The organism is Candidatus Hydrogenedentota bacterium, assembly GCA_012730045.1.
In the GTDB taxonomy this organism is placed as follows: domain Bacteria; phylum Hydrogenedentota; class Hydrogenedentia; order Hydrogenedentales; family CAITNO01; genus JAAYBR01.
Genome location: JAAYBR010000059.1, coordinates 1 through 55,480, shown reverse-complemented (window position 1 = coordinate 55,480; position 55,480 = coordinate 1). Strand labels below are relative to the sequence as shown.

The 55,480-nt window shown below is 68.9% G+C and carries 37 protein-coding genes; 16 read left to right on the top strand and 21 right to left on the bottom strand.

The features are described from left to right. Window positions 1-349: 349 nt before the first annotated feature. Window positions 350-2,716, top strand: coding sequence for a hypothetical protein (locus tag GXY15_06050; GenBank protein ID NLV40773.1), 2,367 nt, complete (start codon window positions 350-352; stop codon window positions 2,714-2,716). Between the two features lie 53 nt (window positions 2,717-2,769). Here GXY15_06050 and GXY15_06045 read toward each other — a convergent pair whose 3' ends face one another. After that, complete coding sequence (locus GXY15_06045) at window positions 2,770-3,873, bottom strand: hypothetical protein (GenBank protein NLV40772.1); 1,104 nt, start codon at window positions 3,871-3,873, stop codon at window positions 2,770-2,772. Between the two features lie 134 nt (window positions 3,874-4,007). On the opposite strand from GXY15_06045, the gene GXY15_06040 reads away from it, so the two are divergent. The 4 genes from GXY15_06040 (at window position 4,008) to GXY15_06025 (ending at window position 11,448) form a co-directional block, all read left to right on the top strand. Continuing rightward, a complete protein-coding gene (locus tag GXY15_06040; GenBank protein ID NLV40771.1) occupies window positions 4,008-5,111 on the top strand; it encodes a radical SAM protein in 1,104 nt (367 codons plus the stop codon). 67 nt (window positions 5,112-5,178) lie between these two features. After that, entirely contained in the window at window positions 5,179-7,176 is a 1,998-nt protein-coding gene (locus GXY15_06035) for an alpha-galactosidase (protein NLV40770.1), read from the top strand. Window positions 7,177-7,205: 29 nt separating this feature from the next. After that, window positions 7,206-9,359, top strand: a complete 2,154-nt coding sequence (locus tag GXY15_06030) for a hypothetical protein (protein ID NLV40769.1) — start codon at window positions 7,206-7,208, stop codon at window positions 9,357-9,359. Between the two features lie 37 nt (window positions 9,360-9,396). Then, entirely contained in the window at window positions 9,397-11,448 is a 2,052-nt protein-coding gene (locus GXY15_06025) for a hypothetical protein (GenBank protein NLV40768.1), read from the top strand. 11 nt (window positions 11,449-11,459) lie between these two features. On the opposite strand, the gene GXY15_06020 is transcribed toward GXY15_06025, so the two are convergent. The 5 genes from GXY15_06020 to recO form a co-directional block, all read right to left on the bottom strand. Then, window positions 11,460-12,545, bottom strand: coding sequence for an alpha/beta hydrolase (locus tag GXY15_06020; GenBank protein ID NLV40767.1), 1,086 nt, complete (start codon window positions 12,543-12,545; stop codon window positions 11,460-11,462). Beyond that, on the bottom strand, window positions 12,527-13,003 hold the full coding sequence (locus GXY15_06015; GenBank protein NLV40766.1) for a hypothetical protein: 477 nt from the start codon (window positions 13,001-13,003) through the stop codon (window positions 12,527-12,529). Before GXY15_06015 ends, GXY15_06020 begins: the two co-directional genes overlap by 19 nt. A gap of 152 nt (window positions 13,004-13,155) precedes the next feature. Continuing rightward, on the bottom strand, window positions 13,156-14,118 hold the full coding sequence (gene lepB, locus GXY15_06010; GenBank protein ID NLV40765.1) for a signal peptidase I: 963 nt from the start codon (window positions 14,116-14,118) through the stop codon (window positions 13,156-13,158). Window positions 14,119-14,195: 77 nt separating this feature from the next. Beyond that, on the bottom strand, window positions 14,196-16,010 hold the full coding sequence (gene lepA / locus GXY15_06005; protein ID NLV40764.1) for an elongation factor 4: 1,815 nt from the start codon (window positions 16,008-16,010) through the stop codon (window positions 14,196-14,198). Continuing rightward, entirely contained in the window at window positions 16,011-16,808 is a 798-nt protein-coding gene (recO, locus tag GXY15_06000; GenBank protein NLV40763.1) for a DNA repair protein RecO, read from the bottom strand. A gap of 247 nt (window positions 16,809-17,055) precedes the next feature. Between recO and GXY15_05995 the strand changes: the two genes are divergently transcribed. Together GXY15_05995 and GXY15_05990 are read left to right on the top strand one after the other, a co-directional pair. Beyond that, the gene (locus GXY15_05995) at window positions 17,056-17,685 is read left to right on the top strand and encodes an RNA polymerase sigma factor (protein NLV40762.1); all 630 of its coding nucleotides are present in this window, start codon (window positions 17,056-17,058) and stop codon (window positions 17,683-17,685) included. Continuing rightward, window positions 17,682-18,812, top strand: a complete 1,131-nt coding sequence (locus GXY15_05990) for a hypothetical protein (protein NLV40761.1) — start codon at window positions 17,682-17,684, stop codon at window positions 18,810-18,812. Before GXY15_05995 ends, GXY15_05990 begins: the two co-directional genes overlap by 4 nt. 69 nt (window positions 18,813-18,881) lie before the next feature. Here the strand turns inward: GXY15_05990 and GXY15_05985 are convergent, their stop codons facing one another. From GXY15_05985 to GXY15_05970, 4 genes are all read right to left on the bottom strand, one after another. Next, complete coding sequence (locus GXY15_05985; protein ID NLV40760.1) at window positions 18,882-19,868, bottom strand: serine protease; 987 nt, start codon at window positions 19,866-19,868, stop codon at window positions 18,882-18,884. A 470-nt stretch (window positions 19,869-20,338) separates the two neighbouring features. After that, a complete protein-coding gene (locus tag GXY15_05980) occupies window positions 20,339-23,761 on the bottom strand; it encodes a UvrD-helicase domain-containing protein (GenBank protein ID NLV40759.1) in 3,423 nt (1,140 codons plus the stop codon). Beyond that, window positions 23,758-26,862: a hypothetical protein gene (locus GXY15_05975; protein ID NLV40758.1), complete on the bottom strand. Its 3,105-nt coding sequence runs from the start codon at window positions 26,860-26,862 to the stop codon at window positions 23,758-23,760. The genes GXY15_05980 and GXY15_05975 overlap by 4 nt, the downstream gene beginning before the upstream one ends. A 290-nt stretch (window positions 26,863-27,152) precedes the next feature. Continuing rightward, a complete protein-coding gene (locus GXY15_05970) occupies window positions 27,153-28,607 on the bottom strand; it encodes an arylsulfatase (protein ID NLV40757.1) in 1,455 nt (484 codons plus the stop codon). Between the two features lie 176 nt (window positions 28,608-28,783). On the opposite strand from GXY15_05970, the gene GXY15_05965 reads away from it, so the two are divergent. The 4 genes from GXY15_05965 (at window position 28,784) to GXY15_05950 (ending at window position 33,499) form a co-directional block, all read left to right on the top strand. After that, window positions 28,784-30,715 (top strand): hypothetical protein, encoded by a 1,932-nt coding sequence (locus GXY15_05965; protein NLV40756.1) that lies wholly within the window; start codon window positions 28,784-28,786, stop codon window positions 30,713-30,715. Between the two features lie 92 nt (window positions 30,716-30,807). Continuing rightward, window positions 30,808-31,929: a hypothetical protein gene (locus GXY15_05960; protein NLV40755.1), complete on the top strand. Its 1,122-nt coding sequence runs from the start codon at window positions 30,808-30,810 to the stop codon at window positions 31,927-31,929. Between the two features lie 16 nt (window positions 31,930-31,945). Next, window positions 31,946-32,698 carry a four helix bundle protein gene (locus GXY15_05955; GenBank protein NLV40754.1) on the top strand — a complete coding sequence of 251 codons (753 nt, stop codon included), beginning with the start codon at window positions 31,946-31,948 and terminating at the stop codon, window positions 32,696-32,698. Between the two features lie 153 nt (window positions 32,699-32,851). Beyond that, window positions 32,852-33,499 (top strand): methyltransferase domain-containing protein, encoded by a 648-nt coding sequence (locus GXY15_05950; GenBank protein ID NLV40753.1) that lies wholly within the window; start codon window positions 32,852-32,854, stop codon window positions 33,497-33,499. A 41-nt stretch (window positions 33,500-33,540) separates the two neighbouring features. Here GXY15_05950 and GXY15_05945 read toward each other — a convergent pair whose 3' ends face one another. Next, entirely contained in the window at window positions 33,541-34,626 is a 1,086-nt protein-coding gene (locus GXY15_05945) for a type IV pilus twitching motility protein PilT (protein ID NLV40752.1), read from the bottom strand. A gap of 220 nt (window positions 34,627-34,846) precedes the next feature. On the opposite strand from GXY15_05945, the gene kdsB reads away from it, so the two are divergent. The 3 genes from kdsB to GXY15_05930 are packed head-to-tail and all read left to right on the top strand — an operon-like array spanning window position 34,847 to window position 38,335. Then, on the top strand, window positions 34,847-35,620 hold the full coding sequence (gene kdsB, locus GXY15_05940) for a 3-deoxy-manno-octulosonate cytidylyltransferase (protein NLV40751.1): 774 nt from the start codon (window positions 34,847-34,849) through the stop codon (window positions 35,618-35,620). Next, the gene (locus GXY15_05935; GenBank protein NLV40750.1) at window positions 35,617-37,242 is read left to right on the top strand and encodes a CTP synthase; all 1,626 of its coding nucleotides are present in this window, start codon (window positions 35,617-35,619) and stop codon (window positions 37,240-37,242) included. Before kdsB ends, GXY15_05935 begins: the two co-directional genes overlap by 4 nt. Continuing rightward, window positions 37,235-38,335, top strand: coding sequence for a hypothetical protein (locus tag GXY15_05930; protein NLV40749.1), 1,101 nt, complete (start codon window positions 37,235-37,237; stop codon window positions 38,333-38,335). Before GXY15_05935 ends, GXY15_05930 begins: the two co-directional genes overlap by 8 nt. Window positions 38,336-38,338: 3 nt before the next feature. On the opposite strand, the gene GXY15_05925 is transcribed toward GXY15_05930, so the two are convergent. The 10 genes from GXY15_05925 to GXY15_05880 all read right to left on the bottom strand — a co-directional run bounded on the left by GXY15_05925 (window position 38,339) and on the right by GXY15_05880 (window position 52,546). Then, complete coding sequence (locus GXY15_05925; protein ID NLV40748.1) at window positions 38,339-39,313, bottom strand: hypothetical protein; 975 nt, start codon at window positions 39,311-39,313, stop codon at window positions 38,339-38,341. After that, window positions 39,310-40,023 carry an HAD family hydrolase gene (locus tag GXY15_05920; protein ID NLV40747.1) on the bottom strand — a complete coding sequence of 238 codons (714 nt, stop codon included), beginning with the start codon at window positions 40,021-40,023 and terminating at the stop codon, window positions 39,310-39,312. The genes GXY15_05925 and GXY15_05920 overlap by 4 nt, the downstream gene beginning before the upstream one ends. Window positions 40,024-40,026: 3 nt before the next feature. Beyond that, window positions 40,027-41,079 (bottom strand): histidinol-phosphate transaminase, encoded by a 1,053-nt coding sequence (gene hisC / locus GXY15_05915; GenBank protein ID NLV40746.1) that lies wholly within the window; start codon window positions 41,077-41,079, stop codon window positions 40,027-40,029. A 1-nt stretch (window position 41,080) separates the two neighbouring features. Then, the gene (gene hisD / locus GXY15_05910) at window positions 41,081-42,391 is read right to left on the bottom strand and encodes a histidinol dehydrogenase (protein NLV40745.1); all 1,311 of its coding nucleotides are present in this window, start codon (window positions 42,389-42,391) and stop codon (window positions 41,081-41,083) included. Between the two features lie 25 nt (window positions 42,392-42,416). Further along, on the bottom strand, window positions 42,417-43,670 hold the full coding sequence (murA, locus tag GXY15_05905) for a UDP-N-acetylglucosamine 1-carboxyvinyltransferase (GenBank protein NLV40744.1): 1,254 nt from the start codon (window positions 43,668-43,670) through the stop codon (window positions 42,417-42,419). 126 nt (window positions 43,671-43,796) lie between these two features. Continuing rightward, the gene (gene secG, locus GXY15_05900; GenBank protein NLV40743.1) at window positions 43,797-44,435 is read right to left on the bottom strand and encodes a preprotein translocase subunit SecG; all 639 of its coding nucleotides are present in this window, start codon (window positions 44,433-44,435) and stop codon (window positions 43,797-43,799) included. A 49-nt stretch (window positions 44,436-44,484) separates the two neighbouring features. Continuing rightward, the gene (locus GXY15_05895; protein ID NLV40742.1) at window positions 44,485-45,240 is read right to left on the bottom strand and encodes a triose-phosphate isomerase; all 756 of its coding nucleotides are present in this window, start codon (window positions 45,238-45,240) and stop codon (window positions 44,485-44,487) included. An 843-nt stretch (window positions 45,241-46,083) separates the two neighbouring features. Beyond that, on the bottom strand, window positions 46,084-48,393 hold the full coding sequence (locus GXY15_05890) for a hypothetical protein (GenBank protein NLV40741.1): 2,310 nt from the start codon (window positions 48,391-48,393) through the stop codon (window positions 46,084-46,086). Then, entirely contained in the window at window positions 48,390-49,721 is a 1,332-nt protein-coding gene (locus GXY15_05885; protein NLV40740.1) for a Gfo/Idh/MocA family oxidoreductase, read from the bottom strand. The genes GXY15_05890 and GXY15_05885 overlap by 4 nt, the downstream gene beginning before the upstream one ends. Window positions 49,722-49,924: 203 nt before the next feature. Beyond that, the gene (locus tag GXY15_05880) at window positions 49,925-52,546 is read right to left on the bottom strand and encodes a hypothetical protein (protein ID NLV40739.1); all 2,622 of its coding nucleotides are present in this window, start codon (window positions 52,544-52,546) and stop codon (window positions 49,925-49,927) included. 79 nt (window positions 52,547-52,625) lie between these two features. On the opposite strand from GXY15_05880, the gene GXY15_05875 reads away from it, so the two are divergent. Both GXY15_05875 and GXY15_05870 read left to right on the top strand, forming a co-directional pair. Beyond that, on the top strand, window positions 52,626-53,333 hold the full coding sequence (locus tag GXY15_05875) for a CPBP family intramembrane metalloprotease (GenBank protein ID NLV40738.1): 708 nt from the start codon (window positions 52,626-52,628) through the stop codon (window positions 53,331-53,333). Window positions 53,334-53,355: 22 nt separating this feature from the next. Then, window positions 53,356-55,263, top strand: coding sequence for an FAD-dependent oxidoreductase (locus tag GXY15_05870; GenBank protein ID NLV40737.1), 1,908 nt, complete (start codon window positions 53,356-53,358; stop codon window positions 55,261-55,263). Window positions 55,264-55,480: the final 217 nt, after the last annotated feature.

Genomic DNA, 55,480 nt, shown 5'->3' with positions numbered 1-55,480 from the left:
TCCGAATCTTTCGCGGGCCCCGGTCTGGAAGGCGCAAGCAAGCTTGCGCACTCCAAGGCGCGCGTTGCGCGCGGGGGGCACGGACGGCATCCTCAGTTCCCGTCCTTCTTCGGCCAACCGTCTCAACCCCGGAGTTGCACAGAGCGAAGCCCCTTGGAGTGCGGCAGCTTGCTGCCGCCTTTCTTCGCGCGGGCTCGCCCGCGCGGGGGCGCGGCGATTCTCCCCGCCACGATCTCCACCGTGCGGGGCTGCCTTGAGCGGGGGGGAGGGCGTCCGATAGAATCGCGGCGGGGCGCGGCGTGCGCCCCGGGTTCCGTTTCGGCGTCCGCAGCCCCGAAGGATGAGCAGGATGAAGCGTTTCTTATGGCCTTCCGTTTTGGGTGTCCTGGCTGCGGTGCTGCCGCTGGCGGGCCTGCCCGCGTTCGCGGCGGACGGCGGCGCGCCGCCGCGCGTGATCGCCTCGCGGGCGGACAGCGCCCCCGTGGCGCCGGAGGACATTGGGACGGAGGAGATTGTCTTCGTCAAGCGCAGGCCCTTCTCCTCGGACCATTACTACACGGACATAGACAACGGCACGTCCCCGGACCGTTTCGACCCGGCGAACGGCGTCTATGTGTTCAACCTGCGCACGGGACAGGAGCGCCCGGTGGTGACCGCCGCCGCCCTGCCGGGGGGAAGCGGGGTCATCGGCAAGATCAGCCTTTCCTTTGACGGCCAGAAGGCGCTTTTCGATTACCGGGAAAACCGCGCCTCCGGATTCCGCGTTTGGGAGGTGAGCCTGGACGGCTCGGGGCTTCGGCAGGTTTCCTTCCCCCCGGCCGATGAGGCGGAGAAGGCCGCCCGCTGGGGCAAGCCCTGGCACACGGACGACATCCACCCGGCCTATCTTCCCGACGGCCGGATCATCTTCTCGTCCACCCGCTGCGAGCACACGGTGCTCTGCGGCGGCTCGGCCCACCTTACCGCGCCGGTCCTCCACCGCATGGACGCCGACGGGGGGAACGTGGAGCAGTTGAGCGAAAGCCTGGTCAGCGAGTTCTGCCCGTTGGTCCTCGACGACGGGCGGGTCATGTACCACCGGTGGGAGTATGTGGACCGGGGCGCGCGGGTCAGCAAGACCGTCTGGTCCATGAACCCCGACGGCAGCCGGCCGCAGGAGCTTTACGGCCTGGCGGACGACACCACGACGGTCTACATGTACCCCCAGCCCCTGCCGGGGGACGACCGCCGTTTCGTGTGCGTCGGCACCTGCCACTACCCGCAGGGCGGGTGTCTCGGCGCGGTCATGCTGGTGGACCCCGGCAACGGCAACCGGGAACGCGGACCCGACCCGGACGAGGAGGGCTATGTCCAGGGGGACGACCGCTACGCCGTGACCAACCTCACGCCGCATGTTTTCATCGAGCGGCGGACAGAGCCCGGGTGGCACTTCCTCGCGGAGGACGGGAAGTATGCGCATGACGGGGAGGGCACCTCCGGACACCTGTACTCGACCCCCTTCCCCGTCACCGCGGACCGCTTCCTGGTCGCGTTTAAGGAAAACCCCGCCGACCACCGGCAGAACACGCCGAACGCCTACGCGCTCTGGCTGCTCGGCGCCGACGGCTCGCACCGTTTTGTGCACGGCGACCCCGCCCTGTCCTGCTGGCACCCCCTGCCCGTGCGCGCGCGGACGACCCCGCCCGTGATCCAGCCGCAGGGCAACCCCGCCCTCGCCGCGCAGAACGAGGCCCTGTGCGTGCTGGTCAATGTCTACACGGGCATGGACGGCGTCGCCCCGGGCGAAATCAAGTGGCTGCGCATCAACGAGGCCGTCCCGCGCTACTGGGACACGGGCCGGCGCTGGGATCCGAGCCTCAGCAGCGCCGGGTGGAAGGCCGCCCTGTGGCCGCGGGTGCAGTGGGGCGTCGTGCCGGTGGAGGCCGACGGCTCCGCCTACTTCCGCGTGCCCGCCAACCGGAACCTCTTCTTCCAGGCCCTGGACGAGAATTTCATGGAGGTCCAGCGCGAGCGGACCTATGTCAACTACAAGCCCGGCGAGACGCGGTCCTGCGTGGGGTGCCACGGCCAGCGCAACCGCTCCGAGCATCCGCTGCTGGAGGGCGGGCAGCCCCTCGCCCTGCGCCGCGCCCCCAGCGCGCCCCAGCCCCAGCCCTGCGACCTTGCGGAGAACGGCGGCGACGGCCGCGCCGGACAGGTCATCCACTACCCCACGGACATCCAGCCGGTCTTCGACGCGAAATGCGTCTCGTGCCACGGGGAGAAGGACCCCGCAGGCGGCCTGAACCTGCGCGGCGACCTGACGCTCTACTACAGCGTCTCCTACGAGGAGCTGGGGAAGCGCGAGCTGGCCGGGCCCCTCATTGCCGAGTTCACCTCCTACTCCAAGGGCGACCAGGGCAACTATAACGGCGCGTACCTGCCGCCGAAGAGCCTCGGTGGACATAGGAGTGAGCTCATCGCCCTGCTGTCCGACCCCGGCCACCCCAAAAACGCCCAGGAGAACCACGCCGTCCTCCTGACGGACCGTGAGAGGATGATCTTCCGCCGCTGGGCCGACACCAACTACCAGTTCTACGGCAGCTACTACGGCCGCCACCACTCCGACTGGGCAAACCCCGAGAAGAAGGACCGCGACTACAACGTGGCCGACTTCCGCCGGAAAGCCACCTTCGACGAGGCGGTCAGCATGTTCGCCCCCGAGTGGCACCGGTAGGAGGATGCGTTTTCCCAGACGGAGACCCAGGGCCCGCAGAGGGGGAAAGCCCCTCAGCCGCCTGTGGGCGGCGTGACAACATCGCCGGCCAGGTGCTGCGCGATGAGGTCATAGCCGGGCGCCTTGAAGTGCCCCTTTGTCCCCTGCGGCGAGTCATTGAAAAACAGCTCCTCCTCGGGGAGGCCCGCCTCCTCGAAGAGGCGTTCATAGTCCAGGGCGCGCACCCCGGCGGCCTCCAGCCGCTGCAGCAGCCCCTCCCTCACGGTTCCCCCGCAGGTTGGCAGGATCACGACGTGGAAGGCAAGGCCCGGTGCCTGCTCCTTTGCGGCCTGGCTGCATTCCACGATGAGGCGAACCAAAAGGTTCAGGGCGGCGTCCTGCCGGCCCTTGACGGGGGCGCGGGCCGGCAGGCGGCGCTCAATGAACTGGGCCAGGTGGGTGGGGTGAACGCGCTGAAAGAAGAAATACTCCAGCGGCGACCGGCTGCGAAAGGTGCCGCGATGAACGATCTGCCCGTCGTGGTCCTCCAGCCACGGAAGGGGGTAGGCCCAGGTGGCCAGCACCGGGGGTGTGCCTGCCAGCCGCTCCAGATGATGGCCCAGGAAGGAATAGACGACGACGCCCCTGCGTGCTGAAAACTCCCCCAACACATTCTTCTCACAGATTTGCAGCCACATGTGCTGCGGTCCATACCCGCTCACCCCGTAGTTGAACGCCCGCCACTCCGGCGCGTGCGCGCAGAAGCGCGCGGGAAGTGTCTCCTCGTCCCGGACCCCCTGTCCGAAGGTCATGGAACAGCCAAAAAAGGCCGCAATGTTGGATTCCCCCCCCTCTTGACGGTCACACGGCGTGACACGGCGTCCGGCGTCGTCGGTTTCGGCGGTCACATCGTAAATCAGCTTTTCCCCCCAGCGAACATGCAGCCGGACAGTGCTGTTTCGCGGAAGCACCCGGCCCATCGCGCCCCCGTCACTCACCGCCCCCTCCGCCTCCTGCCAGAAGAGGGAATGCGTCGAGCCGGAGGAAAGCCCGGCCTTGAGCCGGAGCGCACCCTCCGCCGCGACAAGCAGCGCGGCCACGATCAGGAAACCGAGCAGGACGGCGGCCGCGTTCGCAGCCCAGCCGCGCAGTCTTCCCGCTCGTGTCTGTGCTGTCATGCGCCGCGCCTCCCGTGATTGGCCTCTTGACGGCCGGGGCGAAGCCGCATGGTAGCATGGGAAAACCGCCGCTTTCCATGACCGCGCCGGTTCGTTGATTGAACGCCCGGCCCGTCTGCTGGCAAGATGGTGCCATGTTCCTTTCACGCACGCCGGGCAGGGCCTTCCGCCTGCTCTTTCTTCCCGGGCGCCGCCGGCGCCTCCGGGCCTGGCTGCGCCACCGGCGGGCGCTGCGCATGCTGGCGCTGGCGGAGGAGGACATGCGCCTGGGCCGGTGCGCGGCCCGGACGCGGCCCGTCTACCTGGTTCTCGACCCGGGGCCGGTGTGCAACCTGCGCTGCCGGTTCTGCCCCACGGGCAACGGCGAGGGGGCGCTGGTCCGGGAGTTCCTCGCCCCGGAGACCTTCGCAAGGCTGGCGAAGAACCTCCCCCTCGACACGCTCTGCGAGGCGAATCTCTTCAACTGGGGCGAGCCGCTGCTCAATCCCCACCTGAACGGGTACATCCGGTTCTTCGCGGACCTGGGCATCCAGACGGTGGTCCACGCTAACTTCAGCGCGCGCGACTATGACGACGCGTGGCTCGAGGCGCTGGTCCGGTCGGGCCTGCACAGGTTTGTCGCCTCGGTGGACGGGGCCTCGCAGGAGACCTACGGCGCCTACCGGGTCGGGGGCGACTTCGACCGGGTCCTGCGCAATCTTTCGGGGCTGGTGCGGGCACGCGGCCGGCTCGGCATGACCACCCCGCAGGTGCGCTACAAGATGATCCTCAACCGGGTCAACCAGCACGAGGTCGAGACGGCAAGGCGGCTCGCGGAGTCCGCCGGGGCGGAGTTTGAGCTGCAGGAGGTCTTCGGCATGCCGGAGGCCTTCCGCGACGAGTGGCTTTCTGACAGCGCCCGGGAGAGGGGCGGCACCGGACTGGTGAGCGCGGTGGACGCCGGCGGACACGCCCCGGTGCCCACGGAGTGCCGGCAGATGTGGGACACGGTGGTCGTCAACGCCAACGGCGACATGCACGTCTGCTGCCAGGTGCACCGCCCGGGCTGCGCCGTGGGCAACCTCCTGCGGGACCCCTTCGAGGAGGTCTGGAACGGGGAGAAGATGCGGGCGCTGCGCGGGTTTGTGCTGAACGGCGGCCCCGCCCCCGGCTTCGAGAACTTCTGCGCCTCCTGCGCCTTTCTGTGCCATGCCTACCGCAGGGCGCAGGGGGAACCGGCCGGTCCCCGCGCGACTTGAAAACGCCCCCTCCGGGCGCGATACTTTCCCGGTGTTCCGGTGTCAACTCCTGGGAGGGCTCCAAGCCATGCCGAACGTCCGCCGTATTCTGACTGTTGCCTGTCTTGCCTTTGCGGTGTCCTTCGCCGCGTTTGCCGGGGAGACGGACCCTGAGGCCCGCAGCCTGCTGAAGGCGTGGCAGGACGCCGCCTTTGGGATATCCGCCGTGCCGCCGGTGTCCTTCACACTGGACGGCACCCCCTCGGCGGCGCTGTGCGCCAACTGGGTACAGGCGCAGACGGAGGAGTCCGGCGAAACCGTGACAACCTTCGTGCGGAAGCTGTCCAACCCGGAGGGCACCCTCGAAATCCGCCTGGAAGGGAAAGCCTATCATGACTATCCCGTCATTGAGTGGACCGTGTTCCTGCGGAACACGGGCGCGAAGGACACGGGCATCTTTGAAAAGCTCCGGTCCTGCGACACCGTGCTCGGCCTCTTCGGCGGCGACCCGCTGACGCTCCACCAGAACAAGGGGGACACCTGCACGGCGGACAGTTTTGAGCCGTTCCAGACGGCGCTCGCGCCGGGGGCGGAGATCCCGGTCGCCAACACGGGCGGACGTCCCACACAGACCGCCTTTCCGTACTTCAATCTGGAGGGGAAGGGCCGGGGCGTGATCTTTGTTGTGAGCTGGGCGGGCCAGTGGGAGGCGCGGTTTAGCCGCGCGGCGGACGGCGCGGTCCGGCTGGAGGCGGGCCAGCAGGAGGTCCATTTCCGCCTGCACCCGGGGGAGGAAGTGCGCGGGCCCATGACGGTCATGCAGTTCTACACCGGCGACCGCCGCCGCGCGCAGAACGTCTGGCGGCAATGGATGATCGCGCACAACCTGCCGCGTCCCGGCGGCGCCCTGCCGCCGCTGCCTCAGCTCGCGGCGTGCAGCTCCCACCAGTACGGCGAGATGATCCACGCCGACACGGCCAGCCAGATACTGTTCGTGGACAAGTACCTGGAGCGCGGCCTCCGGCTGGACTACTGGTGGATGGACGCGGGCTGGTATCCCTGCGACGGGCAGTGGCCGAAGACGGGGACCTGGGAGGTGGACGAGACGCGCTTTCCCGGAGGCCTGCGGCCCATCACGGACCACGCCCGCAGGAAGGGGGTGCGGAGCATCGTGTGGTTCGAGCCGGAGCGCGTGCACAAGGACACCTGGCTCACGGAAAACCACCCCGAATGGGTCCACGGTGGCAGGGACGGCGGGCTGCTCAAGCTGGGCGAGCCGGAGGTCCGCGAATGGCTGATCAACCACGTGGACAAACTCATCACGGAGCAGGGGATTGACCTGTACCGCCAGGATTTTAATATGGACCCGCTGGACCACTGGCGGAAGAACGACGCGCCGGACCGCCGGGGCATCACGGAAATCCGCCATGTGGAGGGCTATTTCGCCTACTGGGACGAGCTGCGCCGCCGCCATCCCAACATGCTGATTGACTCCTGCGCCAGCGGCGGGCGGCGCAACGACCTGGAGACCCTGCGCCGGGCCGTGCCGCTCCTGCGGAGCGACTACATCATGGAGCCCACCGGCAACCAGTGCCACACCTGGGCGCTGGCCGACTGGTTCCCCTTCTTCGGCACGGGCTCCTCCAAGACAGGCGACTACGAAATCCTGAGCACCCTGTGTCCGCACTACATCGCCTGCTGGGACCAGCGCGACGACGCGATTGACTTTCCCCGGATCAGGGGGCTGGTGGACCAGTGGCGCGCCTATGGAAAGGACTACTTCGGCGACTACTATCCCCTGACGGCGTACAGCCTCGACCCCGCCGCGTGGATCGGATGGCAGTTCCACAACCCCGAAACCGGCGGGGGCACCGTCCAGGTTTTCCGCCGCGAGAAGGCGGAGGACGCCGCGCGAACGCTGCCGCTGTCCGCCCTCGCCGCCGAAAAGAAATACCGGTGCTGGAACACGGCCCATCCGGAGGCCGCAACGGTTCTGACGGGTTCCGCGCTCCTGTCCCCCGGGCTGGAGATCGCGCTGGACGCCGCGCCGTCGGCCGCCGTCTGGCGGTACGAAGTGACGGAGTGACACTGAAACCGACCTCTTCGGAGATATGAATGCCGAGGCACCTTTTCCTGACCCTTCTCGCGCTTGTTTGCGTTCATGCGGCGTTGGCGGCGGACAGTCTTCCCGTGGCTGTTGGACGGTTTGAGCAGCAAGTCCACGAGCCCCACACCACGGCGCAGGGGCTGCCGTCCAACGACGTGTCGCGCGTGTGGGTAAATGAGGCGGGCCGGGTCACCGCGCTTACGGCGGAGGGCGCAATCCGGCGGGAAGGGGACCGCTGGGTGCCCGCGCCGGATGCCGCGCCCCCGGACACGGCGCCGCTGGACTCTAGACAGCGCGCTTCTCTTCTCCAGGCCGCCGGCGAGAGCGCCGTTGTCAGGGGCGCGGCGCGGCGGGACGCCGAATGGGCGGCGGCCGCCGACACGGGCCTCTACACGGGCGACGGGCTTGCGTGGGAGCTGGCACTGCCCAGGGAAGGCGCGGTGCGTTGGGCGCCCGTGGATGTCCGCGCCGTGGCCTTTGACCCCTCCGGGGCGCTGTGGTTCGCCGCGCCGCAGGGCGTCGGGTGCCGCACTCCGGACGGCGCATGGCGCCTGTTCACGGGCGAATACGGCCTCCCGTTCAACGACTTCACCTGCCTGGCCGCAGGCCCGAAGGGCGTGTGGTTCGGCACCACCAACGGGGCGGTCCACTTCCGCGACGGACAATTCTCCTTCCGCCAGGGGCGGCGCTGGCTGCTGGACAACACCGTCCGCGACATCGCGGTGGACGCGGAGGGGAGCGCGTGGATCGCCACGGCGGCCGGCATCTCCCGCATACGGACCATCCCGATGACCCTGTCCGAAAAGGCCGCCTTCTTCGAGGAGGAAATTGAAAAGTACCACCGCCGCACCCGCTTCGGGTATGTGAACCCGGCGGAGCTCTCCATTCCCGGCGACAAGCGCACGGCGGTTCCGGTGTTCACGGACAACGACGGGCACTTCACGGGGCTGTATCTCGCCGCGGTCAGCTTCGGCCATGCGGCCACGGGCCGCGAGAAGCTGCGGGACGACGCCCGGAACGCCTTCCGCGCCCTGGCTTTTCTCGGCGAGGTGACGGAGGGGGGCACCCACCCCGCGCCGAAGGGATTCATCGCCCGCGCCGTCAAGCCGACCTTCGAGCCGGACCCCAATCCGGACTTCGACCTGGCCTATGACCGGCGGCGCAATGCGGCGGACAGACTGTGGAAGATCATCCAGCCGCGCTGGCCCGTGGACGCCACGGGGGAGTGGTACTGGAAGAACGATTCCAGTTCCGACGAGCTCGACGGGCACTACTTCGGGTTCGCGGTGTACTACGACCGCGTGTGCAAGACTGAGGAGGAGCGCGAACCCGTGCGCGCGGCGGTCCGGCGGATCACGGACCACATCCTGGAGCACGGGTACAACCTGGTGGACCATGACGGCACCCCCACGCGCTGGGGGCGCTTCTCGCCGGACGACCTGAACCGCAACCCCGCGTGGTGCGACGAGCGCGGGCTGAACTCCCTCAGCATCCTCACCTACCTCTCCGTGACGCACCACATGACGGGCGATGAGAAATACCGGCGGGTCTATCTGGAACTGGCACTGGATCAAGGCTACGCCATGAACGGCATGACCCAGCCCAAGGCCCTGCCCGGCCCCTTCGACGCGGGCCACCAGCCGGACGACAACATGGCGTTCATGAACTACTACCACCTGATCCGCTACGAGACGGACCCGAAACTGCTTAACATGTACCACCACGCCATCCACCGGCACTGGCAGCACGAGAAACTGGAGCGCAACGCCTTCGCGAACTTCATCTACGCGGCGTGCTGTCTCGGCAAGACACGCACCGACCACTGGGGAACCACCGATCTGTCGCTGCCCGCGCACGGGTTTGAGGACGCCGTGGACACCCTCCGCCGCTACCCGCTGGACCTGGTGGACTGGCCCATGTCCAACGCCCACCGGATTGACCTGCTGCCCCTGCGCGGCGATGACGGCGCGCCGACCGGTTCCGGCGGCCGCCGCGACGGGCAGGTCTTCCCCGTTGACGAGCGGCATGAGGTGTACTGGGACCTCAACCCCTGGGCGCTGACCTACGACGGAAAGGGCACCCGCCTGCGCGAGGGCTTCCCCTACCTGCTGGCGTACTACATGGGCCAGGCCCACGGGTTTATCGCTTCGGACACACCGTAACCGGCGGAAGACCCCGGTCTCCGCCGCGGGAGAAATCATGAAACCGACCCTTCTCGCGCTTGCTGTTGTGCTTGTTTCCGCCGTCTCTTTCGCGCAGACGCCGGGCGCGCGCTTTTACGTCGCCCCGAACGGCGATGACAGCGCCTCGGGGGTGAACCCCGCCGCCGACGCCGCCCCGCAGGACGGGCCGCTGGCGACGCTGGACGGCACCCGGGCCGCCGTGCGCCGGCTCATCGAGACAACGGGGCTCCCGCAGGGCGGGGTGGAGGTGCTTGTGCGCGGGGGCGTCTATCCCGTCAACGCCGCTGTGCGCTTCGAGGCGGCCGATGCCGGCCGCGCCGACGCCCCGGTGGTCTACCGGGCGGTGCCGGGGGAGACGGTCATCCTTTCCGGCGGCCGCACGGTGGGCGGATTCGTCCCCGTGTCCGATCCCGACGCGCTGGCGCGCCTTGTCCCAGACGCCGCGCCCCATGTGCTCCAGGCCGACCTGCGCGCCGCCGGAATCACGGAATATGGGGCGGCCGACGATGGCACGCTGCAAGTCTATTTCCGGGGGCGGCCCATGACGCTCTCCCGCTGGCCGGACGAGGGGTTTGTCAAAATCGCCGGACTGGTCGAGAAGGACGGGCACCAGATCCACGGCATCCCCGGCAGCACCACGGGCAAGTTCCACTATGAGGAGGACCGTCCGGCCCGCTGGACGAAGGAGAGGGACGCCTGGCTCCACGGGTACTGGTTCTGGGACTGGTCCGACCAGCGGCAGAAGATTGCCGCCATCCTTCCGGAATCGAAAACGATAGAGCTGACGCCGCCCTACCACACCTACGGCTACCGCGTGGGGCAGTGGTACTACGCCTTCAATCTCCTCTGCGAGCTGGACCGCCCCGGCGAATGGTTTGTGGACCGCGAGAAGGGCCTGCTCTTCTTCTGGCCCCCCGATACACCGGGGGAGGGGGATGTCATGGTGTCCAAGGCGGACACGGCGGCGGTGTTCGCGGACGCGTCCCATGTCACCCTGCGCGGACTTGTGTTCGAGGGCTTCCGGGGCACCGTGGTCTCCGTGTCCGGCGGCGCGGGCGTGCGCGTCTCCGGATGCACCTTCCGCAACGGCAGCGGCGGCGCGGTGTCGGCGGAGGGGGGCGCGGGGCACACCGTGGCCGGCTGCGACATCCACGGCATGGGCCGCAACGGCATCCGCCTCTCCGGCGGCGACCGCACCACCCTGACCCCCGCCGGGCACGCGGCGGAGAACAACCACATTTGGGACTACGGCCGCTGGAGCCGCATGTACCAGACCGCCATCTCTCTCGACGGGGTGGGCAACCGCGCGCTGCGCAACCTGATCCACGACGCGCCGCACATGGCCGTCGGCTTCGGGGGCAACGACCACCTCATCGAGGGCAACGAGATACACCGCGTCTGCCTGGAGTCCAACGACGCCGGGGCCATCTACGCCGGGCGCAACTGGACCATGCGCGGCAACGTCATCCGGGGAAACTATCTCCACGACATTCAGGGATTCGAGAACAAGGGGTGCGTGGGGGTGTATCTCGACGACATGTTCGCGTCGGCGGACATTGTGGGGAACCTGTTTGTCCGCGTGACGGCGGCGGCCTTCATCGGCGGCGGGCGCGACTGCGCCATCGAGAACAACGTCTTTGTGGACTGCGTCCCGGCGGTGCATGTGGACGCGCGGGCGCTGGGCTGGGCGCACTACCACGCCGACGAGTGGATCGCCGAGGCGAAGGAGAAGGGGACCCTCTCCGGCATCGCCTACACCAAGCCGCCTTACAGCGAGCGGTATCCCGAGCTGCCCCGCATCCTCGAGGAGGACCCCAAGGCCCCCCACGGCATCCGCATCGCCCGCAACGTCTGTTCGGGCGGAAAGTGGGACCGCATCGAGGAAAAGGCGCTGCCGGGCATCGTGTTTGAGAACAACCTGCTGGAGGGCGACCCGGGCTTCGTGGATGCCGCCGCGGGCGACTACCGGCTCCGGCAGGACTCCCCGGCGTTGGCGCTGGGCATCACCCCCTTTGACCCGGGAAAGGTCGGACTGTACCCCTCGGAGGACCGGCCCGCCGCGCCGTGACGGGGCGCCGGTCAGGCGGGCGTTGGGCGCGCCAGATGCCGGTCCATCCAGTCCAGGATCAGGCGCCGCATCTCGGGCAGCTCCTCGTGGGCGCAGTCGAACAGCTCGATGCGGCAGTCTTCCGCCTTTCCGGCGGCGGCGTAGAGCGGCAGGACCCGGTCGCGCACCCGCTCCACCCCGCGCGGGGGAGTCAGCTTGTCCTCCCGGCCGTTCAGGCTGAGCCGGGGCCGCGGTGCGATGAGCGCGTTGATGTCCCCCGTGGAGAACTCCTTGAGCAGGTTTGGCACATAGTAGTAGATGCCGTGCCCGCCCAGGCCCCTCTCCTCGATGAGCGTGTCGAAGTCCGTGAGGCAGCACAGGTCCATGCAGCAGGCGACGCGGGGCTCCAGCGCGGCCAGCCACCACGCCTTGGTCGCCCCCATGGACATGCCGAAAACGCCGATGCGGTCCGGGTCCACCAGGGGGTGCTCCGCCAGCCAGCGGAAGGCCTGCCACTCGTCAAAGAGCATCATGCCGAACAGCACCCGGCCCTTCCAGAGCATCTCCTTGAACGTGTCCGACTCGCCCCGGCCCCCGTCGTCCGGATAGGGCATCCGTTCGCCGAAGCACCAGCTGTCTATGGCGAGGGTGACAATGCCCCGTTTCGCCAGCTCCGGCGCGTAGGCCCCCTGCATGGCCCGGGTGCCCGCCAGCAGTTCCTCCTTGCCCACGGGATAATCCCCGCCGTGCCAGTGGATGTACAGCAGGCCGGGGGCCTTCTCCCGCGCGTTGTCCGGAACCAGCAGCAGGGCGGGGACTTTCTGGAGGCCGTTCAGGTCCAGGGTCAGGCGCTCCAGCGTGAAGCCTTCGCGCCTCTCCGGGCTGCGGCGCTCCGCCGACGGGGCGCGCCGTTCCGGGAGGTCGCCCAGCAGCCGCCACAACGCGGCGCGGCGCTCTCCCGGACCGCCATGGACATGTTTCCCGGGCACGCCCGCTCCCTCCGTTTTGCCTGCCGCCAGCGCGGCGGCCGCGGCCGCGCCGCCGCCCAGCACTTCCCGGCGGGAAAGCCCCCTCCCCTCCGGCGCCGTTCCGTCCGCGTTTAACGCAGGTCGCTCCATTTCTGCCCCGTGATCTCCCGGTACCGATCCAGCGCCCGCTCCCCCTCCTCGCAGACGATGAGATGCCCGTAGAAATAATCATTTGGGGGGGTGTGCACCACAATGCGGCACCAGCGTCTGCCGAACAGCATTCCGCGCTCCAGGGTAACCTTGCACACCGCGTATCCCGCCCGGACTTCCCGGGGGGGGATCTCGAACTCCAGGACAATGTCCTCCCCCGCCATTTTCATCACGCAGAACTGCTCCGAGCAGAACGCGTGGGCGTACCAGACCAGGGGGGTGGCCAGCGCCAGCGCGGCCAGCAGGGAAATCCACCGGGCACTCCATCCGATTGGTTCCCCGGGATGCTGCCGCTGGAGCGCGCGGTTGGAGAGGATATACACCGTCACCGCCAGGAAAAAGGCCGTCAGCCACAGGATCGCGTACAGGACAACATAACTGTCCGGACTTTCGGCCATGATGACCTCTGGCGAGGAAGGACTCATGTCATGCGGCGCCCCATGTTGACAAGATGTCCCATTATAGGCACGGGCTGGTGAAATGGCAAGATACCCGCCGCCCGCGAACGCCCCGGTTTGCCGGAGAACGGGGAGGCGCGTCCGCGGTCCGCCTACTTCCGGCCGCCCCCGCGCCTGCGGCGGACCCGGGGGAGGACTTCCCACAGCAGCAGGCCCGCGGGCCCGCCGTAGAGCAGGGCCATGCCCCACCAGGTGCCGGTGAATCCGGTGAAGTCGCGGCGGCGCTCCCAGGGCCACCAGACGGCGCAGACACGCCCCAGCAGATTGCCGCGGGGCACCCATCCGTAGACGCGGCCGTCGCGGCTGGCGCCGCTGTTGTCGCCGAGGCAGAGGTAGTGGCCCTCGGGGACGACGCTGAGGTCCGGCGTGTCCATGACGCCGTAGACCATGCGGGGCATGGAGAGCAGCGTCAGGTGGCGGACCGTGTTAAGGGACTCGCGGCTGAGGCCTTTGCAGATTTCCCGCATTTCATCCGGCGTCAGGGCCGCGACGTCGCGGTCCCGCACGGCGGGATGGAAGCGGCGCATGTCGCGGTAGAGCTGCTGCACGGGTTCGTGGCGGGGGTTGAGGATGTCGAGGGGCTCGTTTTTTTTGGCCAGCATCAGGAACTGGCGGAGGAGAACCTCCTTCTCCAGCACCCACTCGGTGGTGTACTTGACCGTGTCCGCCATGTCCTCCGGCAGCGGCGTCTCCACGCCGTTCACAAACACCTTTCCATTTTTCAGCAGGATTTTTTCGCCTGGCAGGCCCACGATCCGCTTCACGAGCACCGGGAACGGGGAGTCGGGATCCACGGACCGGAAGACCACGATGTCCCACCGTTTGGGTGCGGCCCAGTTCCACAGCCGCACCGTGGTGAAGGGGATGCGCGGGCCGAACAGGAGTTTGTTGGCGATGACGCGGTCGCCGCCGCGCTCGGCCCCGTGCAGGGTGGGCTCCATGGAGCCGCTGGGAATGACGTACTGGTCGAAGAGGCAGCCCTTGGTCACGAAGACGGCGGCGATGACACCGATCCACGCCAGGAGGTTGCGCCGGTTCCACGGGCCGGTGAACACCTGAACCCACAGCACCCAGCGCGGGGGCGCGGTGCGGGGCGTGTCCGCCGCGGGGGCGTCTGGGGCGTCGCCGCTGATCAGGTGTCCTCCTCGTTGACCTTGAGGAGCGCCATGAAGGCCTCCTGGGGCACCTCGACGGTGCCCACCTGCTTCATGCGCTTCTTGCCCTCCTTCTGCTTTTCGAGGAGCTTGCGCTTGCGGGTGATGTCGCCGCCGTAGCATTTCGCCGTGACGTTCTTGCGCACGGCCTTCACGGTCTCGCGCACGATGATCTTCCGGGAGATGGCCGCCTGGATCGCGATCTCGTACTGCTGGCGGGGGATGAGCTTGCGCAGTTTCGACGCCAGCGCCCGGCCCAGGTACACCGAGTTTTCCCGGTGGACGATGGTGGACAGCGCGTCTATGACATCGCCGTTGAGCATGATGTCGAGCTTCACGAGGTCGCCGGGGCGGTTGCCGATGATGCGGTACTCCAGGGACCCGTAGCCGCGGGTGCAGGATTTCAGCTTGTCGTAGAAGTCAATGACGATCTCCGCCAGCGGCATCTGGTAGACCGCCATGCAGCGCTTCCCGTCAATGTAGTCCACCCGCACGTGGATGCCGCGCTTCTTCTTGCACAGCTCGATGACCGTGCTCAGGTACTGCGTGGGGCAGAGGATGTCCGCCTCGATGTACGGCTCCTCGATCGTCTGGATCTCGCCGGCCGGCGGCATCTGCGACGCCTTCTCGATGACCGTCACGGCGCCGTCCGTCGTGGTGATGGTGTAGGCCACGTTCGGCATGGTGACCACGAGGTTCATGCCGAACTCGCGCTCCAGCCGCTCCTGGATGATCTCCATGTGGAGCAGGCCGAGGAAGCCCAGCCGGAACCCCAGCCCGAGGGCGTCGCTGCTGTCCGCGTGGTACTGGAACGAGCAGTCGTTCAGGTGCAGCTTGTCCAGCGCGTCGCGCAGCTCCTCGTAGTCCGTCGCGTTGGCCGGGTACATGCCCGAGAAGACGACGGGCTTCACCTCCTCGTAGCCCGGCAGGGCCTCCGCCGCGGGCTGGTCGAGCGCCGTGAGCGTGTCGCCGATGCGGGTGTCCTCGAGGGTCTTGATGTTGCAGATCACATAGCCGACCTCGCCCGCCGCCAGCTCGTCGCAGGGGACCATTTCGGGCTTGAGGGTGCCGATCTCCACCGCCTCGTAGCGCATGCCGGTGGTCATCATCATGACCCGCTGGCCGCGGCGCAGGACGCCGTCCTTGACCCGCACGAAGACGATCACGCCGCGGTAGATGTTGTAGACCGCGTCGAAGATGAGCGCGCGCAGCGGGACATCCCGTTCGCCCCTGGGCGCGGGGATCCGCGCGATCACCGCCTCCAGCACCTCCCCGGTGCCGAGGCCCGACTTCGCGCTGGCGAGCACCGCGTCGTCCGCGGGAAGCCCGATGACCTCCTCGATCTGCTGGCGCGTCCCGTCCACGTCCGCCGCGGGCAGGTCCACCTTGTTGATGACCGGGATGATCTCCAGGTTCTCCGCCACGGCCTTGTAGGCGTGGGCGAGGGTCTGCGCCTCCACGCCCTGGGCGGCGTCCACCACCAGCAGCGCGCCCTCGCAGGCCGCCATGGCGCGGGAGACCTCGTAGGAGAAGTCCACATGCCCCGGCGTGTCAATGAGGTTCAGCTCGTACTCCCGGCCGTCCGCGGCGGTGTAATTCATGCGCACGGCCACCGACTTGATGGTGATGCCGCGCTCGCGCTCGATGTCCATGTTGTCGAGCGTCTGCTCCTTCAGGTTGCGCGTGTCTATCGTGTTCGTCTGCTGGAGCAGCCGGTCGGCCAGGGTGGACTTCCCGTGGTCAATGTGCGCGATGATGCAGAAGTTGCGGATGTTTTCCCGGGGTACGCTCATTCATTCCTTTCCTCGGGCGTCCGCCGGCCGGACGCCGCCCGAAACCTGGCGCAGCACGCGCAGGCTCCGGAAATCCGTTTCCAGCTGCCCGGCTGTGAATCTGGCCATCAGCTCAAACACCGCCTCCGCCGGCGGGCCGGCGGCGGGCGGCGCGCCCTCCGAGGCCATCCGGCCCAGGGCCGCCACCTCCTCCGGACCCACCCGCCGGTTTCCCAGGGACTCCGACAGGCCGTGCTCCCACGAGAACCACCGCGCCGCCTCCGGGCCGCGGCCCGTGTCCGCGCACGCGGCCAGCTCCGGGGCCAGCCCCAGCGCCGCCAGCAGGCGGTACGCCGCCAGCGCCGTGAGGCCGCGCACGTTGTCCGGGGCGGACTCCAGCGCGCTCAGGCCGTCCACGAGCGCCCCGTACAGGATCTCCGAGGGGGCGTCCTCCCCCGCGGCATGCAGACAAATCTCCAGCAGAAACGCGGCGTGGGCGAAACGGTCCACGTCGCGCTTCAAACCGCCCCAGACGTCCAGCGGGGACACCTCGCCGAGCGTCTGGACGGACCGGCCGTCCTTCCAGTAGCACACCAGATCCACGCGGTTGAAGGTGTCCAGCACCGGCGCGAAGGGGCTCTTTCTGCCGCGCATGCCCTTGGCCAGGCACGCGATCCGCCCCCGGTCCGGCGTGAGAAAACTGACGATCGCGCTGGTGTCGCCAAAGTCCACCTTGCGCAGCACTATGCCTTCGGTTTTGAGCTGGGACAATCCCGCCTCCAGCGTTGGGGGGTGCTGGCCGCCTCGGTTCGGAAACACGCGGCGAAATCATACCATCGTGCCCCTCAAAGGCGCAAACGGCGCGGGGCGCGGAAGCCCGGTTTCCGGTTGAAAACGGGGCGGAAATCGCCTGGGGAGAGAGCGGTCCGCGCGGGCAGGCCCGCCTCTCTGTCCATCCCGTCCATAGTGTCCATATCGTCCCCCGCATTCCCCCGCCCCCCCGGCCTGCGGTACACTATCCGAACCTCCCCGGAAAAACGGGGTCTCACAGGGAAAGGAACGCACCATGGCCGCGCCCCCGGACGGGGTGGAACCCCCCGCCGCCCTTGACGACAAAGACCTGGTTCCGCGCGCCGCGGACCGGGACATGGAGGCTTTTGCCGAGTTGATGCGCAGACACCAAAATCATGTGCACGCCCTGGCGTGGCGGCTCACGGGAAACCGCGAGGACGCCCGCGACCTCGCGCAGGAGGCCTTCCTGCGCGCCTGGAACAGCCTGGGCGGATTCCGGGGCGACGCGGCCTTCGGCACCTGGATGCACCGGATCGTCGTCAATCTCTCGCGGAACCTACACCGGGACCGCACCCGCAAGGGCCGCGACCGCGAGGTGGCGGCGGGAAACCCCTTTGACGGGGACGCCCCGATGCGTGAAGCCGTCTCCGGGCCCGCCGACTCCCCCGCAAAGAACGCCGAGGCGGGGGAACTGCGCGAGGCGCTGGGGCGGTGCCTCGGCGGCCTGACGCCGGAGTACCGGGAGGCCTTCGCCCTGCGGGTGGAGCGCGACATGGACTATGCGGCCATCGCCGCCGTTCTGGAGTGCCCCGTGGGCACCGTGAAATCGCGCATCAGCGAGGCGCGGCGGCGGCTGGCCCTCTGTCTGGAGCGGCGCGGCGTGCTGGAAGGAGGCCGGACATGATTTCCCCGGAACTGCACGAGCAACTGTCCGCCTACCTGGACGGCGAGCTGGACCCCGAAGCCCGCGCCGCGGTGGAGCGCCTGCTGGAGGAGCAGCCGGAACTCCGCGAAGCCCTGGACCAGATGCGCCGCGTGGACGAACTGGTTCGGCAGGCAGCCCCCGAAGCGCCCGGGGAGCTGGTCCGCGACACGCTCCACGAGATTGACGAGGCCGCCCCCACCCGGGTGACCGTGCGGTTTCGCGGGGCAGACGAGGTGCCAAAGCGGCGCAGTCCCGCCCAGTATCTCGCCGCCGCCGTGATGCTCTGCGCGGGCATGGCCGCGCTGTGCTTCTACCAGACGCAGTCCGCCCGGTCCCCGCGCGACGCGGAGATGCTCATGGCGCGGCAGGCCGGGGAGGCGCCCGCCCAAACGCCTGCGGCGGAGGGGGGAAAGAACGAAGTCTTTCCGGTGATGCTGATGGAGGAGGCGCCGAAGGATGCGGCGAAGGCGGTGCCCGCGGCGGCGGCCCAGGACATCGCCGCCCCGGCGGAAACCGTTGCGGATGCGGACCCGGCGCAGGCCGAAGCCCTGCCCCAATCCGCCCCGCCCGCCCCCGGAAGCGGGGGAGGGGCGCCCGCCGCCCCGCAGGAGGCCGCCCCCCTGGCCGAGGCCGTGACGGCGGAGCAAAGCGCCCCGCCGACAGTCTCCCGAAACCGGAGTTTGATGTCCAAGTCCGCCGTGCCGGAGAAAGGGGAGGCGGGCCGGGGCCAGACCACGCCCACCGCCCCCGCCCCCGCGCCTGCGGCCGCCCCGGCGGCCCCCGCCACGGGACAGGACCGTCCGCCCGCCCCGGCGCAGTCCCCCGCCACTCCCAAGCCCCAGCCCACGGACACGGGCGGATCCTTTGGCCCCGGCGTGGCGCTGGGCCGCGTGGTCGAAGGCAAGGTATTCCTCCAGACCCCGGACGGATGGATGGAACGGGGCTACGCGGGCGAGAAGGTCACCAACCTTTCCCGGGGCGATGATGCCTTCAAGAAACTGCTTGCCGAACACCCCGCCGTGGACAAGATCAGCGCCCTCGGCGGCGTCGTGCTTTTCCGCTTCGACACCACCTGGTACTACCTCACCGGCGAGGATATACAGTGACACGAATACCACATGCGTCACGATTACTCAAGGAAATTCTGGAAATCGAAAACAGAACACTGTGATAGGTCAGACAGGAATGTTTCTTTGGGGATTTATTGACGGTGAGGATGTTTTTGGTGGCGGAGGAATAGCAGATTTTACAAATGCCCTCCCTTTGTTGTTTTCGATGATCTTTATTGTATTAGTCATGGAGAATGTATGTGTTACAGCGTGATACACAGATAAGACGATATCTTGAAGCTCCTGATCATCTTCGAGCCTTTCGATAAAAAGGCCCTCTGTTATTAATTCATCGCGCGTTATATGTCGTGAGTGGCTCTTGTGTTGCTTGTGATCTGAAAGCCATTCAGCAATGTGCTTAGATTTCTTTTTTGCATCGGCTTCTTCTTGGAACATGTTTTCCTGTAACCACTTACATACGAGGTGCTCGGATCGTTGGGATGCATTTTGACATTGCACTAATAAATCTGGCCCGTATTGTGATAGCATAGGAGCCCAGGCTGCGAGAGCATTCTTATCCTGTTTGCACTGAAGTAACGCCAAGTCAAACTGATCCAAAATTGCCTGAGCGGGTACCATTCGCACGCCAAGTGATGTGGAGAGAACCAATTGTGGATCGATAGGCCCCAAGAAAGAGTGCTTTCCCATCAGTATTTTGTTTGAACAACATGCAATCATGCATGCAGCTGACATTGCCATCATTGGTACTACAACTCGAATGTCGTCATACTTTGACCGAAGATAACTGACAAATGCCGCAGCCGCTTCCAAGGAGCCGCCAGGGCTATGAAGAATAAGGTCGAGGCTTGGGCCTTCCAACTCGTGGACAACCTCCATTAAACCTTGTATGTCTTCATCTGTGATTGAAAGAAGATTCGGGTCGATTGGCAAACTCCCTTGAAGAAACCGAGTTGCGTACAATATGACGGGGCGCTTTGTCTTTTCAGCCATCTGGATCAGGTATTTCCTTCGCACCCGATCCCATGCAGACCCTTCACCTGGCTCCTCTTGGGCTTTATGGAGCTCCTTCAGGATACCTCCCCACGTTGGCATATTGTTTCTCTCCCTATCCTAATATGAGCACAGGCGGCCCCGTGTTGTGTCAGACCAAGTTACCGTTGGTGATGCCTCCTCATTCGAACCAGCGATGACAGCGTAAGATTCTTGCGCTTCCTGCGCGGTCTTGCAGATTTCAAAGATATCTGCCACTCCAGGGTACCGCATGGCGTCTCGAAGCAAGGCTTCTATCTTCGACTCGCTGGGAGTCTGTTTCGGACTAGCGATCCTATCATCTTTCCTGGAACGGGTCATTTCATATCCTCCTGCGTTGGCTAACCTGATTGTACCTCTAAGTGCGCGCATCTGCAACGTTTTTTTTCGATGTCTCTGTCTTGCCATTTCACCTCTCTATAGGTCTTATAAAAAAAGTCACACGTCCATGATACATACTACGAAAAAACATACGTATATAATACGCAAAAGGAACTGACCGGAACTTGAACTCGTGTTGTTTCTCGTCTCCATCAATTCCGCCGCCCGCGCTCTTGGAGGACTTGACGGACGCGCTCCATGGCGGCGGCGATGGGCCCGGGGCCGAGGGGCACGCGTTCGATGAGGGCGCGGTCCACGAAGTAGAGGAGGCCCTCTTCCGGCGCGGCGCCGGTCACCTGGCGCACGGCCTCGGCGTAGAGGGCCAGTTGGAGGCCGTAGCGCTCGAGCTTTTCCGCGTTCGGCGCGCCGGTCTTGTAGTCGAGTACTGTGCTGTCGCCGAGCAGGGCATCAATGGTTCCCCGGATCAGGTGCCCCTCGAAGGGAAGCAGGAAGGGCAGTTCGCGGCGGAACGCCGCGTCGGCGGCGAGGCGCGCGTGGAGCGGGTCCTCCCGGAAGCGTTCGGCCATGCGCGCCAGTTGGGCGCGCAGCGCCTCCCGCTGTTGCGGGTCGAAGTCGCTCTCGTCCAGCACACGGTCCGGCAGGTCCGCGTTGTCCCCGGCGAAGTCCCACAGCTCGAAGAACCGGTGGACCGCCGTGCCCCGGTCCATGGCGAATTCCTGGTCCGGCGGGGCGGGGGGCGTTTCGGCTCCGGCGGTGTCCCGCGTGTGGTCCCCGGCGTCTTTCTCCGCGCCGCCCTCGCCGCCCAGAATCCAGTTGAGCACGGCGGACACGGAGACCGTGGCGCCCGCGCGTTCGGGGACGGCAAAGGGCGCGATGCGGCGGCGCAGGGCGTCCAGGTCGGGCGTTTCCCCCCGGTCCGGCTGTGGTGCGGGACCGCAGGGGGCGGGCATCTCGCGGTGGACCACCGCTTTCCAGCCGTCCTTCACGATTTCACTTCCGTGCTTCCTGTCGGCAAGCGAATAGGCCTCGTTGAAGCGGCCGAACCAGGTGTCCCCGCCCGCATCGCCGCGGCCGCACAGCACGAGGTGGTCCCGCGCGCGGGTCATGGCGACGTACAGCAGCCGCGCGGACTCCTCGTCCTCCCCGCGGCCGGTGGCCAGCTGGATCGCCCGGACCAGCACGGGCTTGGCGGTGTCGTCGTCCTTTTCCTCCAGATCCCCGGCACCCATCACCGCGCCGAGGTCCCGGTGCAGGTGCAGGGGACCGGACGCGTTCTTCCCCCTTTTCTGGGGGCACAGGTCCGGGAGAAACACCACCGGGAACTCCAGCCCCTTGGAGGCGTGGATCGTCATCACCAGCACGGCGTCGCCGCCCCCGGTCTGGAGGTTGGCGTCGCCCTCCTGGACCGCCCGGTCGCGGACATCGTCGAGATAGCGGACGAAGTCCGCCAGCGTGGCGGGCAGGCGCGGCGAAAACTCGTCGGCCACGGCGACGAGTTTGCGCAGGTTGGAGGCCTTCTGCATTCCCTGGTACTGGCCGAGGCACACGGCCTCCGCGCCGCTCAGTTCCAGCGCCCGGCGCAGCGCGGGGCCGGGCGGGTCGCCGCGCAGTTCCCGCACCCGCCGCAGGAGTTCCCGGGCGCGGGCGAGGCGGTCCGCCCCGGGGAACCCTGTGGGGGTCTGCCCGCCGTGGAAGACGCGCGCCAGCCCGCCCTTGCGCGGGTCGGCCATGGCCATCCGCGCGAGCGTGTCGTCGCTGAGAGCGGCGAAGGGCCCGCGCAGGAAGCACAGCAGCGCCGTCTCGTTCCACGGGTCGCAGGCGGTCTGGAGCAGGTGGAGGACGTCCAGCACCTCCTGGCGCGTGTAGAAGCTGCGGCCCGCGCCGAGGCAGTAGGGGATGTCCGCGGCCCGCAGGGCCTCCTCGTAATGGTGCACCTGGGTGAAGCGGCGAAACAGCAGGGCGATGTTGCCGTAGCGGACGGGCTGCCGGTCCTCCGGATCGCCGACTGTCAGCGGTTCCGGGCCGTGGACCATCTCGCGGATGCGCGCGGCGATGAACGCGGCCTCGGTCTTGTGGGCCTCTTCGGCCTTCGTCTTTTCCTCCGTGTCCGGGGGCAGGAGAAACTCGACGGCCGACCGTCCGGCGGCGGGGCGGTGGGTTTTCATGCCGCCGTAGTCCTCCACGGCGGCGAGCAGCCCGGTCTTCCGGAAGAAGTCGTTGATGAACTCCAGCACCCCGGGGGTGGAGCGGAAATTGGTGTCCAGGGCGACGCGCTGGTCCGCCGCCGTGCCGGCCTGGCGGAACACGCCGACCTCCGCCCCCCGGAACAGGTAGATGGACTGCTTGGCGTCGCCGACGATGAACAGCGACGGCCCGCCCGGGGTGTCGCAGAGCAGGTTGGCGATTTCGAGCTGGGCGCGGTCCGTGTCCTGGAACTCGTCCACCAGCAGGAAGGCGATGCCCCGCGCGGTGCGCGCGCGCAGTTCCCCGTCCTCCGCGAGGATGCGGCGGGTCTGGTCAATCTGGTCGTCGAAGTCCTGGCACTCCAGCGCGGCCTTGCGCTCGGCGAAGCGCGCGATCACCCGCTCGGCGATAGACAGGAAGTCCAGCGTGCGCCGGGCCGTTTCCAGCTCCATCTGCGGATCGCCCTCCGCGTCGAGCAATGCGATTTTCTGGAACCTCTTGTGCAGGTTGTTGAGCAGCGTGTTCGCCCGCTCATAGGACGCCCTGTCCGTCCATTTCTTGTCGCTTGCCTTGGGACTGTAGTCTCCCGCTTTCCCCAATTCCGCGAGGGCTTCGCGGATTATTCCGGGCTCCGCACCGGGGGCCAGCACCCGTTCCAGCAGGGCGACGGCGTGCTGAAGGCGTTTGGCCCGCCCGTCGTTTTCATAAAGGACGCAGGTTTCCAGCGCCTTCAATTCCGCCAGCGCCGGCCCCAGTGCGGCGGGGGAGGCGAGGGCGAGGGTTTCGCGGTCGAACACGGCTCCGGCCACGCGCTTCCACTCTTCAACAAGGGCTTCCGGTGTCGCGTTGTCCGGTGTCCGGGCGGCGATGTCCCGCAGCGCCGTCCGCTGTCCGATCGCCGAGCGCAGGGCGTCCTTCAGGCGCTTGCCGCCGTACTCCACGTAGAGCGCCGCCGCCCCGGCATCGCCCGCCTCCAGCAGCTCGTCGAGCACCTCCGCCACCACGCGCTCCTTCAGCAGCGCGTTCTCGGCGTCGCTCAGGACGCCCGTGTCCGGGCTCAGGCCGAGGCGCAGGGCGTTCTCGCGGAGGAAGGACGCGCAGAAGGAATGGATGGTGGAGGCGCGCGCGCCGTCGGCCTCGCGGACCAGTTCGCGCCAGAACTTCCGGGCGTCGCCGGTGGCGGTCTTCGCCTTCTCCGCAAAGCCCCTGCGCAGCCGCGCCTTCATCTCCGCCGCCGCCTTGTCGGCGAAGGTCAGCGCCACGATGCCGTCGAGGCGGGGCCGCTTTTCGGGCCACAGCTCCGGGCTGTCCAGCAGCCGCAGCATGCGCTCGATGAGGATGCGCGTCTTGCCCGATCCGGCCCCCGCGGACACGCAGATGCGCCGCGCGGTTCCGGTGATGGCCTGTTCCTGTTCCGGGGTGAAGTTCATGCCTCGCCCTCCCCGCCGTCTTCCGCCGCGGCCATGCCGGTCTTGCGCGCGATGCGCGCCTCGGTGAACCGCGCCGCCGTCGCGCCGAAGGGGGCCTTTCCCTTGGGGGTGACGGGGGGAAACTCTCCGGCGCGGATGCCGGCGACGGCGCGGGAGATTTCCTTCTCCGCCGCCGCCAGCGCCTCCTCCCGCGTCACGCCGGAACGCCCCTTCTTCTCGCCGATGCGGCGGTCTGTGTCCTTGGTCAGGGAAAGGTACCACGCCTCGGCGCACACGGTGCCCGGGCGGATCAGCTCCTCCACGGCCCGCATGTAGACCGAGAGCTGGATGTCCTGTCCGCCGGAGATGTCACTCTGCGCGCACACCTTGCTGAGTTTGTAGTCAATGATCCGGGCGGCGCCGCCGTCCGGGGTCAGGTCAATGCGGTCCACCTGTCCGGACAGCAGCACGGTCTCCCCCTCACCCACACTCAAGCGCAGGGGGCCGGCCCCATTTTCGGCGCGGCCAAAGGGCTGCTCGAAGAGCGCCGGGGCGTAGTCTTCGGAGAGCGTTCCCCGGATGCGCGCAAGAAAACGGACGAGCTGCCGCCCCATGCGCGTCTTCTCGGCCTGGAGGACGCCGGGGGAGAGGGTGTCCAAGCGGCCGCGGCTGTTTTGGAATGCCTGTTCCAGCGCCTCCAGGATGCCTTCGCCCTCCGCGCTTTCCCCGTCCCGCCGGCACCCGTAGTACATCCGCAGGGCGTCGTGCATCAGGATTCCGCGCACGCGCGGGTCCATTTCGCCGGGCGTTGTGTCATCCTCCGCGATCTTCAGCACGCGCTCGGCGAAGAACGCGAAGGGGCACGCCAGCCAGCGCTCCAGGGCGGACGGGCTGAAGCGGTGCTCCGGGCCGAACTTTTCGGCCAGCCAGGCCCTCACTTCGGGGTCCGCCAGCATCCCGTCGTGCGGGCCGAAGGGCGACGCGTCGTTGCGCGCGCGCTCCACCGTCGCGCCGTCGAGGGGGCCCGCCAGCAGCTCCGGAAAGGCCTCCCGCAGCGCGGGCAGGGGACGGAGCAGGGCGGCGCGCGCCAGGTCGCGCGGACTGGCGGCCTGGGCATGCGTTGGCACGCTCTCATCGGGGGTGAAGGTGTCCCTGGGCAGGGAGTCGCCCCCCGGCAGGTCGCCCAGGCCGGTCACAAAGGGGCCGGGCAGGGCTTCGCGGCCCCGGGCGTCCTGAAGCCGCCACGAAAGGACGAAGTCCCGTTCCGCCGCCGCAAGGGCGTGGTGGAACACCAGCCGCTCGCGGTGGGCATGCTCGCGGCGGCCCTCCAGAACCACCCCGGCCCCGCGCAGCCGCTGGATGTCCTGCTCGGAGAAGAAGGCGTTGGACGGCGGCGCGCCGGGCACCACGCCCTCGTTCGCGCCGCAGAAATACACCCGGTCGAAGGACCGCCCGCGCAGGGCGGACGGCGCGGCGAAGAACACTGCGTCGGGCGGCGAGGACCGCCGGTACTCCGCGCCGCACAGGCTGCGGTCGAGCAGCTCGAAAAAGGCGTCCCGGTCCAGCTCGCGGTCCGGGTCGCCGGTCTGCGACAGGGTGGCCAGCGCGCCGTGGAGCGCCCGAAGGGCGGGGGAGGGGACCTCCGGCGCCTTGACGGTGCCGAGAGTTTCCACCAGCGCGGTGAAGGCCCGCGTGTGCGCCGCCTGCGACGCGCGAAGCGGCAGGCGGTCGTCGAGGTCCGCCAGCGCGCCCATCCGCCGCTCCAGCGCCGCCAGCACGGGCAGGGCGGGGAAGGGGAGGGACACCCGGTCGGTGTCCGGTTCGGGAGGGCGGCCCAGCCGTTCGCGCAGGCGCGCCAGCCGCGCAAACCATTCGTCCCGGCCGCCGGTGATCCCCGCAGCCGCGGCGAGGCGCGGGAAGGGGGCCGTGTCCGGTGCGGCGGCCCCCTCCGGGGCAAACCACTGCGCGGAAACGACTTCCAGAACGTCCTCTACCGCCCACTCCGACAGGGCGCGGATCAGTTTGCGCAGAAACAGGCCCACCCCCCCGGAGGCCAGCGGCACACCCCCCACAGAATGCACCGGCACCCCGAATTCCGCCGCGGCGCACTCCACGGCGGCCGCGTGCTCCGCGTAGTCCGGCAGCACCACCGCCACCCGCGACGGGGCCGTGGCACCCTCCAGCAGCAGCCCCTTGATCTCCCGCAGCGTCTCCTCGATCTCGTGCTGGACGTTCAGCCGCGGCGCCAGCCGGAGATTCCGGGCCAGTCCCGCCGGGGCCGCTTCGGGCGGTTCGGAACGGAACAGGGCCGTCGCGGCGAAGCCGGTGAAGGTGGCCGGAGCGGGGGAGGGGAAGAACCGTTCTGCGGGGTGCAGCGTCTCGCGGAGCCGCTCCACCGTGGCGGCGGACAGGGAGTACAGGTCCTCCAGCTCCGGGTCCGGGTCGTGGTTCAGCCCGACGACCAGGTGCGGCACCCGCCGTGCCAGCGCCAGCACCAGCCGCAGCTGCGACGGGGTGAAGTCGTCAAATCCGTCCAGCGCGACCAGCTCCAGCCCCCCCAGCAGGCGGACGGGGCCGTCCCCGTCGCAGAGCAGGCAGGCCTCCCAGTAGAGCCCGGGAATGTCATAGAGCCCCCGCCCCAGCAGCACCGCCTGATACCGGGCATAGGCCTCCGCCAGAAAGGCGTCCCACTCCCCGGCGGTGATCTTCGCGTGTTCCTCCGGCGTCACCGCCGCCTGCTTGAGTTTGGTCACCGCCGCCAGCAGATGGCGCACCAGCCCCGCCGGAAAACGCGGCGCGCCGCCCCCCGGCACTTTTCCCTCGCGCGCCAGGGCGTCCACGCACGCCTCCATCACCAGCGACCGCTCCAGCGAGTCCACCAGCCGGACCTCCCGCCCCTGCGCGGCCAACAGGTCCCGCACCCAGTCGTTAAACTCCCGCACCGGCGCGCCGAACACCCCCGGCAGCCCCCGTCCCAGCAGCAGCGCCTCCATCCGCGCCGCGGCCATCGCCCGCACCGGCACCACCAGCGCCGCGCGCCCCCAGCATGCGGCCACCAGCCCGTCCACGGCCTCCGCCCGCCCGGAATCCCGCGCGCCCAGATACAGCGCCGCCTCAGTCATTGCGCAGGGCCCCCCGCTTGGGTTCTTTCATGATCCGTCCTCCAACATGAGCCCCATGATACCAAATTGCCTTTCCGATTTCCGGAAAGGCGGGCGGGCAATTTTCAGGACCATGGCGGAAAATACGGGATCGAACACCGCGCACAGGACCGAAGACAAGGCAGGCGGGACGCCTGCGCTACGGCATCGGCTGCCGTCTGTCATCCCCGTAGCGCAGGCGTCCCGCCTGCCTTGTCTTCCTTCCCCGCGAGTGCCTTCACCCTTTTCGGACAGACTGAGAAACCGCATGGTTACTCGGCCTGCGTATTCAGGGCTTTCGGCTGCCGCTTATTGACCTCAGCGGGCCCGTGCGTTGCCTTCTTCCAGAGGGGTTTCCCCTTGTATTCCACGCCGACGGGATATCTCGGGCTGGGCGTGACCGCCTCCCGCATGAGTTCCTCCATCCGTTGGACGATGTCGGGATGTTTTTCGGCGAGGTCGCTGGTTTCGCCGAGGTCTTTTTCCAGATCGTAGAGCTGGATCTTTCCGCCGCTGCCGAGGCGGATACCCTTCCAGCGGCCCATGCGGACGGCCTGGTCGTAGCGGTCACGGCAGTGGCCGTAATCCCAGTAGAGGTATTCGCGGGGCTGCTCCAGCGCGCCGCCTTTCAGCGCGGGGACGATGGACACCCCGTCCAGCTTTTCGGGCGAGGCGGTCCCGGCCAGTTCGGCGAAGGTCGGCAGGAGATCCCAGAACGCGACGATCTCATCGCTGGTCTTTCCCGCCGGAACCACGCCGGGCCAGCGGGCGATGAGGGGCACCCGGATGCCGCCCTCGGTGAGTTCGGACTTGAAGCCGCGCAGCGGGCCGCCGGTGCGGACGGGGTCCGGGACGTCCCGGTGTCCGCCGTTGTCGCTGGCGAAGAGGATGAGCGTGTTTTCCGTAAGGCCGAGTTCCTCCACCAAGTCTGTCAGACGTCCGACATCCCGGTCGAGCCGGTGGACCATGGCGGCGTACTTCTTCGTGCGCTCGTCCCAGTCCCTTCCGGTAAAGGGTTCCGTCGAGGGGACGGCGAAGCCGTCGGGATCCTCGTCGTCACTGGAGAAATGGGGCAGCGTGAAGGCGGCATACAGGAAGAACGGGCCGTCCCTGTGTTCGCGCACAAAGCGGAGGGCGCGCTCCGCCATCAGGTCATGGCTGTAGTGCTCGCGGGACTCACCGTTTCCCTTGAGGTCCAGCCGCCCCTCGTCATCGTCGAGGTACTCCGTGTAGTAGTAGTGGGCGTGGTCCTGGTTGAGATAGCCGAACCACGTGTCAAACCCCTGGTTGGTGGCGCGCCCCACGGTCCCGGCGTCGCCCAGCGACCACTTGCCCACGCCGCCGCAGCGGTACCCGGCGCCGCGGAGCACCTTGGCGGCTGTGATGTCCCCCTCCCCAAGATAGGCGGGGTAGTGGGGGATGTTGTCGCGCACCACGCCGTGGCCGCCGTGCAGCCCGGTCATGAGGGCGCACCGTGAGGGCGCGCACACGGGGCCGCCCGCATAGGCCTGCGTGAACCGCAGCCCCTCCGCGGCGAGCCGGTCAATGTTCGGCGTCTCCAGGAGGCGCTGGCCATAACAGCCCAAGTCGCCGTAGCCCAGGTCATCCGCCAGGATCAGGATGATGTTCGGCGGTGTGGCCGCCTGTTCCGCCGTGCCTGCGGCGCGCGCCAGTGCCCCGCCCGCCAGCAGGGCGCCCGTGGTCCTCAGAAACTCGCGTCGCTGCATGGGGGTGTCCTTTGTCGGTTGTTCCCGCGAAGGCCTACTGTAGCCGCTGAGACGCCGGGGGTCAACCTGAAGAGGTCGCCCGGTTTGGTCCGGGAGGCGGGGAGGAGGATAATGGGGCGGCGGCGGGGCATGCCCCCGGCGCGCGCGGGTTTGCATCTAAAGGAGGGTGGTTGGCCATGAATCTTGTTCCGACGCGACGAATGAACCGCCTTGCCCGCCTTGGCGTGCCGGGAATCCTCTTGTTGGCGGCCTGTCCGGGATGGGCGGTCCCCTACCATGTGGCCGCCATCGGGTCGGATGCGGCGGACGGGCGGACGCCGGAGACGGCGTGGGCCTCGCTGGACCGGGTGAACGCGGCGGAGCTGGCGCCCGGGGACAGCGTGCTGTTCCGGCGGGGGGATGCGTGGCGCGGCCAGTTGCGGGCGCGCAGCGGGGACGAGACGGCCCCTGTCACCTATGGCGCCTACGGAGAGGGCGACAAGCCCGTGCTGATGGGATCGGTGGCCAAGAACCGCCCGGAGGACTGGATGGACCTGGGCAACGGTGTCTGGAGCACCCTGCCGCCGAGGGTGGACGGACCGGAACTGCTGCTGCCGCCCGCAGCCGGCGATTCTCCGGGCTGGCGGCTGCACGCAGAGGGGGGCGCGTCCGCCCGGATGACGGGGGGTGACGGCGGCCTGCGGGTGGAGTGCGCCGCGCCGGGGACCGCCGGGTCGCACGTCCAGTGCTACACCGCGTCGTTCCCCGTCCGGCAGGGGGGCATGTACGCCCTGTCTTTCCGGGCGAGGAGCAGCGCGCCCGTCACGCTGGAGGCGCCCACGCTGATGCGGTCCGGGCCGCCGTGGTCGTCTTACGGGGCCGCGGGCGCGCGCCCGTCCTTCCCCGCGGGGGGGGAGTGGGCGACCTTCACGTGCCACTACAAGGCAAACCAGACGGCGGAGGATGCCCGGCTGACCTTCTTTCTGGGAACGGCCCTGCCTGCGGGCGCGTCGCTCTCGCTGGAGGCGCTGTCGTTCCGGGAATGCGCGGCGGACGGCTTTCTGGTGAACGATGTGGGCAACATCATTTTCGACGGCGAGCAATCCTGCGGCGTGAAGGTTTGGGAGCCGGGGGATCTCGACACGCCGGGGGAATACTGGTACGACGAGGCGGCGCACGTTGTCCGGCTGGTCTCGCCGGGAAATCCGGCCGCCCTGCACACGGAGATAGAGTGCGCCGTGCGGGAGCACCTCATAGACCAGGGCAACCGCCACCATGTCGTGTACGACGGGCTTGCGCTGCGCTACGGCGCGGCCCACGGGATCGGCGGCGGCAACGTCCACCACATCACGGCGCGCAACTGCGACATCAGCTGGATTGGCGGCGGCGACCAGATGGGCGGGGACAAGACGGTGCGCTTCGGGAACGGGATTGAGTTCTGGGCCGCGGCGCACGATTGCCTTGTGGAGCGGTGCCGCCTGTGGGAGATCTACGACGCCGCCCTGACCAACCAGAGCGGCGGCCCGAACACGCCGCAGCGGAACATCACCTACCGGTACAACCTGATCTGGAACTCCGAGTACTCCTTCGAGTACTGGAACCGCCCGGAGGCCTCCGAGACCGAGAACATCCGCTTCGAGCACAACACCTGCTTCGACGCCGGAAGCGGCTGGGGACACGCCCAGCGGCCCGATCCCAGCGGCCGGCATCTGTGCTTCTACACCAGCCCGGCCCGCGCGCGGGGCATCGTGATCCGGGGCAACATTTTTTGCGGCGCCCTGGAAAACGCCTTCTACGCGCCCACCTGGCCCCGGGAGGCGCTGGACGCCCTGGAGATGGACCGCAACTGCTGGTGGCAGCCGGAGGGCGACATGGTTTCCGTGGACGGACACCGCTATCCCATGGCCGCCTTCGACGACTACCGCCGCGACTATGGCAAGGAGCCCCGCTCCCTCGCGGCGGAGCCGCGGGTGGGGAACGCCGCCGCGCGGGACTACCGGCTGACGGCGGACTCCCCGTGTGTGGACGCCGGGGACACCCCCGCCGCCGACACGGACTTTGAGGGGGTTCCGGTGCCGCAGGGCGCGGCGCCGGACATGGGCGCGCACGAGCGCCGCGGGGACTCATAGCATTTTCCACCGTCCGCCCGGCTGTGTTAGCATGCCTCCGGACCCCCACCAGAAAGGAAATCATCATGCGCCCCCTTCCCCTTCTGCACGGCATGTTTCTTGCCGCGCTCGTGTGCGCCCTTCTCCCGCAGGCGCCTGCGGCCGCCGCCTCGGAAATTGAGCAACTGGACCCCAACTTCGCGGCGAAGGACGCCACGGGGGAGTGGCTGTGGTATGACGCCCGGGGCCTGACGGTGGAGGGGAAGGGGTGGCAGGACACTGCGAGGTTCTACGACCGGCTGCCCGCGCGGGCCGAGGAAAACGTGCCCAAGTCGGTGTGGTCCCTGAGCCGCCACTCGGCGGGGCTGTGCGTGCGCTTCACCACCGACGCGCCGAAAATCTCCGCGCGGTGGACCGTGCTGAACCCCGAGCTGGCCATGCCCCACATGCCCGCCACCGGAGTGAGCGGTTTGGACCTGTATGTGAGGGACGGCGCCGTGTGGCGCTGGATCGGCAACGGGCGGCCCAAGGAGCAGACCACCGAGGGGCTGCTCGCGGACGGCATCCCGGAGGGGCTCCATGAGTTCATGGTCTGCCTGCCGCTGTACAACGGCACTGAGTCCCTGGAGATCGGCGTGCCCCCGGCGGCGGCGATGGCGAAGGGGCCGGCGCGGCCGGCGGACCGGGAGAAACCGGTGCTGGTCTACGGCACCTCCATCACCCACGGCGGGTGCGCGTCGCGGCCCGGGATGGCCTACCCGTCCATTCTGGGACGGCGGCTGGACCGGCCCGTCATCAACCTGGGCTTTTCCGGCAGCGGCCGGATGGAGCCCGCCCTCGGCGAACTGCTCGCGGAGGTGGACGCGGCGGTGTACGTGCTGGACTGCCTGCCCAACCTGACGCCGCAGGAGGTGACGGAGCGGGTGGAGCCCTTCGTGAAGGCCCTGCGCGCCGCGCGCCCCGACACGCCCATCGTGCTCGTGGAGAACATCTCGTACCAGGCGGGCGCCTTTCTCCCCGGACCCCGGGAGTCATACACCGCGAAGAACGACGCGCTCCGCGCCGCCCACGAACGGCTCACCGCCGCCGGGGTGACGGGGCTGCACTACGTGCCCGGCGCGGCCCTGCTCGGCGACGACGGCGAGGCCACGGTGGACGGCACCCACCCCACGGACCTCGGCTTCCAGCGCATGGCCGACGCGCTGGAGCCGGTGCTGAGGGGGGTGCTACCATAGGGCGGCACGGGAAGGCATGGAGATTAATCCGGTGGAGGAACAGGGTCGGTTGCGCGCGGGCGGGGGATACCGGAGACTGCGCTCCTTTCGCACCGCCACGGTGATCTATGACGCCACAGCCATGTTCTGCAGACGCTTCCTGCCTGAGCGCTCGCGCACGGTGGATCAAATGGTTCAGGCCGCCCGGAGCGGTCGCCAGAACATTGCGGAGGGGAGCCGGGCTTCCGCTGTCTCCAGCCAAACCGAGCTGCGTCTGGTGAACGTCGCGCGCGCCAGCCTGGATGAGCTTCTGCTGGACTACGAGGATTTTCTGCGCCAGCGGGGACTGCCGCAATGGGGGAAAGACACCCCCGAGTCCCGCGAGGTGCGCGATCTGGGGCGGAAGATGGAAAATCCGACCGATCCGACGGATCCGACCGATCGGTCCGATGCTTCCCTCTATGCCCCCTGGCTGGAATCCCGTGATCCCGCCGTGGTGGCGAACACGGTCATCTGCCTGATTCACCAGGCCAACTACCTGCTCGACCGTCAGATATCGGCCTTGGAACGCGCGTTTGTGGAAGGGGGCGGATACACGGAGCAGCTTTCCGCAGCGCGGGTGGAACACCGCCGGACACAGCAGGAAGAGAATGGTCCGGCCTGTCCTGTGTGCGGGGGCCCGACCGTGGCGCGCACCGCCCGAAAAGGGCCGAATGCCGGAAAGCCGTTCTGGGGATGCGCGGCCTTCCCGAAGTGCAGAGGCGTGGCGCGTTCCGACCAGAACACGTGAAAGGACTGTCCGATTCATTCTTCGTGGCGTTCGCCGCCGTGTTCTTCGGGTCCTTTGGATGTATGCTCGCGCTGTGCCTTTATCGCTGGGTGTCCATGCGTTTTTTTTGAACCGCGGGATGTGCGCCCGAACGCCGGGCAAAGGAGATGCGGAATGAAGCACAAGATTGTCATCGTCACGTTTCTGGCTGCCTTGGCCCTGGCCTTGGGCGCGCCGGGGGCGCTCTCCGGGGAGCGCGGCGCGGGGGACGCCGCTTCGCGCGAGGCGTTTCTCCGGGAGTTTCCGCGCACCGGGCTGAGCACGACGCCGGAGGACGCCCTGCTCCTTCGGATTCTGGTGGAGACCCGGAACGCGCAGCGGGGGGTCGAGGTGGGCTCGTTCACGGGCTACGGCGCGCTGCACATGGGCATCGCCTTTGAGCGCACGGGCGGCCATCTCTACACCCTGGAGATTGACCCGGAAGCGGTCAAGACCTGCCGGGAGAACCTTGCCAAGACCGGGCTGGACAAGTCCGTCACCTGCGTGGAGGGGGACGCCCTGAAGACCCTCCCCGAACTGGAGGGTCCCTTCGACTTCGCTTATATTGACGCGGTCAAGACCGACTACTTCAAGTACTTCCAGCTGATCGAGCCGAAGTTGAAGGCCGGGGCCGTGATCGTGGCCGACAACGTCATCGTCTCGGCGGAGGCCATGCGCGACTATCTTGAGCATGTCCAGAACAGCCCCGACTACGAGACGGTCATCGTCCGCGCCTCGGACGAGAAGCAGGACGGCATGGCCATCACCTACAAACTGCGCTGACCTCTGTCCGGATTTGCCGCGGGATGAAGGTGTTTCCGCCGCTACTCCTCCGGCGGGATGTAGCTGATCTTGAAGGAGTCGAACTGCTTGAGCAGGTCCGGCTTGTCCACGGATTTCCGGTAGGCCTCCTCCGCCTCGACGACGCCTTCGCGGACGAGATGGGCGAGTTCGTGGTTCAGCAGCGTCATGCCCTCCCGCTTGCCCGTCTGCATGATGCTCATGATCTGCTGGATTTTGGACTCCCGGATGAGGGCTGCCACGGCGGAGTTCACCACGAGCACCTCGATGGCCGCGACGCGGCCGCCGCCCTTCTTCTTCAGGAGGTTCTGCGCCACGACCCCCTTCAGGGTGGAGGCGAGCATGGTGCGGATCTGGGGCTGCTCGTCGGCGGGGAACTGGTCAATGAGCCGGTCCACCGTGCTGATGGCGGTGGTGGTGTGCAGGGTGCCGAAGACCAGGTGCCCGGTCTCCGCGGTTTCCAGGGCGATGCGCGTCGTCTCCAAGTCGCGCATTTCGCCGATCAGGACGATGTCGGGGTCCTGGCGCAGGGCGGCGCGCAGGGCGGACTTGAAACTGTCCGTGTGGGTGTGCACCTCGCGCTGGTTCACCAGGCACATCTGGTTCTGATGCACGAACTCCACCGGGTCCTCAATGGTGATTATGTGCTCCGTCCGCGTGTTGTTGATGTGGTCAATCATGGCGGCGAGGGTGGTGGACTTTCCGCTGCCCGTGGGGCCCGTGACGAGAACCAGGCCCTTCTGGAGGGTGCAGAACTTGCGGACGGGCTCGGGAAGCCGCAGGTCCTGCATGGTGAGGATGTCCGAGGGGATCACGCGGAAAACGGCCCCGATCCCCTTGATGTCCCGGAAAACGTTCACTCTGAACCGGGCCAGGCCGGGGATGTCGTAGGCGAAGTCCGTGTCGCTCCGCTCGTTGTACTCCTTCTCGTTGCGGGGCGGCATGATCTCATAGATCACCGTCTTCGCCCGCTGCGCGGAGATCACCTCCTCGCGCAGGCTGATGATCGCGCCGTCCCGGCGCAGGATCGGCTTGCACCCCGTGCAGAAATGCAGGTCCGACGCCCCCTGCTCCACCATGATGTTCAGATAGCCGTCAATCTCCGACATGCGCCCGTCCTCCATTTTCCGCCGCCCCGCCCCCCACGCCGCGATTCTACCCGCCCCCGGCCCCGGTTTCAATTTCCGCCACGGCCTTTTGCTTCCCCCCGGGCCGCTGTGCTAAGATGCAGTCCCGTTAGAGCAACGGGCCCCCCCTCCCCTCTAGCCTTTGGAAAGTTTCTTTCGGGCTGACCCTGTGACTGGCTGAACCAAGGCGGAGTATTGTGTCATGACAAGCGGAAAACCATACGTTTTGTGCGTGGTTCCCGCCCGTTTCGCCTCCACCCGCTTCCCCGGAAAGATCATCGTTCCCCTGGCCGGAAAACCCCTCGTGATGCACGCCTACGAGCGCGCCCGGCGGGCGAAACTGGTGAATGAGACCCTGATCGCCGCGGACGACGCGGCCATTGCGGACGCGGTCGCGCCGTACGGGGCGCGCCTCGTGATGACCCGACCGGACCACCCCAGCGGCACCGACCGGATCGCCGAGGTGGCGGAGGGCCATCCGGCGGAAATCATCGTCAACGTGCAGGGGGACGAGGCCCTCATTGACCCCGCCACCGTGGACGCCGCCGTGCAGGCACTGCTGGACCACCCGGAGGCCGTGATGTCCACGGCCCGGCACCGGATCACGGACCCGGAGCTCATCGCCGACCCCAATGCGGTGAAGGTGGTGTGCGACGCGGCGGGGCGGGCCCTGTATTTCTCCCGGAGTCCGATCCCGCACATCCGGGACGCGGCGGACCGGGAGGCCGCGAACACCTGCTACTGGCAGCATGTGGGGCTGTATGTTTACCGCCGGGAGTTCCTGCTGCGGTACGCGAAGATGCCCCAGACCCCCCTGGAAAAACTCGAAAAGCTTGAGCAGTTGCGCGTTCTGGAGAACGGCTTCGGCATTGTCGTGGTGGACACGGAATACCGGGGCGTCGGCGTGGACACGCCGGCCGATCTGGAGCGCGTGCGCGCGATACTGGAAAAATCAACGGAGGAGGCCTCGTCATGACGAAATACGTGTTCACAACGGGCGGCGTGGTGTCGTCGGTGGGGAAGGGGATTGTCTCCGCCGGCCTGGGGCTCCTGCTGGAGTCGCGGGGCCTCAAGATCGCCATGATGAAGCTGGACCCCTATATCAACGTGGACCCCGGCACGATGAACCCCTTCGAGCACGGGGAGGTCTTCGTGACCGACGACGGGGCGGAGACGGACCTCGACCTGGGGCACTATGAGCGCTTCACCTCGGCGAAGCTCTCCCAGAAGAGCAACGCCACGACGGGCAGCATCTACAACGCCGTCATCCAGAAGGAGCGGCGGGGCGAGTTCCTGGGCAAGACCGTGCAGGTGATCCCGCACATCACGGACGAGATCAAGTCGCGCATCCGCATGCTCACGGCCGAGGAGGACGGGGTGGACGTGGCGATTGTGGAGATCGGCGGCACGGTGGGCGACATTGAGAGCCTGCCCTTCCTGGAGGCGCTGCGCCAGTTCCGGCTGGAGATAGGCCCGGAGAACTGCTGCTTTATCCACGTGACGCTGGTGCCCTACATTGAGGCGGCCGGCGAGCTGAAGACCAAGCCCACGCAGCACAGCGTGCGCTCCCTGCGCGACATCGGCCTCCAGCCCGACGTCATTGTCTGCCGCACGGGCAAGAAGCGGCTGGGTCCGGACCAGTGCGCCAAGATCGCCCTCTTCTGCAACGTGACGAGGGAGGCGATCATCAACGCGGAGGACATCTCCCCGATCTACGCCATCCCGCTGAACTTCAAGAGCCAGCATCTTGACGGGATCGTCCTCAAGCGGCTGGGGATGGACGTGCCCGAGGGTGACCTGTCCGAGTGGACCGCCATGGTGGACCGGCTCAAGGCGGCCGAAAAGGTGGTGAAGATCGCCGCCGTGGGCAAGTATGTCGGGCACGACGACGCCTACAAGAGCATCAACGAGGCCTTTGTCCACGCGGGCATCTGGAACGACTGCAAGGTCTCCCTCCAGTGGGTGGACTCCGAGCAGTTTGAGAAGGGGGTGGACGTCGCGGCGACCCTTTCCGAGTACGACGGCATCGTGGTCGGGCCGGGGTTCGGCTCGCGGGGCATCGAGGGCAAGATCATGGCGGTGCGTTACGCCCGCGAGAACCGGGTGCCGTATTTCGGCATCTGCCTCGGCATGCAGATTGCCGTCATCGAGATGACCCGGAACCTTCTCGGCCTGCCGAAGGCCACCTCGACCGAATTTGACCCCAACACGCCCGACCCCGTGATCTCCCTGCTGTCCGAGCAGCGCGGCGTGATGGAAATGGGCGGCACCATGCGCCTGGGCCAGTACCGCTGCGAGCTGGCGGAGGGCACGCTGGCCCGCGGGGCCTACGGTGCCGACATCATTTTCGAGCGCCACCGCCACCGCTACGAGTTTAACAACGTCTATCTGGAGCGCCTGTGCGCCGCCGGGATGGTGGTCAGCGGACGCCACATCAAGGGCGACCACGAGCTGGTCGAGATCATCGAGCTGAAGGGCCACCCCTGGTTCTGCGCCTCCCAGTTCCACCCCGAGTTCAAGAGCAAGCCCCAGCGGCCCCAGCCCCTCTTCCGGGATTTTGTGCGGGCCGCCGCGGCGTACAAGGACGCGCGTGCTTAGCCAGGTCGCGCGAGACCTCCTGGAGCGCCGCCACAGGCTGCTGCTGTCCTGGCGGGACAAGGCGGCGGCCCTGCGGAGCGGGGCGCGGAAGCCGCGCGAGTTTGACCTGCCCCCGGGCATGGACTGGGCGTCCAACGACGGCTGGTTCAAGGAGCAGGGCGCCCGGGCGGAGGCCGCCCTGGCGGAGATGCGGGCCCATCTGGCCAACCGCCGGGAGGCCGCCCAGGACCGCGTGCGCGTGGCCGTGTACCGGCAGAAACGCCTGCCCGACCGGGTGGCCGAGGGGAAGCTGGGCGCGGCCGAGGCGAACGATGAGAACCGGTCCCTCACCCGCGAGATCGAGGAGCAGGGCGCCCTCGCCAATCTGTGCAACCACCTGCTTGCCGTGGGGGATGTCTCGGAGCTCGGCGGGCGCATAGACCTGCCCCTGCCAAGATATGAAAAAGAGCTGAAGCGCTTTTCCCTGCCCGGAAAGGACGGCGGCGCCCCTCCCCACCCGGAGAAAATCTACGACACGCCCCGGGAACCGGCGGCCCCGGCCGTCCTGCGCGGCCGGCGGGGGACGTTCTTCTCCGCCCTCAGCAGGACAGACCGGCGGGCGCTGCTGCTGGCGGCTGCGGCCGTGCTGTGCGTCGCGGGCTTCGCCGCGCACCGGATGCTTTTTTCCGGGGAGGTGCGCTTTGACCTGCTCCCCGGTCCCAACGGCGTGTGGCGGCTGGTTTGTGACAATGACAGCCCCCGGGAGGTGTCCGTCCAGTGCGGGCAGGCCCCCGCCGCGGGCGGCGCCCGGCCCTACTCGGTGACCCTGGAGTTTGGGACCGCAGACGCGGGGGGCTTTGCCCTTTTTACTGTGCCGGACCGCGTGTGGGTGTGGCGGGGGCCGGGGGCGGACGAGGGGACGGTGCGTGTTCTGCAGCCCCGCATGAAGGGGGAATGGACGCTCAACCTGAACTCCCTGCCCCCCCCGGAGGATTCGGATGCCCTGCGGGTCCGCGCGGCAAGTCCCACGGGGCGGGTCCTCATGGAGGAGATTGTCCCTCTTGACGCCCCGGCACTGCCCAAGACGCCGGAACCGCCCGCAGAAACCCCGTGAGCCCTACTCCTCCCTCCGCGCCCAACGTTCCCCGTCCAGGAAGACCACTGTCCGCCGCAGCCCCTCCGGCGACACGTTCAGCGCCACGTAATGGAAGTTCCGGTTCTCCTTGGCGATGCGCCCGCTGAGGGGCGCGCCCCCGCCCGCCGTCAGCGTGTAGCGCACCCCGTCGCGCACGTGGGTCGCGTAGCCGTGGATGTGCGCCATGAACACCTCGTCCACCCCGCATTCCCGCATGACCGTGTGGAAGGCGTCCTGGTTCTTCCGGAACCCCCTTCGGCGCGCGTCGCCCGCGAAGGTTTCCTCGAAGAACACCGGGGGGATGTGCAGGAAGACGAAACGCCGCTTCGCGCCGGGCTTGGCGAGCTCCGCGCGCAGCCACGCCAGGGTGTCATCGTCCACCCGGTCCCGGCGGCAGTTGTTGAAGCCCACAAAGCGGCAGCCGCCGAAATCGAAGGAGAACCGGTCGTCGCCGTACAGCGCCCGGAACGCGGCAAAGTCGCGCCGCGCGCCCTGGTCGTGGTTTCCCGGCACGCAGAACAGGGGCGCGCCCCCCGTCAGGGGGAGCAGCGGCACATGGTTGCGCAGGAATTCGCCGGGGTTGCCCCGGCGCACGATGTCGCCGGTGTGGAACAGGACGGCGGGGGTCTCCTCCGCAGCCTTTTCGTACAGCCGCGCGGCGACGGCGGTGTTGTTCCGCGTGTCTCCCATCACGACAAACCGGAAAGTGTCCGGAGTCCCCAGGCGCGCCCGCAGTTCCCCGGCCATTGCGTTGAACCCGTGGCGCGCGCGGAGGGCCTCCAATGTGGCGAGTCCGCGCCCGGCCAGCGTCCATTGGACCAGAAAGAGCACGCTGAGGGCCGCGCCGAGCATTCCCGCGACCAGCAGGACGGGCACGGGGCCGAATTGCCATCCCAGCGCGCCGAGAACCGCCAGCACGGCCAGCCACAGGAGTCTCTTTTTTCGCAGACCTTTCATGGATGTGTCTCCTCCGCCGGGCCGCCCTCGCGGCGGACGGTTTCCAGGTCGGCCTTCGGCGCGCCAAACCAGCGCAGCAGGTCCTCCGGCCGCCGGGCCACGGCGTCGGGCCGGGCCGAGCAGATGCGCGCCTCGTCGTGCCAGCCCCAGGCCGCGCCCACGGAAAGCACCCCGGCGCGGCGGGCCTCGACGATGTCGCCGCGTGTGTCGCCGACATACCAGCAGCGGCGTCCGCGCTCCAGGCGCATGACCCGGCGGATCTTTTTCACCTTGCTCGTCTCCTGGTCCGCGCCGATCACCCCGCGCACGCCCTCCACCCGGTGTTTCTCAAGAAAGCGGGTGACGGTGAACGTGGCGTTGGAGGTGATGATATACACGGGGTGAACATCCGCGAGGCGGGCCAAAATGCCCGGCATCTCCGGGAAGGGCGATATGCGCTCATTGGCGGCCTCCACCCGCGGGGCCACCTGCCGCCCCAGCTCCTTCAGCCGCCGCAGGGGGAACCCCGCCCGGATCAGCTGGAGCACGAGGTTGTGGTCGAAGAGGGCGAGAAAGGCCTCCTTCGAGTTCAGGCGGTCAAAGCCCATCTCCGCGCAGAGTCGCGTGAACTCGGCGAAGTACACCTCCCCGGAGTCGGCGATGACGCCGTCGTAGTCGAAGAGAAGCGCCTCCCCCTCGGGGACCGCGCGCCGGAGGAACCGGAGAAACACGCCTCAGGCCCCGACCAGCGCGCGCAGCGCCAGCAGCAGCGCCGCGCACTCCTCGTCCGTGCCGATGGTGATGCGCAGCGCGTTCTCCAGCAGCCGGTGCGGAAAATAGCGCACCAGAATGCCGCGGTCGCGCAGGCCCTGGAAGAGCGCGCGCGCGTCCGGCGTCCCGTTCCACCGGGCCAGCAGGAAATTGCTCTGCGACTCCGGCACGTCGAACCCGAGGGCCAGCAGGTCGTTGCGCAGCCACGCGCGCGTGCTGCGGACGCGCCCGGCGTTCTCGCGCATGTAGTCGTAGTCCTCCAGCGCGGCCCGACCGGCCGCCTGGCTGAAGGCGTCCAGGTTGTACGAGTCCTTCACCTTCACGAACTCCGCGATCAGCTCCGGACGCGCCACGGCGATACCCACGCGCATGCCCGCCAGGCTGAAGGACTTGGAGAAGGTGCGCATCACGATGGCGTTCGGGAACCGCTCCGGGAAGTCCATGCAGTGGTCGTCGGAAAAGTCCACATAGGCCTCGTCAATCACCACGATGCCGGGGAAACTCCGGCAGAGGCGCTCCACCTCCGCGCGGGGCGCGGACACGCCGGTGGGCGCGTTGGGCCGTGCCAGAAAGCACAGTCTTCCGGGCGTGGAGAAGAACCCGTCCGGAAGCCGGAAGGACGGGTCCAGGTCCACCGAGTCCAGGGCGCAGTCGTGCAGCCGGCACAGCACCTCGTAGAGGGAGTAGGTGGGGTAGGGCGCGAGCACGCGGTCGCCGGGGTCCACAAAGGCGCGCAGCGCCAGCGCCAGCAGCTCGTCCATGCCATTCCCGGCGATGACCCATTCCGGCCCCTGCAGACCGTACCGGCGCACGCACTCGGCGCGGAAAGCCGCGCAGAGCGGGTCGGGGTAGCGGCGCAGGGCGTTCACGCCCAGGGCGCGCACGGCCTCGATCACCCGCGGCGACGGGGGATAGGGGTTCTCGTTCGTGTTCAGCTTGATCACGTCCGGGTCCGAGGGCTGCTCGCCCGGCGTGTAGCCTTCCACCGTCTCCAGGATTTTCCGGCTGTACTTCATGTCACGACTCCTCCAGGCGGACCGTCACCGACCGCGCGTGGGCCTCGAGGCCCTCGAGTTCGGCCAGGCGCACGATGTCGGTGCCCTGCGCGCGCAGGCGCTCCTCACTGTACTTGATATAGCTCGTCACCTTCCGGAAATCCTCCGCCGTCAGGGGCGAGGAAAACCGGGCGCGCCGCATGGTCGGCAGCACATGGTTCGGTCCGGCGATGTAGTCGCCCACGGCCACCGGCGTCATCGGGCCGACCATGACGGCCCCGGCGTTGCGGATTTGCTTCGCCGTTGCCTCGGCGTCCCGCGTCTGCACGCTCAGGTGCTCCGGCGCGATGAAGTTGGCGAGGTCCACCGCCTCCGCCGCCGAGCGGGCTACAATGAGCAGGCCCAGCTCTTCCAGGGCGCGCGACGCGATGCCCGCGCGCTGGAGCGCCGGGAGCTCCGCGTCCACCACGGCGGCCACGGCGTCCGCCGTCTGTTCGTTGTCCGAGACCAGCAGGCACATGGCCTCCTCGTCGTGCTCCGCCTGGGCGAAGAGCTCGGCGGCGGCAAAGCGCGGGTTGGTGGAGGCGTCCGCCAGCACCAGCACCTCGGAGGGCCCGGCCTCGCTGTCAATCTCCACGGCCCCGCGCACCAGCGCCTTGGCCGCCGTCACATAGGCGTTGCCCGGCCCGGTGATCTTGCACACCGCCGGGATAGTCTCCGTGCCGAAGGCGAGGGCCGCCACGGCCTGCGCCCCGCCCACGCGGAAGACGCGGGTCGCCCCCGCCATCCGCGCCGCGGCCACCACGCCGGGGTGGATGTCGCCGTTGTGGGACGGCGGCGACACCATGATAATCTCGGTCACCCCGGCCACGCGGGCGGGGACGATGTTCATCAGCACGGAGGAGGGGTAGAAGGCCTTGCCGCCGGGGACATAGACCCCCGCGCTCTCGACGGGGCCCACCCGCTGGCCGATCACCGACCCGTCGGGGTACTCCCGCTCCCAGGATTCGCGGAGGTTTCGCGCGTGGAAGTCCCGGATGTTCTCCATCGCGCGGCCCAGGGCGGCGAGGGTTTCGGGGTCCACGCGGCTCCCGGCGGCCTCGATCTCCTCCCGGGTCAGCTCGAACCGCTCCGGCGCGAGGCGCACCCCGTCGAACTGCTCCGTGAACCGCGCGACCGCCGCGTCGCCCTCCGTCCGCACGGCCTCCACAATCGCCCGGACGCTTTCCAGGCGGGCCGCGGCGGCGGGGGTGCCGCCCGGCGCGCTGCGCGCCAGCAGCCGGCGCCTGAGTTGCGCCAGCGCGGCGTCGTCGGTGATGACGTGTTTTTCCATGATGCCCGGCCTCCGCGGTTCCGGTCTAGTCCCGGACCCGCACAATGTCCGCGCCCAGCGACGCCAGGCGCTCCTCGATCCGCTCATATCCCCGGTCAATGTGGTAGACGCGGTGCAGGACCGTCTCGCCCTCGCCCGCCATGAGGCCGGCGATCACGAGGGCCGCGCTCGCGCGCAGGTCCGACGCCATGACCGGCGCGCCCGACAGCCCGGAGACGCCGCGCACGATGGCCATGTTTCCGTCCACGCTGATGTCGGCGCCCATGCGGACCAGCTCGGCCACCTGCATGAACCGGTTCTCAAACACCGTCTCCCGGATGCGGCTCGCGCCGTCGGCGCAGGTCAGCATCGCCATGAACTGCGCCTGGAGGTCCGTGGCGAAGCCGGGGAAGGGCTGCGTGGCGGCGTCCACCGCCTTCAGGCGGTTCGGCGCGGCCACGCGGATGCGGTTTGCGCCCGTCTCCACGGTCGCGCCCGCCTCCGCCAGCTTGTCCAGAAAGACCGGCAGATGGTCCGGGTTCGCGTCCAGCACCGTCACGTCGCCGCCCGTGGCCGCGGCCGCGGCCAGGAACGTGCCCGCCTCGATCCGGTCGGGGACCGCCGTGTGGTCGGCCCCGCCGAGGGCCTCCACGCCCACAACGGTGATGACATCCGTGCCCGCGCCGGAGATCTGCGCGCCCATCGCGTTGAGAAAACGCGCCAGGTCCGCCACCTCCGGCTCCCGCGCCACATTCACCAGCCGGGTGACCCCGTCGGCGCGCGTGGCCGCCATCATCAGCGTCTCCGTCGCGCCCACGCTGGGGAAGTCCAGCGTGAACCGGGTGCCCCGGAGCTTCCCGTCGGCCAGCACATAGCCCTCGTCCAGGCGGATGTTCGCGCCCAGGGCCTCCAGCCCCTTCAGGTGGATGTCCACCGGGCGGGTGCCGATGGCGCATCCGCCGGGCAGGGACACGCGCGCCCGTCCGCACCGGGCCAGCAGCGGCCCCAGCACGAAGAACGACGCCCGCATCTTCCGGACGAGGTCATAGGGCGCCTCGGGCTCCAGGGGGCCGGAGGCGTCCATGATCATGTAGCGGCCCGTAAACTCCGTCCGCACGCCCATGTGCGACAACAGCTTGTCCATGGAGAAGACATCGTGCAGGCAGGGCACATTGTGCAGCGTGCAGGGGGTCTCCGCCAGCAGCGACGCCGCCATCAGCGGCAGCACCGCGTTCTTCGCGCCGTGCACGTGCACCGCGCCCCTCAGCGGGTTCCCCCCCCGGATTACGATTCGGTCCATGGCTTGTTCTCCACCGATGACATCCTGTATCCCCGGAAAGGCCCTTGGCGTTCCCGGAGGCCCCTGCAACAACAAAGGCCCAAAGCCGGTAAAAGCCTTGGGCCTGCGTCCGTTACGGTAATTGACTCACTGTGCGGGAGGGGCAGGCGCCGTCTCCGTCGTATGTTCCTCCGCCGCCGCGGCCGCCGCTTCGGGCGCGACGGGCGTCTCGACCACGGGGGCCGCCTCCGGGGCCGGAGCCGCCTCGACTGCGGGCGCGGGCGCGGCTTCCGCCGGGGCCGCTTCCGCCGGGGCCGCATCCGGCACGGGGGTGGCTTCCACCACCACCGGCGCGGGCGCGGGGGCCTCGGCCGGAGCCGCGGCGTCCGCCGCCGGGACCGCCGCCGCCGCATCGCCCTCGGGCGCCGCCGCGGCGTCGGCCGCCGGGTTCTGCTGCTCGAAGAGGGCGTTCATGTTCGCGATTTCCTCCTCGGTGACCTGTTCGGGCGCCGCGCTGCGGCCCACGCGTCCGGAGAGCGTGGACATCAGCAGGGCCAGCAGCATGAACAGGGCCGCCGCCGCATAGGTGATCTTCTGCGGAAGGCTCTTGGACGAGCGGGGGCCGAACACCGTGTCGCTGCCGCCGCCGACGCCAAAGGCCCCGGCGAACCCCGCGCCCTTGCCCTTCTGCAGGAGGACGATGACGACCAGCCCCAGGCAGGCGGGCAGATAGAGCAGCAGGATCAGCCACCACAGCACGGTCGAGTTGAAAATTGCCTCAAGCATGGGTCTGTCAAGTCCTTTGTGGTCGGCGCCCCGGAGGGGCCGGTGTTTTCTAGCGGGCCGCCTGGATGATCGCGGCGAAGCCGTCCGCCTTCAGCGCGGCGCCGCCGACGAGGAACCCGTCCACGTTTTCCTTCGAGAACAGCTCGGCCGCGTTGTCGGGCTTCACGCTGCCGCCGTACTGGATCCGGATCGCCGCCGCCGCGTCCGCGCCGAACAGTTCGGCCACGAGGGCCCGCGTGAACACGTGGACCTCCTCGGCCTGCTCGGGCGACGCCGTCTCGCCGGTGCCGATGGCCCACACGGGCTCGTACGCCAGCACCACGTTCGCCAGGTCGGCCGCCGTGAGGCCCTTCAGCCCCTCGACCACCTGACGGCGGATCACGTCGTTCATGAGGCCGCCCTTGCGCTCCTCAAGCAGCTCGCCGATGCAGAACATCACCTTCATCCCCGCCGCCAGGGCGAAGCGCAGCTTCTCGTTCAGCAGCGCGTCGGTCTCGCCCAGGATGTGGCGCCGCTCGCTGTGGCCGATGATCACCCACGCGCACCCGGCGTCCTGCAGGAACTGCGGGCCGATCTCGCCCGTGAACGCGCCGCCCGCCTTCACATAGGCGTTCTGCGCGCCCACCTGCACGTTCGAGCCCGCCGCCGCCTTCGCCACGGCGTCCAGCGCCGTGAACATGGGGCACACAACGACTTCCACATTGTCCACGTCCGCGACCAGCGGCTTCAGCGCCTCCACCAGCGCCACGCCCTCCGCGATCTTCAGGTTCATTTTCCAGTTTCCGGCGATGATCGGCTTTCTCACTACTGCATTCTCCCGCGGCGTGCGCCGCCTTGCTGCGTTTTTCCAGGGAAACAGACAGGGAATCCCGCCCCCCGCAACGCCTTCCAGAGGGGGCCAACGAGGCCCACCCCCAGGAAAACCCTGCGGACATTCGGCGGGATTGTGCCCCGCTACCGTATCACAATCAGGCGCGGCAAAACAACTTGCACCGCCTGAAACGGACCGCCAGCCCCCTGCCCAAACCCGGTCCCAGGGCGCCGGCGTCGTCGCGGGAGAGGCGGACCGTGCATCGCCGGAGGGGGAGGTCCAGACCGAAGGCGCGCCGGGAACGAGATGGCGTCACTGCGTTCGCCATGACGGCGTGGGCGATGGCCGCGTGATAGACCGACGGTCAACCCGCCATGGCGAGCGCATGCGACGCCATCTCGTGCCCGCCATGGCTTGGGCTTCTCCATAATCCCCAAACCGCGCGCCCCTGGGATCGCCAGGCTCCAGCCTGGCCTCTTTGTCTTCCCTCCCGTTCCGCGACGAAACCCCGTCATGTCAAACCCAGCGAGGCCATCTCGTGCCCGCCATGGCTTGGGCTTCCCCATCTCTCAATACCGCCCGTCTCCGCGTTGGGAACTCTTCCGGCACCACGTCAAAACCGGCGCTCAGGAGGGAAGACTCATCGCAGAGACGCGGAGAGCGCGGAGGGGGACACGCGGACAGGGGCGCATTGGCGCGAACGGGGGGGCTGTTGCCCCGCGCCGTGGCGGCCCGCAGGCAAGCCTGCGGGGCGGCTTGCCGCCGCCTTTCTTCGTGGGGACTTGCACGCACGGGATATCGGGATGACCGGCGTCCGGGCGAAGATTGGCCCCGGAATCAGTCGAATTTTGGCCGGATTTCGCCGACGGCCCATTTGGCGGCGGGGTCGGCGCCGGTCTGGACCACGCGGAGGTACCGGCCTTCGGCGGGGGGGAAGGGAATTTCAGTCACGGGGTCGGCGCCTGCGGCGGCGGCGACGGGGGTGCCGGGCTGTCCCGGCTCGGTGTAGACGTAGACTTCGCAGGCGCGCGGGTACACCCCTGAACCTTCCGGCGCGTGCAGGATGACGCCGCAGACCCGCGCGGGACGGGTGAGGTCGAGCTCAATCCACGGGCCGGGGGCCTGCGGCCCGTCGGTCTGCCAGAAGGTCGCGGGGGTGCCATCGAGGACGCGGCGCGCCTCCATGATGTTCTCGGACACGGTGGCGGTGATGAACTTGGCGCGGAGGCGCGTTTCGGCGGCGCGGGCCTCGGCGGCGGTGGCGGGGTCGTCCTTGAGGGGGGCGACCAGGTCGAGGGCCTCCAGCAGGCCGCATCCGCCGACGGCGGCGAGGGCCGCGCGGCGCTGTTCGGGCGTGGCGGCCAGCGCCAGCACCTCGCGGTGGAGGGCGAGGGTCTCCTCCGGCGGCAGGCCGCCGCTCTCCCGGGCCAGGCGCACGAGGGCGTCGTAGGCGGCGGCCTTCACCTCCGGGCGGCGCTCCTTGACGGCGAGGCGGCGGAGCATGTCCAGCGATTCGGGGGCGTGCCACCCGCCCAGCGCGGCCACGGCCTCCAGCCGGAGGTCCTTCCGTCCCCTGCGGGCCGTTTTGCAGACGAGCGCCAGGGTTCCGGGGCACCGGGTGCCGCCCAGGACCCGCAGGAGCGCGGCGCGGTGTTCGGGCTTGCGCTGTCTGGCGTAGGCGGCGGTCAGGTGCGCGGCAAGGTCTTCGGACGGACCCCAGCGGCGGACGGCGTCCACGAGGGCGCGTTCGGCGTCGGGCCGCGAGTCAACGGGGGCGGACACCAGCAGGGCAAGAAGTTCCGGCAGGGCCTCGGGCGCCGCCAGCCCGCCCAGGGCGCGCAGGGACGCCGCGCGCAGCCCCGCATGTTCCGAGGCCGCATGGGCGAGCAGGACGTCCGCGCAGTTCGCCGCCCGGCGCGACACGGCGCAGGGGGCCAGCAGGGCGGCCGTCTCCGGCGGCGACTCCAGCAGGAGATTCCGCAGCATGCCATTGGCCTCGGGGTCGCGGATCGCGGCGAGGGCCGCCAGCGCCGCCTCCCGTTCCGGGCCGTCTTTCTGCACGAAGGGGGCCAGTTCAGTGACCGTGTGCGCGGTGCCGAGTTTGCCCATCGCAACCAGCGCGGCGAGCCGAACCTCCGCGTCCGCGTGCGCCGTCAGCGGCGTCAGCGCCGGAAGGGCGGCGGGGTCCCCCCGGTCGCCCAGGGCCGCCACCAGCCGGGGAAGGATCAGCGGATTGGCGTTCTCCAGCGCAGCCACGCCCGCCTCGGTGACGGGTGTGCCCGGTTCGGAATGCAGCAGGCCCAGGGCGGCGGGCCGCAGGAGGAAGTCCTCCCCCGAAAGCACGGTGCGCAGGCGCGCCAGGGCCCCGGCGTTGCCCAGCCGGACCAGCCCCCGGAATGCGGCGTCCCGCGCGGCGGGCGGCTCGCCAGGGGCGAGGAGGCCGGTGAACACCTGGTCCGCCAGCGCGGTGTTGCCGGATGCGGCGGCGCGGTCGGCGCAGGCGGCCAGCGCGGCGACCACCACAGGGCGCAGGCGGGCGGAGGCCTTCGCGCGCACCTTCTCCAGCGCGGCGACGGCCTCGGCTCCGCCGAGTTTCCCCAGTCCGTTTGCGGCGGCGACCGCCACGGCGACATCCCGGTCGGCGAGGTGTCCGGCGAGGACGGCCCCGTGGGCGGGGTTCCCCCGGTTGGCCAGGCTGTCCAGCAGGCCCGCCAGCGCCACCCCTTTGGCCTTCTCCGCGGCGGCCAGCAGCACGGCGTCCACCTTTGCCCCCGGCACCCGTTCCAGCGCATACCGGGCCAGCGGGGAGAGCTTGTCGTCCGTTAGCCACGGGCCCAGCGCGTCCGCCTCGTTCTCCGTGCAGACCTGCCAGAGCTGCCCGCAGAGGAACGTGCGCGCGGCGTCGTCCGCCCCCTCCAGTGCGGCGGCCAGCCGTGCGGCCACCTCCGCGCGGCGCGTGGGATCGCGGCCCGCGCCGGCGACCAGGGCGGCGATCTGCTCGCAGGCGGCGAAGTCCCCGCCGGGCTCCCAGGCCTGGAGCGCCGCCAGTGCGGCGGTGAGGGCGTCGTCCTGCGCGGCGGCGAACGGCGCGGCCGCCGCCAGCAGCAGGGCGAGGAACAACCGGCGTGCAGGCGTGCGCGCGGTCATGTGAGCTGCCACAGCGCGCGCATGGGTCGCTCCAGGAGGCGGTCCGCCTCGGGGTCGTCCACGAACGTTTCGCGCTCCGGGTCCCACCGCAGGGGGCGGCGCAGGAGCGAGGCGATGTTCGCCAGGTGGCACACGGTCGCCGAGCGGTGGCCCACCTCCACGGGGCAGATGGGCTCCCGGCGCGAGCGCACGCACTCCAGGAAATTCCGCCGGTGGTCCGCGCTGGCGTACAGGCGCGTCTCCTCCGGGCCGATGGTCTCATATTTCAGCGTCTCCGGCTCCGTCTCCAGGAACTGCCCCCGGTTCACGCGGACGCGGCCCGATTCGCCGACAAACTCCACGCCCGCGCCGCCGGCCGCGCCGCCGTGAAACATGCGGACGCCGTCGTCGTAGACATGCGTGAGCCGGGTGGTTTCCGGCGTGTCCGGCGAGGGCGGGATGATCTCCACGGGGCCGCTCCCGTCCCTGCCCAGCCCCCACTGGGCGATGTCATAGTGGTGCGCGCCCCAGTCCGTCATGCCGCCCCCGGCATACTCGCGGTAGTAGCGCCACTCCGGCCAGCCGCGGAACGACTGCGGTGGCGCGAGGACGGACGAGTAGGGCCGCCACGGGCGCGGGCCGAGCCACAGGTCCCAGTCCAGCCCCTCCGGGGTCGGTTCCCCGGGCAGGTTGTCCTCCTGCGGCGGGCCGCCCACGTTGACATAGACCTCGAGCACTTTCCCGATGCGGCCGTTCCGCACCAGCTCGCAGGCCGTGCGGAACGCCGTGTCCGAGCGCTGCTGGCTGCCCGTCTGGAGGATGCGGCCATACCGGCGCACCGCCGCCCGCAGCGCCTTCCCCTCGTTGATGGTCAGGGACAGCGGCTTCTCCAGATACACGTCCTTGCCGTTCTTCAGCGCCTCGATCGCGATGAGCACATGCCAGTGGTCCGGCACGGCGATGAGCACGACGTCAATGTCCGGCCGCGCGCACAGGGCGCGGAAATCGCCGTAGACGTCGCACGCGCTGTAGGACCCGCCGCCGTTGGCCCGCGTGTAATGGGCGTTGACCCGCCCCGCGTGGTACTCCAGCCGGTTCCGCTCCACGTCGCACAGCGCCAGCACCTGGCACTCCGCGTCGTTCAGGAACGGGCCGATGTGGTTCTCCATCATGCGGCCCATGCCGATGAGGCCCACGGTGATCCGGTTGCCCGCCGACACCGCGCCGTCCAGCCCGAGCGCGCGGCCCGGCGTGATCATGGGAAACACCGCCGCGCCCGCGGCGGCGGCGGCCGTCCGCCGCAGAAAGGCCCTGCGGCTGAGGGGGTGTTTTTCGCCTGGTCTGTTCATGGGGGGGAGTCCTGCGGACGCGTGCAGTCCATCGCGTCCCTGCCCAAGAGCATACCCTGCGGGCATCTCCGGTGCAAGGGCGGGAGGTCTGCAGATGACACAGATGTGCGCAGATGGGGAAGGGGGCGGTGGGGCGAATCATCATCCGCCCTCTTCGAGCCGGGGGCTCCCGCGGGGACGGTGCCGCACCGCGGCCCGCGCGCCTACCGGGTGAAACGCAGCAGGACCGCCTGCTCCGGGGCCAGCGCCAGCGGGATGGTGGCGTTGTCCCCCGGGGCGGTGTCGGCGCCCGACAGCATCTCCGTCACCCGCGGGGGCGTGTCCCAGCCCAAGGCGGCGAGGTCCACGGTGATGTGCGCGGTGCGGGGCTCGGGCGAGTCGTTGAGCGCCGTCAGGTAGACGGTGCCGTCCCCGGGCTCCCCAAACCGCTCCAGCAGCACCGCCGGGTCGCCGCTCGCGGCGCGGGTGACGGGCTGCCATCCCGCTCGGGCGATGGTCCGGATCAGGGGGATGTACTTCTTGAACAGGGGGCGCGCGGGCTCGTACCACTCCGGTTTGGTGAAATAGCAGTCCGTGGAGGCGTTCTCGGAGAAGAATCCGGGGAACATGCCGTAGGCGAGGGCGCGCTGCATGTACCGCTCCGTCAGCTCCAGGGTGAAGTCCGCATAGTGGGTGTTCATGAGGAAACAGTAGGGCTTCCGCGCGGAGAGCGCGCGCCGGAAGCACAGCTCCGCGTCCGTCATGGGCTGCCAGCGGCCGCCGGGCATCCAGTTGGTCTCGGTCCCCAGCACGTCCAGGAACGGCGCGGCCAGGTCGTAGCTCGCCAGCGCGCCGTTGGCCATCATGTGCTTGCCCATGCCGTGCATCCGGCGGGCCAGCTCCTTCTGAAACGTGAACACGGAGAACACGGTGAGCGCCCCGACACGGTGGGACTGTGCGTCGAAAACCAGCGGGATCTCCGCGGAAACGAAATGGTCCGCGCAGTAGTCAATGCTGTTTGCCCAGAATTCATAGGAGTCAATGTAGGCTCCGTCGGCCACCGCGCCGTCCACGGGTTCCGTGACGGCCTTCTCCAGCCGCGCCAGCTCGTCCTGTCCGCGGTTGAGGGGGCGGCTCTCCGTGGTCGGGAGTCCCGGATCGGGGTTCAGGGCGAAGACGCACCCGTCGCACCACGGCGCGTTCACCACGGACAGCACATTCTTTCCCGACGCGTCGAGCACGCTGGACACGGCGATGGCCGACGCGCCGCCGTGCAGCGGATGGGCCGGGTCCGCCAGCAGGGCGTTGAGGTGCCCGACAGCGCCGTCATGGGTTCGGGGCGCGCCGGGGTCCAGTTTCAGCCAGGTGGTCATGGGCTCGGTGTAGGGAAAACTCAGGATGCCGTGGGCCTCATCCCAGACGATGTTCGGCGCGCCCTCCTGGAAGGCGAAGCCAAAGTCCTCCGGGCCGGGCAGCGTCGCGATGTCCGTGAAGGCCATCCACAGGCCCTCGGTGGGAATCCGTTTCTCGAACGCGGCGGGAAACATCCGGTAATACCGTTCCAGCGCCCCGCGGAACCCGAGGGCCGGGTCGGCGGCGCACAGCAGCAGCCTGAACGACGCCGCGCCGGGGAAGATCCGCGTGGCGGGGCTCAGTCCGAAATCGAAGGCGGCGAACAGCAGGTCCCGGTCCGCGTCGTACACGAGGCGGTGGTGGCGCGGTTCGTCCACCGGCACGGCCAGCATCAGGCCGTCCCGCGGCCCCGTCAGCACTGCAAGGGGATAGGACGCCCGCATGCCCGTGGCCCCCGCGCCGGTGCGGAAGCTGTTCTGGCGCACCCCGGCGGCGGGGACGCTCCGGCGCATGTCCTCCCACCAGGTCCAGTCGCCCGCGACCGGAAACGGGACATACACCGTGACCGCGCGCTCCGCGCCTTTGAGGTCCGTCACCGTGCCGTCCACCTCCAGCCGGTCCCCCCGTGGGCGGAGCGTGACCTCCAAGCGCAGCCGGAGGGCGGCGGACTCGCCGGTCAGGGAGATCCCGTCCCCGGCGGGGCTGACCGACCAGTCCGGCGCAACGAACTCACCGTCCCCGGCGGCATCCCGCACAAACACCGGCAAGCCTCCCGAGCCCAGCACGCGCCCCTCAAGCGCGAGAGAGGACAGCGCGCCGGTTTCAGCGTCCACGGCCAGTGACAGCCCGCCGCTCAGGGAGATCCCAAGCGTGTTCTCAGAGGTCTCCGGCGCCGGGGCTTTCCGGACGGGAACGCCCTCGAACAGGCCCAGATCGTCCGGATACTCCTCCAGGGAGAAGTCATCGAACCAGACGGTCCCGTTGTGCCCCCGGAACAGCGCGTGCACCGTCAGCGAGGCCACCGGCCGGTCTGGAACCACCTGAACGCAGCGCCGCTCCCAGTCATGGGTGCCGGTGGAGAAGGCCGCCGTCTGTCCCCACAGATGCGTTCCGTCCGCGTAGTTGACGTCCACATACACGGAATACCCGTTGTCCGCGGTGCCGTCCACCCCCTCTGCGCGGCTCCATCCGCCCGCGGCGACGGGGCGCGGACGCTCCTGATTGAGCATGACCAGTTGGCCGGCCCCGTGCTGCTCCTCCGTGCTGGTCGCCGCGCACCGCACCCCGGGCGACCCGTCCCGCCCGCCGCCGTCCTCCGGGGTGAACCCCAGCTTCCAACCGGTCCATCCGTTCGCGCCCCCCGCAAACCCGGGGTTGACTGTCCGGTTCACCGCAACAGTGCTGTCTGTTTCCCCTTTGGACATCAGCACGACATCCGCCTGGGCAGCCGCGCACAACAGAAACGCGCACGCCGCCGAAAGGATGTTTCTCATGTCCGGACTCCTTGAGTTTTCGCCAGGTGGAATCATTCTCTCCTGTGCTGGATAATACCCGGAAGGAGACTGTCCATTCATGGTGCCCGAGCCGCTTCAGAGCCGAGACATGCAGACGGGGGCTGGGACTTCCCCCTTTCCGCACACGGCGGCGTGCGCCGCCGCCTTCGCCTGCGCGCTTCCCGTTGTCTGGATTGGCGCGTGGCTGCTGGAGCGCGCCCTGGAGGGGAACACGTCTTGGCTGGACGAAAGCGGTGCGCGGTCCCTCTACTGGCTGGGGATGAAGCTGCTGCTCTGGATCGCCCCGTCCCTGGTGCTCATCCGCTTGTCGGGCCGCTCCGCGGGCGGAGTCATGGGCTTGTCCCGGGTCCGCGAGATCATCGTGTGGGGGGGCGGCGTCGGGCTCGCGCTGGGGGTGACGGCCCTCGCCGTCAAATGGGCGGGGCACCGGCCGCTGTTCGCGTCCGCGCCGGGCTGGCCGCTGTTCAGCGGCGTGGTGGTCGCGCCGCTGGTCGAGGAGTTCACTTTTCGGGGCGCGCTCATGGGCGCGCTGGCGGGGCGGTTCCGCTTCTGGAGTGCCAACCTGCTGACCGCCGCATTCTTCCTGGCCATCCACCTGCCGGGCTGGCATTTCCAGGGCTGCCTGCTGGATAATCTGAAGTCGCCGGCCGGCGGCGCGCTTTCCATCTTTCTGCTGGGGCTTGTTTTCGGGTATGTTGTCCACCGGACGCGTTCCGTCGCGGCGGGAACGCTTGCCCACGCCCTGAACAATCTCTTCAACGCCTGAGTCTGGACAAGGAGGCGGAATCATGAGCAACGGAAACACCCCCTCGCGGCGCGGGTTTCTGGCGGGGGCCGGCGGGCTCCTGACCTCCGGGCTGTGGCTGAGCGCCGCGGAGGCGGACACGCCCATCCTCCCGGACGATCCGCTGTTCGCCTCGTGGACCCACCAGACGCTGGAGGCGGATGTGGTGGTGGCCGGCGGCGGGCTGGCGGGGGTCTGCGCTGCCATCGCCGCGGCGCGCGGCGGGGCGCGGGTCGTGCTCATCCAGGACCGCTCCCGGCTGGGCGGCAATGGGAGCAGCGAAATCCGCATGCACGTGCTCGGGGCCAGCGCCCTCAAGGGCAACCCGCTCTGGCGCGAGACGGGGATCATCGAGGAGCTGAAACTCACGGAGGCGGCCCTCAACCCCCAGCGCTCGTTCGAAATGTGGGACATGGTCCTTTACGACAAGGTGGTCTCGGAGCCGAACATCACGCTGCTGCTGGACACGGCGGTGGTCGGCGCGGCGGTGGAGGGCGGGCGCGTGGTCCGTGTGACCGCCGCCAGCGCCCTGCTGGAGGAGCGGCACACCGTCTCCGCCGGGTTCTTCCTCGACTGCACGGGCGACGCGTCGCTGGCGGCGCTGGCCGGGGCGCGCTATATGCGCGGGCGGGAGGGCCGCGCCGAGTACGGGGAGTCCCTCGCGCCGGAGACCGCCGACCAGAAGACCATGGGCAACAGCCTGCTCTTCATGGCGCGGCGGCACGACCGCCCCATGCCCTACACGCCCCCCGCCTGGGCGCGCAAATTCACCGAGGAGGACTTCAAGCACCGCCGCATCCGCAGCTGGGAGTACGGCTACTGGTGGATCGAGTGGGGCGGCGAGCTGGACACCATCAAGGACAACCGCCGCATCCGCCACGAGCTGTTGCGCATCCTGACCGGCGTATGGGACCACATCAAGAACAGCGGGAAGCACCCCGAGTCCGAGCGCTGGGCCCTGGAATGGGTCGGCATGATCCCCGGCAAGCGCGAGAGCCGCCGCATTCTGGGCGGGCACGTCATGGTGCAGCGGGAGCTGGAGGAGGCGGTGGCCTATCCCGACCGCGTTTCCTACGGCGGCTGGCCCATGGACGACCACCCGCCCGGCGGCATGGACGACCGCGACCTGCCGCCCTGCGTGCAGATCGGCCTGAAGAAGCCCTATTCCATCCCCCTGCGCTCGCTGTGCAGCGCGGACCTGCCCAACCTGCTCATGGCGGGCCGCAACATCAGCGTGTCCCATGTCGCCCTCACCTCCACCCGCGTCATGGCCACCTGCGCCGCCATGGGGCAGGCCGCGGGCGCGGCGGCGGCCTTCTGCGCGGCGGAGAAATGCCTGCCCCGCGACGTGGCCGCGGACCCCGCGCGGATGGCCCGGTTCCACCAGTGCCTCCTGCGCGAGGACCAGTCGCTGGTCGGCGTGGTGAACGCCGACCCGGCCGACTTGGCGCGCGGCGCGCGGGCCACGGCGTCGGGGCAGGCCCCCGGCTGTCCGCCGGAGGCGGTGCTGGACGGCGTGAACCGCGACATCGGCGACGGGTCCGCCCACCAGTGGCGCGCGGAGATGGGGGGGGAGGGGGCCTGGCTCTGCCTGGAATGGGGGAAGAAGCAGACGCTCCGTCAGGTGCAGTTCACCTTCGACACGGGCCTCCACCGGAAACTGTTCCTTAGCGGCGAGGACGGCACGCTCACCGGGCAGGTGCGCGGACCGCAGCCCGAGACGGTGCGCGACTATGTGCTCGAGGTGAAGGACGGCGGGAAGTGGCGGGAAATCGCCCGAAACACGGGCAACTTCCTGCGCCTGGTCCGCCACGGTTTTGAGACGCCCGTGAAGACCAGGACGCTGCGCCTGCGCGTGCTCGCCACCAACGGCGACCCGCACGCCCGCGTTTTCGAAATGCGCTGCTACTGAAACCCGGACGGCGGTTCTTTAGCCGCGTGACGCGCCGGACCGAAGGCGTTCCGACGAGAGATTTCCGCGGCAGATGGGGCATTGGCGGGCACGAGATTGCTTCGCTTCGCTGCTAAGAAAGTACTTCTCCGGAGTTTTCCACAATGAGCTGGCAACCCATTCTTGTGGCTTGTCTTGCGAGATTTTTGAGCAACCGCTCCTGGTACTGCCGTTCGTA

What these genes read in the sequence shown, in the direction of transcription:
- GXY15_06050 (NLV40773.1), top strand. Translation starts at nt 350, where the DNA reads ATGAAGCGTTTCTTATGGCCTTCCGTTTTGGGTGTCCTGGCTGCGGTG.
- GXY15_06045 (NLV40772.1), bottom strand. Translation starts at nt 3,873, where the DNA reads ATGACAGCACAGACACGAGCGGGAAGACTGCGCGGCTGGGCTGCGAAC.
- GXY15_06040 (NLV40771.1), top strand. Translation starts at nt 4,008, where the DNA reads ATGTTCCTTTCACGCACGCCGGGCAGGGCCTTCCGCCTGCTCTTTCTT.
- GXY15_06035 (NLV40770.1), top strand. Translation starts at nt 5,179, where the DNA reads ATGCCGAACGTCCGCCGTATTCTGACTGTTGCCTGTCTTGCCTTTGCG.
- GXY15_06030 (NLV40769.1), top strand. Translation starts at nt 7,206, where the DNA reads ATGCCGAGGCACCTTTTCCTGACCCTTCTCGCGCTTGTTTGCGTTCAT.
- GXY15_06025 (NLV40768.1), top strand. Translation starts at nt 9,397, where the DNA reads ATGAAACCGACCCTTCTCGCGCTTGCTGTTGTGCTTGTTTCCGCCGTC.
- GXY15_06020 (NLV40767.1), bottom strand. Translation starts at nt 12,545, where the DNA reads ATGGAGCGACCTGCGTTAAACGCGGACGGAACGGCGCCGGAGGGGAGG.
- GXY15_06015 (NLV40766.1), bottom strand. Translation starts at nt 13,003, where the DNA reads ATGGCCGAAAGTCCGGACAGTTATGTTGTCCTGTACGCGATCCTGTGG.
- lepA (NLV40764.1), bottom strand. Translation starts at nt 16,010, where the DNA reads ATGAGCGTACCCCGGGAAAACATCCGCAACTTCTGCATCATCGCGCAC.
- GXY15_05995 (NLV40762.1), top strand. Translation starts at nt 17,056, where the DNA reads ATGGCCGCGCCCCCGGACGGGGTGGAACCCCCCGCCGCCCTTGACGAC.
- GXY15_05990 (NLV40761.1), top strand. Translation starts at nt 17,682, where the DNA reads ATGATTTCCCCGGAACTGCACGAGCAACTGTCCGCCTACCTGGACGGC.
- GXY15_05985 (NLV40760.1), bottom strand. Translation starts at nt 19,868, where the DNA reads ATGCCAACGTGGGGAGGTATCCTGAAGGAGCTCCATAAAGCCCAAGAG.
- GXY15_05980 (NLV40759.1), bottom strand. Translation starts at nt 23,761, where the DNA reads ATGAACTTCACCCCGGAACAGGAACAGGCCATCACCGGAACCGCGCGG.
- GXY15_05975 (NLV40758.1), bottom strand. Translation starts at nt 26,862, where the DNA reads ATGACTGAGGCGGCGCTGTATCTGGGCGCGCGGGATTCCGGGCGGGCG.
- GXY15_05970 (NLV40757.1), bottom strand. Translation starts at nt 28,607, where the DNA reads ATGCAGCGACGCGAGTTTCTGAGGACCACGGGCGCCCTGCTGGCGGGC.
- GXY15_05965 (NLV40756.1), top strand. Translation starts at nt 28,784, where the DNA reads ATGAATCTTGTTCCGACGCGACGAATGAACCGCCTTGCCCGCCTTGGC.
- GXY15_05960 (NLV40755.1), top strand. Translation starts at nt 30,808, where the DNA reads ATGTTTCTTGCCGCGCTCGTGTGCGCCCTTCTCCCGCAGGCGCCTGCG.
- GXY15_05955 (NLV40754.1), top strand. Translation starts at nt 31,946, where the DNA reads ATGGAGATTAATCCGGTGGAGGAACAGGGTCGGTTGCGCGCGGGCGGG.
- GXY15_05950 (NLV40753.1), top strand. Translation starts at nt 32,852, where the DNA reads ATGAAGCACAAGATTGTCATCGTCACGTTTCTGGCTGCCTTGGCCCTG.
- GXY15_05945 (NLV40752.1), bottom strand. Translation starts at nt 34,626, where the DNA reads ATGTCGGAGATTGACGGCTATCTGAACATCATGGTGGAGCAGGGGGCG.
- kdsB (NLV40751.1), top strand. Translation starts at nt 34,847, where the DNA reads ATGACAAGCGGAAAACCATACGTTTTGTGCGTGGTTCCCGCCCGTTTC.
- GXY15_05935 (NLV40750.1), top strand. Translation starts at nt 35,617, where the DNA reads ATGACGAAATACGTGTTCACAACGGGCGGCGTGGTGTCGTCGGTGGGG.
- GXY15_05925 (NLV40748.1), bottom strand. Translation starts at nt 39,313, where the DNA reads ATGAAAGGTCTGCGAAAAAAGAGACTCCTGTGGCTGGCCGTGCTGGCG.
- hisC (NLV40746.1), bottom strand. Translation starts at nt 41,079, where the DNA reads ATGAAGTACAGCCGGAAAATCCTGGAGACGGTGGAAGGCTACACGCCG.
- hisD (NLV40745.1), bottom strand. Translation starts at nt 42,391, where the DNA reads ATGGAAAAACACGTCATCACCGACGACGCCGCGCTGGCGCAACTCAGG.
- murA (NLV40744.1), bottom strand. Translation starts at nt 43,670, where the DNA reads ATGGACCGAATCGTAATCCGGGGGGGGAACCCGCTGAGGGGCGCGGTG.
- secG (NLV40743.1), bottom strand. Translation starts at nt 44,435, where the DNA reads ATGCTTGAGGCAATTTTCAACTCGACCGTGCTGTGGTGGCTGATCCTG.
- GXY15_05890 (NLV40741.1), bottom strand. Translation starts at nt 48,393, where the DNA reads ATGACCGCGCGCACGCCTGCACGCCGGTTGTTCCTCGCCCTGCTGCTG.
- GXY15_05885 (NLV40740.1), bottom strand. Translation starts at nt 49,721, where the DNA reads ATGAACAGACCAGGCGAAAAACACCCCCTCAGCCGCAGGGCCTTTCTG.
- GXY15_05880 (NLV40739.1), bottom strand. Translation starts at nt 52,546, where the DNA reads ATGAGAAACATCCTTTCGGCGGCGTGCGCGTTTCTGTTGTGCGCGGCT.
- GXY15_05875 (NLV40738.1), top strand. Translation starts at nt 52,626, where the DNA reads ATGGTGCCCGAGCCGCTTCAGAGCCGAGACATGCAGACGGGGGCTGGG.
- GXY15_05870 (NLV40737.1), top strand. Translation starts at nt 53,356, where the DNA reads ATGAGCAACGGAAACACCCCCTCGCGGCGCGGGTTTCTGGCGGGGGCC.